This window comes from Escherichia sp. Lx600-2 (genome assembly GCF_036662595.1).
GTDB lineage: Bacteria > Pseudomonadota > Gammaproteobacteria > Enterobacterales > Enterobacteriaceae > Escherichia > Escherichia coli.
In genome coordinates this window covers 1-57,671 of the sequence record NZ_JAYQWM010000016.1, presented here as the reverse complement: position 1 = coordinate 57,671, position 57,671 = coordinate 1, and the positions used below count along the sequence as shown (strand labels likewise).

General features: G+C 51.5%; 47 protein-coding genes, 3 tRNA genes and 1 pseudogene (1 of these 51 running past the window's edge). 20 read left to right on the top strand and 31 right to left on the bottom strand.

Annotation, left to right across the window (positions count from 1 at the left end; genetic code table 11):
- Both sdaB and xni read left to right on the top strand, forming a co-directional pair.
- Positions 1 to 1,281, top strand: the 3' portion of a protein-coding gene (sdaB, locus tag OQV04_RS08500; RefSeq protein ID WP_000626404.1) for an L-serine ammonia-lyase II. It extends 87 nt beyond the left edge of the window; only the last 1,281 of its 1,368 coding nucleotides appear in the window; the start codon falls outside the window, past its left edge; it ends in the stop codon at positions 1,279 to 1,281.
- A 111-nt stretch (positions 1,282 to 1,392) separates the two neighbouring features.
- Positions 1,393 to 2,148: a flap endonuclease Xni gene (gene xni / locus OQV04_RS08495; protein ID WP_032281522.1), complete on the top strand. Its 756-nt coding sequence runs from the start codon at positions 1,393 to 1,395 to the stop codon at positions 2,146 to 2,148.
- A 54-nt stretch (positions 2,149 to 2,202) separates the two neighbouring features.
- Here xni and fucO read toward each other — a convergent pair whose 3' ends face one another.
- On the bottom strand, positions 2,203 to 3,351 hold the full coding sequence (fucO, locus tag OQV04_RS08490) for a lactaldehyde reductase (protein WP_000013588.1): 1,149 nt from the start codon (positions 3,349 to 3,351) through the stop codon (positions 2,203 to 2,205).
- Positions 3,352 to 3,378: 27 nt separating this feature from the next.
- Complete coding sequence (fucA, locus tag OQV04_RS08485; protein WP_000440775.1) at positions 3,379 to 4,026, bottom strand: L-fuculose-phosphate aldolase; 648 nt, start codon at positions 4,024 to 4,026, stop codon at positions 3,379 to 3,381.
- A gap of 546 nt (positions 4,027 to 4,572) precedes the next feature.
- On the opposite strand from fucA, the gene fucP reads away from it, so the two are divergent.
- The 5 genes from fucP (at position 4,573) to fucR (ending at position 10,437) form a co-directional block, all read left to right on the top strand.
- Positions 4,573 to 5,889 (top strand): L-fucose:H+ symporter permease, encoded by a 1,317-nt coding sequence (gene fucP / locus OQV04_RS08480; RefSeq protein WP_000528603.1) that lies wholly within the window; start codon positions 4,573 to 4,575, stop codon positions 5,887 to 5,889.
- Between the two features lie 32 nt (positions 5,890 to 5,921).
- Entirely contained in the window at positions 5,922 to 7,697 is a 1,776-nt protein-coding gene (gene fucI, locus OQV04_RS08475) for an L-fucose isomerase (protein ID WP_000724153.1), read from the top strand.
- A 108-nt stretch (positions 7,698 to 7,805) separates the two neighbouring features.
- Positions 7,806 to 9,224, top strand: a complete 1,419-nt coding sequence (gene fucK / locus OQV04_RS08470) for an L-fuculokinase (protein ID WP_000808392.1) — start codon at positions 7,806 to 7,808, stop codon at positions 9,222 to 9,224.
- 1 nt (position 9,225) lies between these two features.
- Complete coding sequence (gene fucU / locus OQV04_RS08465; protein WP_000920840.1) at positions 9,226 to 9,648, top strand: L-fucose mutarotase; 423 nt, start codon at positions 9,226 to 9,228, stop codon at positions 9,646 to 9,648.
- A 57-nt stretch (positions 9,649 to 9,705) separates the two neighbouring features.
- Positions 9,706 to 10,437 carry an L-fucose operon activator gene (gene fucR, locus OQV04_RS08460; RefSeq protein WP_000642345.1) on the top strand — a complete coding sequence of 244 codons (732 nt, stop codon included), beginning with the start codon at positions 9,706 to 9,708 and terminating at the stop codon, positions 10,435 to 10,437.
- 43 nt (positions 10,438 to 10,480) lie between these two features.
- On the opposite strand, the gene rlmM is transcribed toward fucR, so the two are convergent.
- From rlmM to OQV04_RS08440, 4 genes are all read right to left on the bottom strand, one after another.
- Positions 10,481 to 11,581 carry a 23S rRNA (cytidine(2498)-2'-O)-methyltransferase RlmM gene (rlmM, locus tag OQV04_RS08455; protein WP_001045520.1) on the bottom strand — a complete coding sequence of 367 codons (1,101 nt, stop codon included), beginning with the start codon at positions 11,579 to 11,581 and terminating at the stop codon, positions 10,481 to 10,483.
- The gene (locus OQV04_RS08450; protein WP_000203905.1) at positions 11,574 to 11,969 is read right to left on the bottom strand and encodes a DUF423 domain-containing protein; all 396 of its coding nucleotides are present in this window, start codon (positions 11,967 to 11,969) and stop codon (positions 11,574 to 11,576) included. The genes rlmM and OQV04_RS08450 overlap by 8 nt, the downstream gene beginning before the upstream one ends.
- Positions 11,970 to 11,987: 18 nt before the next feature.
- Positions 11,988 to 12,905 carry a glycine cleavage system transcriptional regulator GcvA gene (gcvA, locus tag OQV04_RS08445; protein WP_000044401.1) on the bottom strand — a complete coding sequence of 306 codons (918 nt, stop codon included), beginning with the start codon at positions 12,903 to 12,905 and terminating at the stop codon, positions 11,988 to 11,990.
- Positions 12,906 to 13,255: 350 nt separating this feature from the next.
- On the bottom strand, positions 13,256 to 13,483 hold the full coding sequence (locus tag OQV04_RS08440; RefSeq protein ID WP_000750398.1) for a YgdI/YgdR family lipoprotein: 228 nt from the start codon (positions 13,481 to 13,483) through the stop codon (positions 13,256 to 13,258).
- Between the two features lie 191 nt (positions 13,484 to 13,674).
- Here OQV04_RS08440 and csdA point away from each other — a divergent pair, with 191 nt between their 5' ends.
- Positions 13,675 to 14,880, top strand: coding sequence for a cysteine desulfurase CsdA (csdA, locus tag OQV04_RS08435; RefSeq protein WP_032281523.1), 1,206 nt, complete (start codon positions 13,675 to 13,677; stop codon positions 14,878 to 14,880).
- Positions 14,880 to 15,323 carry a cysteine desulfurase sulfur acceptor subunit CsdE gene (gene csdE, locus OQV04_RS08430; RefSeq protein ID WP_000184261.1) on the top strand — a complete coding sequence of 148 codons (444 nt, stop codon included), beginning with the start codon at positions 14,880 to 14,882 and terminating at the stop codon, positions 15,321 to 15,323. The genes csdA and csdE overlap by 1 nt, the downstream gene beginning before the upstream one ends.
- Before the next feature lie 50 nt (positions 15,324 to 15,373).
- Here the strand turns inward: csdE and tcdA are convergent, their stop codons facing one another.
- Positions 15,374 to 16,180: a tRNA cyclic N6-threonylcarbamoyladenosine(37) synthase TcdA gene (tcdA, locus tag OQV04_RS08425; protein WP_000117724.1), complete on the bottom strand. Its 807-nt coding sequence runs from the start codon at positions 16,178 to 16,180 to the stop codon at positions 15,374 to 15,376.
- A 238-nt stretch (positions 16,181 to 16,418) separates the two neighbouring features.
- The gene (mltA, locus tag OQV04_RS08420; RefSeq protein WP_000678646.1) at positions 16,419 to 17,516 is read right to left on the bottom strand and encodes a murein transglycosylase A; all 1,098 of its coding nucleotides are present in this window, start codon (positions 17,514 to 17,516) and stop codon (positions 16,419 to 16,421) included.
- Between the two features lie 208 nt (positions 17,517 to 17,724).
- On the opposite strand from mltA, the gene OQV04_RS08415 reads away from it, so the two are divergent.
- From OQV04_RS08415 to OQV04_RS08405, 3 genes are all read left to right on the top strand, one after another.
- Positions 17,725 to 17,801 (top strand) — tRNA-Met (locus OQV04_RS08415).
- 33 nt (positions 17,802 to 17,834) lie between these two features.
- A tRNA-Met gene (locus OQV04_RS08410) sits at positions 17,835 to 17,911 on the top strand.
- Between the two features lie 34 nt (positions 17,912 to 17,945).
- A tRNA-Met gene (locus tag OQV04_RS08405) sits at positions 17,946 to 18,022 on the top strand.
- A gap of 73 nt (positions 18,023 to 18,095) precedes the next feature.
- Here OQV04_RS08405 and amiC read toward each other — a convergent pair.
- Positions 18,096 to 19,349 (bottom strand): N-acetylmuramoyl-L-alanine amidase AmiC, encoded by a 1,254-nt coding sequence (gene amiC, locus OQV04_RS08400; protein WP_000016907.1) that lies wholly within the window; start codon positions 19,347 to 19,349, stop codon positions 18,096 to 18,098.
- Between the two features lie 231 nt (positions 19,350 to 19,580).
- Here amiC and argA point away from each other — a divergent pair, with 231 nt between their 5' ends.
- Positions 19,581 to 20,912: an amino-acid N-acetyltransferase gene (gene argA, locus OQV04_RS08395; protein WP_032281524.1), complete on the top strand. Its 1,332-nt coding sequence runs from the start codon at positions 19,581 to 19,583 to the stop codon at positions 20,910 to 20,912.
- Positions 20,913 to 20,973: 61 nt separating this feature from the next.
- On the opposite strand, the gene recD is transcribed toward argA, so the two are convergent.
- The 13 genes and pseudogenes from recD to ygdT form a co-directional block, all read right to left on the bottom strand.
- Positions 20,974 to 22,800: an exodeoxyribonuclease V subunit alpha gene (recD, locus tag OQV04_RS08390; protein ID WP_032281525.1), complete on the bottom strand. Its 1,827-nt coding sequence runs from the start codon at positions 22,798 to 22,800 to the stop codon at positions 20,974 to 20,976.
- Positions 22,800 to 26,342 carry an exodeoxyribonuclease V subunit beta gene (gene recB / locus OQV04_RS08385; protein WP_045177063.1) on the bottom strand — a complete coding sequence of 1,181 codons (3,543 nt, stop codon included), beginning with the start codon at positions 26,340 to 26,342 and terminating at the stop codon, positions 22,800 to 22,802. Before recB ends, recD begins: the two co-directional genes overlap by 1 nt.
- On the bottom strand, positions 26,335 to 29,223 hold the full coding sequence (gene ptrA / locus OQV04_RS08380; RefSeq protein WP_032281527.1) for a pitrilysin: 2,889 nt from the start codon (positions 29,221 to 29,223) through the stop codon (positions 26,335 to 26,337). The genes recB and ptrA overlap by 8 nt, the downstream gene beginning before the upstream one ends.
- Positions 29,224 to 29,398: 175 nt before the next feature.
- The gene (gene recC / locus OQV04_RS08375; RefSeq protein ID WP_032281528.1) at positions 29,399 to 32,767 is read right to left on the bottom strand and encodes an exodeoxyribonuclease V subunit gamma; all 3,369 of its coding nucleotides are present in this window, start codon (positions 32,765 to 32,767) and stop codon (positions 29,399 to 29,401) included.
- Between the two features lie 12 nt (positions 32,768 to 32,779).
- A complete protein-coding gene (locus OQV04_RS08370) occupies positions 32,780 to 33,103 on the bottom strand; it encodes a prepilin-type N-terminal cleavage/methylation domain-containing protein (protein WP_032222473.1) in 324 nt (107 codons plus the stop codon).
- Positions 33,088 to 33,496 (bottom strand): annotated as a pseudogene (locus tag OQV04_RS08365) (DUF2509 family protein). The gene OQV04_RS08370 and the pseudogene OQV04_RS08365 overlap by 16 nt, the downstream one beginning before the upstream one ends.
- Entirely contained in the window at positions 33,493 to 34,056 is a 564-nt protein-coding gene (locus tag OQV04_RS08360) for a prepilin peptidase-dependent protein (RefSeq protein ID WP_001144298.1), read from the bottom strand. The pseudogene OQV04_RS08365 and the gene OQV04_RS08360 overlap by 4 nt, the downstream one beginning before the upstream one ends.
- The gene (locus tag OQV04_RS08355) at positions 34,047 to 34,517 is read right to left on the bottom strand and encodes a prepilin peptidase-dependent protein (protein ID WP_247806659.1); all 471 of its coding nucleotides are present in this window, start codon (positions 34,515 to 34,517) and stop codon (positions 34,047 to 34,049) included. The genes OQV04_RS08360 and OQV04_RS08355 overlap by 10 nt, the downstream gene beginning before the upstream one ends.
- 184 nt (positions 34,518 to 34,701) lie before the next feature.
- Positions 34,702 to 35,496 (bottom strand): thymidylate synthase, encoded by a 795-nt coding sequence (gene thyA, locus OQV04_RS08350; protein ID WP_000816232.1) that lies wholly within the window; start codon positions 35,494 to 35,496, stop codon positions 34,702 to 34,704.
- A gap of 6 nt (positions 35,497 to 35,502) precedes the next feature.
- Complete coding sequence (gene lgt / locus OQV04_RS08345; RefSeq protein WP_000204658.1) at positions 35,503 to 36,378, bottom strand: prolipoprotein diacylglyceryl transferase; 876 nt, start codon at positions 36,376 to 36,378, stop codon at positions 35,503 to 35,505.
- A gap of 150 nt (positions 36,379 to 36,528) precedes the next feature.
- Positions 36,529 to 38,775, bottom strand: a complete 2,247-nt coding sequence (gene ptsP, locus OQV04_RS08340) for a phosphoenolpyruvate--protein phosphotransferase (RefSeq protein ID WP_000957911.1) — start codon at positions 38,773 to 38,775, stop codon at positions 36,529 to 36,531.
- Positions 38,776 to 38,787: 12 nt separating this feature from the next.
- Positions 38,788 to 39,318 (bottom strand): RNA pyrophosphohydrolase, encoded by a 531-nt coding sequence (rppH, locus tag OQV04_RS08335; protein WP_000564489.1) that lies wholly within the window; start codon positions 39,316 to 39,318, stop codon positions 38,788 to 38,790.
- Between the two features lie 352 nt (positions 39,319 to 39,670).
- Positions 39,671 to 39,817, bottom strand: a complete 147-nt coding sequence (gene ygdT, locus OQV04_RS08330) for a protein YgdT (RefSeq protein ID WP_001305801.1) — start codon at positions 39,815 to 39,817, stop codon at positions 39,671 to 39,673.
- Between the two features lie 185 nt (positions 39,818 to 40,002).
- Here ygdT and mutH point away from each other — a divergent pair, with 185 nt between their 5' ends.
- The 4 genes from mutH (at position 40,003) to OQV04_RS08310 (ending at position 42,978) form a co-directional block, all read left to right on the top strand.
- Complete coding sequence (mutH, locus tag OQV04_RS08325; RefSeq protein ID WP_000082188.1) at positions 40,003 to 40,692, top strand: DNA mismatch repair endonuclease MutH; 690 nt, start codon at positions 40,003 to 40,005, stop codon at positions 40,690 to 40,692.
- Between the two features lie 68 nt (positions 40,693 to 40,760).
- Positions 40,761 to 41,474 carry a TerC family protein gene (locus tag OQV04_RS08320; RefSeq protein WP_000895624.1) on the top strand — a complete coding sequence of 238 codons (714 nt, stop codon included), beginning with the start codon at positions 40,761 to 40,763 and terminating at the stop codon, positions 41,472 to 41,474.
- 137 nt (positions 41,475 to 41,611) lie between these two features.
- Positions 41,612 to 41,830, top strand: coding sequence for a lipoprotein YgdR (gene ygdR / locus OQV04_RS08315; protein ID WP_000758655.1), 219 nt, complete (start codon positions 41,612 to 41,614; stop codon positions 41,828 to 41,830).
- A 107-nt stretch (positions 41,831 to 41,937) separates the two neighbouring features.
- The gene (locus OQV04_RS08310; protein WP_032281530.1) at positions 41,938 to 42,978 is read left to right on the top strand and encodes an NADP(H)-dependent aldo-keto reductase; all 1,041 of its coding nucleotides are present in this window, start codon (positions 41,938 to 41,940) and stop codon (positions 42,976 to 42,978) included.
- Between the two features lie 31 nt (positions 42,979 to 43,009).
- Here OQV04_RS08310 and lplT read toward each other — a convergent pair whose 3' ends face one another.
- Both lplT and aas read right to left on the bottom strand, forming a co-directional pair.
- On the bottom strand, positions 43,010 to 44,203 hold the full coding sequence (lplT, locus tag OQV04_RS08305; RefSeq protein WP_000004624.1) for a lysophospholipid transporter LplT: 1,194 nt from the start codon (positions 44,201 to 44,203) through the stop codon (positions 43,010 to 43,012).
- Complete coding sequence (gene aas / locus OQV04_RS08300) at positions 44,196 to 46,355, bottom strand: bifunctional acyl-ACP--phospholipid O-acyltransferase/long-chain-fatty-acid--ACP ligase (protein ID WP_032281531.1); 2,160 nt, start codon at positions 46,353 to 46,355, stop codon at positions 44,196 to 44,198. The genes lplT and aas overlap by 8 nt, the downstream gene beginning before the upstream one ends.
- Before the next feature lie 585 nt (positions 46,356 to 46,940).
- On the opposite strand from aas, the gene galR reads away from it, so the two are divergent.
- Positions 46,941 to 47,972 (top strand): HTH-type transcriptional regulator GalR, encoded by a 1,032-nt coding sequence (galR, locus tag OQV04_RS08295; protein WP_000201064.1) that lies wholly within the window; start codon positions 46,941 to 46,943, stop codon positions 47,970 to 47,972.
- A 6-nt stretch (positions 47,973 to 47,978) separates the two neighbouring features.
- On the opposite strand, the gene lysA is transcribed toward galR, so the two are convergent.
- A complete protein-coding gene (lysA, locus tag OQV04_RS08290) occupies positions 47,979 to 49,241 on the bottom strand; it encodes a diaminopimelate decarboxylase (RefSeq protein ID WP_032281532.1) in 1,263 nt (420 codons plus the stop codon).
- A gap of 123 nt (positions 49,242 to 49,364) precedes the next feature.
- Between lysA and lysR the strand changes: the two genes are divergently transcribed.
- The gene (gene lysR, locus OQV04_RS08285) at positions 49,365 to 50,300 is read left to right on the top strand and encodes a DNA-binding transcriptional regulator LysR (RefSeq protein ID WP_032281533.1); all 936 of its coding nucleotides are present in this window, start codon (positions 49,365 to 49,367) and stop codon (positions 50,298 to 50,300) included.
- Here lysR and ygeA read toward each other — a convergent pair.
- From ygeA to OQV04_RS08260, 5 genes are all read right to left on the bottom strand, one after another.
- The gene (ygeA, locus tag OQV04_RS08280; protein WP_274446650.1) at positions 50,287 to 50,979 is read right to left on the bottom strand and encodes an amino acid racemase; all 693 of its coding nucleotides are present in this window, start codon (positions 50,977 to 50,979) and stop codon (positions 50,287 to 50,289) included. The two genes, lysR and ygeA, sit on opposite strands and share 14 nt — an antisense overlap.
- A 128-nt stretch (positions 50,980 to 51,107) precedes the next feature.
- Positions 51,108 to 52,526, bottom strand: coding sequence for an arabinose-proton symporter AraE (gene araE / locus OQV04_RS08275; RefSeq protein WP_332641684.1), 1,419 nt, complete (start codon positions 52,524 to 52,526; stop codon positions 51,108 to 51,110).
- Between the two features lie 314 nt (positions 52,527 to 52,840).
- Positions 52,841 to 53,602 (bottom strand): 2-dehydro-3-deoxy-D-gluconate 5-dehydrogenase KduD, encoded by a 762-nt coding sequence (kduD, locus tag OQV04_RS08270; protein ID WP_000603518.1) that lies wholly within the window; start codon positions 53,600 to 53,602, stop codon positions 52,841 to 52,843.
- A 29-nt stretch (positions 53,603 to 53,631) separates the two neighbouring features.
- Entirely contained in the window at positions 53,632 to 54,468 is an 837-nt protein-coding gene (gene kduI, locus OQV04_RS08265) for a 5-dehydro-4-deoxy-D-glucuronate isomerase (RefSeq protein WP_000383248.1), read from the bottom strand.
- A gap of 286 nt (positions 54,469 to 54,754) precedes the next feature.
- Positions 54,755 to 55,936 carry an acetyl-CoA C-acetyltransferase gene (locus OQV04_RS08260; RefSeq protein WP_000656026.1) on the bottom strand — a complete coding sequence of 394 codons (1,182 nt, stop codon included), beginning with the start codon at positions 55,934 to 55,936 and terminating at the stop codon, positions 54,755 to 54,757.
- 254 nt (positions 55,937 to 56,190) lie between these two features.
- Here OQV04_RS08260 and OQV04_RS08255 point away from each other — a divergent pair, with 254 nt between their 5' ends.
- Positions 56,191 to 57,420 carry an amino acid permease gene (locus OQV04_RS08255; protein ID WP_000065946.1) on the top strand — a complete coding sequence of 410 codons (1,230 nt, stop codon included), beginning with the start codon at positions 56,191 to 56,193 and terminating at the stop codon, positions 57,418 to 57,420.
- A gap of 191 nt (positions 57,421 to 57,611) precedes the next feature.
- On the opposite strand, the gene OQV04_RS25025 is transcribed toward OQV04_RS08255, so the two are convergent.
- Positions 57,612 to 57,671 (bottom strand): IS1 family transposase (locus OQV04_RS25025; protein ID WP_071528444.1); only part of this gene is annotated, 60 nt, incomplete at its 5' end.

Sequence of the window (57,671 nt, the reverse complement as noted above, 5' to 3'; positions counted from 1 at the left end):
ACCGACGATTTGATTGCCCGTAACCTGCTTAAAGACGTGACCCGCGTGGTGGTTGACGTGTACGGCTCGCTCTCTCTGACTGGTAAAGGCCACCACACTGATATCGCCATTATTATGGGCCTGGCGGGTAACCTGCCGGATACCGTGGATATCGATTCCATCCCTGGTTTTATTCAGGATGTGAATACTCATGGTCGCCTGATGCTGGCAAACGGTCAGCATGAAGTGGAGTTCCCGGTTGATCAGTGCATGAACTTCCATGCCGACAACCTTTCTCTGCATGAAAACGGTATGCGCATTACCGCGCTGGCGGGTGATAAAGTCGTTTACAGTCAGACTTACTACTCTATTGGCGGTGGCTTTATCGTTGATGAAGAGCATTTTGGCCAGCAGGATAGCGCACCGGTTGAAGTTCCTTATCCGTACAGTTCAGCAGCCGATCTGCAAAAACATTGTCAGGAAACCGGGCTGTCACTCTCTGGCCTGATGATGAAAAACGAGCTGGCGCTGCACAGCAAAGAAGAGCTGGAACAGCACCTAGCGAACGTCTGGGAAGTCATGCGCGGCGGTATTGAGCGCGGTATTTCCACCGAAGGCGTGTTGCCTGGCAAACTGCGCGTACCACGCCGTGCTGCGGCACTACGCCGGATGCTGGTCAGCCAGGATAAAACCACCACTGACCCGATGGCGGTTGTTGACTGGATCAACATGTTTGCACTGGCAGTGAACGAAGAGAACGCCGCTGGCGGTCGCGTGGTGACTGCGCCGACTAACGGTGCGTGCGGGATTATCCCGGCTGTGCTGGCGTACTACGATAAGTTTATCCGCGAAGTGAACGCTAACTCACTGGCTCGTTACCTGCTGGTAGCCAGCGCCATTGGTTCTCTTTATAAGATGAACGCGTCGATTTCTGGTGCTGAAGTGGGTTGCCAGGGTGAAGTTGGCGTGGCGTGCTCAATGGCGGCGGCTGGTCTGGCAGAACTATTAGGCGCAAGCCCGGCGCAGGTGTGCATCGCGGCGGAAATCGCCATGGAGCACAACCTCGGTCTGACGTGTGACCCGGTCGCCGGACAGGTACAGGTGCCATGCATCGAGCGTAACGCCATTGCGGCAGTAAAAGCGGTGAACGCCGCACGTATGGCGCTGCGCCGTACCAGCGAGCCGCGCGTCTGCCTCGATAAAGTTATCGAAACCATGTACGAAACAGGTAAAGATATGAACGCCAAGTACCGCGAAACCTCTCGCGGCGGCCTGGCAATGAAGATCGTTGCCTGCGATTAATCGCTCTCCAGAGGCCTCGTTTTGCGAGGCCTCTTCCCGATTTCTCATCCAGCCATAGCCTGTTCCAGTATCGAATGTTACCCTTATCGCCTGATCTTTAAGGGGGTTATCGTGGCTGTTCATTTGCTTATTGTCGATGCACTGAATCTTATTCGTCGCATTCATGCCGTTCAGGGGTCGCCCTGTGTCGAAACCTGCCAGCATGCGCTCGATCAGCTCATTATGCACAGCCAGCCAACCCACGCGGTCGCCGTTTTTGACGATGAAAACCGCAGTAGCGGCTGGCGTCATCAGCGTTTACCAGATTACAAAGCGGGTCGACCGCCAATGCCGGAAGAGTTGCACGACGAGATGCCTGCATTACGCGCTGCCTTTGAGCAACGCGGCGTCCCGTGCTGGTCAGCCAGCGGCAACGAAGCCGATGACTTAGCCGCCACGCTGGCGGTCAAAGTGACACAGGCCGGTCATCAGGCAACGATTGTTTCGACAGATAAAGGCTACTGTCAGTTACTTTCACCGACATTACGTATTCGTGATTACTTCCAGAAACGTTGGCTGGATGCGCCATTTATCGATAAAGAATTTGGCGTTCAACCGCAGCAGTTGCCCGATTACTGGGGACTTGCGGGGATCAGCAGTTCAAAGGTACCGGGTGTTGCGGGAATCGGACCAAAAAGCGCCACGCAGCTGCTGGTCGAGTTTCAGAGTCTGGAAGGGATATATGAGAATCTGGATGCGGTTGCCGAAAAGTGGCGCAAAAAATTAGAACCCCATAAAGAGATGGCGTTTCTGTGCCGCGATATTGCCCGCTTACAAACCGATTTGCATATCGATGGCAATTTACAGCAATTGCGATTGGTACGGTAACGGCGAGCCGGATACGCCGCAAACGTCGTATCCGGCATTATCACATCAGCGCATTTACCAGGCGGTATGGTAAAGCTCTACAATATCCTCAAGCGTTGCTTCACGCGGGTTGCCACCGGTACAAACATCATCCAGTGCCGCCTGAGCCAGTGCCGGAATGTCTTCCTTGCGTACACCAACATCACGCAAATGTGGCGGAATACCGACATCACGGTTGAGAGCAAACACCGCTTCAACAGCGGCATTACGCGCCTCTTCCAGGCTCATACCTTCCACTTTCACGCCCATAACGCGCGCGATATCGCGGTACTTCTCACCGGTAAAGTCAGCGTTATAACGCATAACATGCGGTAGCAGGATGGCGTTCGCAACACCGTGTGGAGTGTTGTAAAACGCGCCCAGTGGATGTGCCATACCATGCACCAACCCTAACCCAACATTCGAGAAGCCCATACCCGCAACATACTGCCCGAGCGCCATTTCTTCTCCGGCATCCTTATCACCAGCAACCGATCCTCGCAGCGCCCCAGCAATGATTTCAATCGCTTTAATGTGCAGTGCATCGGTTAGCGCCCACGCGCCACGGGTAATATACCCCTCAATAGCATGAGTGAGCGCATCGACACCCGTCGCAGCTTTCAGCGCTGGAGGCATACCATCCATCATGTCAGCGTCAATAAACGCCACCTGCGGGATATCATGCGGATCAACGCAAACAAACTTGCGCCGTTTTTCTTCGTCAGTGATCACGTAGTTAATGGTCACTTCTGCCGCAGTGCCTGCTGTGGTGGGGATTGCCAGAATCGGTACACTGGGTTTATTGGTCGGGGAAAGTCCTTCCAGGCTACGCACATCGGCAAACTCCGGGTTGTTGCTGATAATGCCAATCGCTTTACAAGTATCCTGTGGAGAACCACCACCAATAGCGATCAGGTAATCCGCGCCGCTATTCTGGAATACACCGAGCCCTTCTTTGACGACAGTAATTGTTGGGTTGGGCACTACGCCGTCGTAAATCGCCCATGCCAGCCCTGCAGCATCCATCTTATCGGTCACTTTCGCCACCACGCCGCATTGCACCAGCGTTTTATCGGTGACGATCAGCGCCTTCTGATAACCACGGCGTTTCACCTCATCGGTTAAAGCCCCTACAGCACCCCGACCAAACCATGCCGTTTCGTTCAGAATCATTCTGTTAGCCATCATCCTTCTCCTTGTTGCTTTACGAAATTACTCTTCAATCCGTAACCCATAGGTTTTGAATTTCTCCAGCACTACGGCAATCTCTTCATCGCTCAGCACTGGCACCGGGTCCGTAATCGCCAGGGTCGTCAGGTAAAGTTGCGCCAGCACTTCAACTTCATGCGCCAGCCATAACGCTTTTTCCAGATTCACCTCACAAGCGATAAGCCCATGATGTTGTAACAAAGTTGCCTTACGATTTTTGAGAGCCAGCGCAACATGTTCAGAAAGTTCGCGTGTTCCAAAGGTCGCATAAGGCGCGCAAGGAATAGAATTACCGCCAGCCGCCGCAATCATGTAGTGAATAGCGGGGATCGGTCGATTAAGAATGGAAACTGCTGTGCAATGAACGGCATGATTGTGAACAACCGCGTTGGCATCCGGTCTGCTTTGATAGGCCGCCATATGGAAACGCCATTCGCTTGAGGGGAGCTTTCCTTCCTCATGTTTACCGTTGCCATCAATAAAGACAATATGCGACTCCGTCAGTTTTTCATATGGAATGCCTGTAGGCGTAATCAGCATCCCATCCTGATAACGTACACTGACGTTCCCCGCTGTCCCCTGGTTCAGTCCCAGGCGGGTCATTTCCAGGCAAGTGTCAATAATCTGACGAGCAAGTTTATTTCGTTCCATTAGCTACCTCTCTCTGATTCAAAACAGGGCAATAATGTTGTTCCTTTCACACTATTGAATTAGCCGTTTAATTACCCACCATCTTCTTCCTGATTAACAAGAAAGAAATTCACAAGCTTATATTTTGTGACCTGGTTCAACTAATCACAGTAAATAACTGCAAGTTCTCTTTTTATAACCCCATTAAAAATGACCGCTCTTAAAAATATTTATCAAAACGGTCATTTTTCTATTCACCCAAGCCAGGAATGCCCGTTTTCGGCATAAACAATTAATACGGTCATCTGGTTTGTGTTTTTTATGATTTATTTTCTGAAACGGGCATGAAATTTCGATTATTAAAGTGATGGTAGTCACATAAAGTCACCTTCCAGCTAATAAGTGTGACCGCCGTCATATTACAGAGCGTTTTTTATTTGAAAATGAATCCATGAGTTCATTTCAGACAGGCAAATATTCACTGATATGAAGCCCGAACTCGCTGGTTTTGCACTTTTGAAAACATAACCGATTACGTGCTTAAGCTTCTGAACCTAAGAGGATGCTATGGGAAACACATCAATACAAACGCAGAGTTACCGTGCGGTAGATAAAGATGCAGGGCAAAGCAGAAGTTACATTATTCCATTCGCGCTGCTGTGCTCACTGTTTTTTCTTTGGGCGGTAGCCAATAACCTTAACGACATTTTATTACCTCAATTCCAGCAGGCTTTTACGCTGACAAATTTCCAGGCTGGCCTGATCCAATCGGCATTTTACTTTGGTTATTTCATTATCCCAATTCCTGCTGGGATATTGATGAAAAAACTCAGTTATAAAGCAGGAATTATTACCGGGTTATTTTTATATGCCTTGGGTGCTGCATTATTCTGGCCCGCGGCAGAAATAATGAACTACACCTTATTTTTAGTTGGCCTATTTATTATTGCAGCCGGATTAGGTTGTCTGGAAACTGCCGCAAACCCTTTTGTTACGGTATTAGGGCCGGAAAGCAGTGGTCACTTCCGCTTAAATCTTGCGCAAACATTTAACTCATTTGGCGCAATTATCGCGGTTGTCTTTGGGCAAAGTCTTATTTTGTCTAACGTGCCACATCAATCGCAAGACGTTCTCGATAAAATGTCTCCAGAGCAATTGAGTGCGTATAAACACAGCCTGGTATTATCGGTACAGACACCTTATATGATCATCGTGGCTATCGTGTTACTGGTCGCCCTGCTGATCATGCTGACGAAATTCCCGGCATTGCAGAGTGATAATCACAGTGACGCCAAACAAGGATCGTTCTCCGCATCGCTTTCTCGCCTGGCGCGTATTCGCCACTGGCGCTGGGCAGTATTAGCGCAATTCTGCTACGTTGGCGCACAAACGGCCTGCTGGAGCTATTTGATTCGCTACGCTGTAGAAGAAATTCCAGGTATGACTGCAGGCTTTGCCGCTAACTATTTAACCGGAACCATGGTGTGCTTCTTTATTGGTCGTTTCACCGGTACCTGGCTCATCAGTCGCTTCGCACCACACAAAGTCCTGGCCGCCTACGCATTAATCGCTATGGCACTGTGCCTGATCTCAGCCTTCGCTGGCGGTCATGTGGGCTTAATAGCCCTGACTTTATGCAGCGCCTTTATGTCGATTCAGTACCCAACAATCTTCTCGCTGGGCATTAAGAATCTCGGCCAGGACACCAAATACGGTTCGTCCTTCATCGTTATGACCATCATTGGCGGCGGTATTGTCACTCCGGTCATGGGTTTTGTCAGTGACGCGGCGGGCAACATCCCCACTGCTGAACTGATCCCCGCACTCTGCTTCGCGGTCATCTTTATCTTTGCCCGTTTCCGTTCTCAAACGGCAACTAACTGAACATATTTTCCGAATAAAGTGAGGAATCTGTAATGAAAAAAATCAGCTTACCGAAAATTGGTATCCGCCCGGTTATTGACGGTCGTCGCATGGGTGTTCGTGAGTCGCTTGAAGAACAAACAATGAATATGGCGAAAGCTACGGCCGCACTGCTGACCGAGAAACTGCGCCATGCCTGCGGAGCTGCCGTCGAGTGTGTCATTTCCGATACCTGTATCGCGGGTATGGCTGAAGCCGCTGCTTGCGAAGAAAAATTCAGCAGTCAGAATGTAGGCCTCACCATTACGGTAACGCCTTGCTGGTGCTATGGCAGTGAAACCATCGACATGGATCCAACCCGCCCGAAAGCCATTTGGGGCTTTAATGGCACTGAACGTCCCGGCGCTGTTTACCTGGCAGCGGCTCTGGCAGCTCACAGCCAGAAAGGCATCCCGGCATTCTCCATTTACGGTCATGACGTTCAGGATGCCGATGACACATCGATTCCTGCTGATGTTGAAGAAAAACTGCTGCGCTTTGCCCGCGCCGGTTTGGCCGTCGCCAGCATGAAAGGTAAAAGCTATCTGTCGCTGGGCGGCGTTTCGATGGGTATCGCCGGTTCTATTGTTGATCACAACTTCTTTGAATCCTGGCTGGGAATGAAAGTCCAGGCGGTGGATATGACCGAACTGCGTCGCCGTATCGATCAGAAGATTTACGACGAAGCCGAACTGGAAATGGCACTGGCCTGGGCTGATAAAAACTTCCGCTATGGCGAAGATGAAAATAACAAACAGTATCAACGCAATGCCGAGCAAAGCCGCGCAGTTCTGCGCGAAAGTTTACTGATGGCGATGTGTATCCGCGACATGATGCAAGGCAACAGCAAACTGGCCGATATTGGTCGCGTGGAAGAATCACTTGGCTACAACGCCATCGCTGCGGGCTTCCAGGGACAACGCCACTGGACCGATCAATATCCCAATGGCGACACCGCCGAAGCGATCCTTAACAGTTCATTTGACTGGAATGGCGTGCGCGAACCCTTTGTCGTGGCGACCGAAAACGACAGTCTTAACGGCGTGGCAATGCTAATGGGTCACCAGCTCACCGGCACCGCTCAGGTATTTGCCGATGTGCGTACCTACTGGTCACCAGAAGCAATTGAGCGTGTAACGGGGCATAAACTCGATGGACTGGCAGAACACGGCATCATCCATTTGATCAACTCAGGTTCTGCTGCGCTGGACGGTTCCTGTAAACAACGCGACAGCGAAGGTAACCCGACGATGAAGCCGCACTGGGAAATCTCTCAGCAAGAGGCTGACGCTTGCCTCGCCGCTACCGAATGGTGCCCGGCGATCCACGAATACTTCCGTGGCGGCGGTTACTCTTCCCGCTTCCTTACCGAAGGCGGCGTCCCGTTCACCATGACTCGTGTCAACATCATCAAAGGCCTGGGACCTGTACTGCAAATCGCGGAAGGCTGGAGCGTGGAATTGCCGAAGGATGTGCATGACATCCTCAACAAACGCACCAACTCAACCTGGCCAACCACCTGGTTTGCACCGCGCCTCACCGGTAAAGGGCCGTTTACGGATGTGTACTCGGTAATGGCGAACTGGGGCGCTAACCATGGGGTTCTGACCATCGGCCACGTTGGCGCAGACTTTATCACTCTCGCCTCCATGCTGCGTATCCCGGTATGTATGCACAACGTTGAAGAGACCAAAGTGTATCGTCCTTCTGCCTGGGCTGCGCACGGCATGGATATTGAAGGCCAGGATTACCGCGCTTGCCAGAACTACGGGCCGTTGTACAAGCGTTAATACATTACTCCCTGATGTTATGCCCGGTCGCTCCGGCTACCGGGCCTGAACAAGCAAGAGTGGTTAGCCGGATAAGCAATGTTATCCGGCTATATTGCAGGAGCGATTATGAAACAAGAAGTTATCCTGGTACTCGACTGTGGCGCGACCAATGTCAGGGCCATCGCGGTTAATCGGCAGGGAAAAATTGTTGCCCGCGCCTCAACGCCTAATGCCAGCGATATCGCGATGGAAAACAACACCTGGCACCAGTGGTCTTTAGACGCGATTTTGCAACGCTTTGCTGATTGCTGTCGGCAAATCAATAGTGAACTGACTGAATGCCACATCCGCGGTATCGCCGTCACCACCTTTGGTGTGGATGGCGCTCTGGTAGATAAGCAAGGCAATTTGCTCTATCCGATCATTAGCTGGAAATGTCCGCGAACAGCAGCGGTTATGGACAATATTGAACGGTTAATCTCCGCACAGCGGTTGCAGGCTATTTCTGGCGTCGGAGCCTTTAGTTTCAATACGTTATATAAGTTGGTGTGGTTGAAAGAAAATCATCCACAACTGCTGGAACGCGCGCACGCCTGGCTCTTTATTTCGTCGCTGATTAACCACCGTTTAACCGGCGAATTCACTACTGATATCACGATGGCCGGAACCAGCCAGATGCTGGATATCCAGCAACGCGATTTCAGTCCGCAAATTTTACAAGCCACCGGTATTCCACGCCGACTCTTCCCTCGTCTGGTGGAAGCGGGTGAACAGATTGGTACGCTACAGAACAGCGCTGCAGCAATGCTCGGCTTACCCGTTGGCATACCGGTGATTTCCGCAGGTCACGATACCCAGTTCGCCCTTTTTGGCGCTGGTGCTGAACAAAATGAACCCGTGCTCTCTTCCGGTACATGGGAAATTTTAATGGTTCGCAGCGCCCAGGTTGATACTTCGCTGTTAAGTCAGTACGCCGGTTCCACCTGCGAACTGGATAGCCAGGCAGGGTTGTATAACCCAGGTATGCAATGGCTGGCATCCGGCGTGCTGGAATGGGTGAGAAAACTGTTCTGGACGGCTGAAACACCCTGGCAAATGTTGATTGAAGAGGCTCGTCTGATCGCGCCTGGCGCGGATGGCGTAAAAATGCAGTGTGATTTATTGTCGTGTCAGAACGCTGGCTGGCAAGGAGTGACGCTTAATACCACGCGGGGGCATTTCTATCGCGCGGCGCTGGAAGGGTTAACCGCGCAATTACAGCGCAATCTACAGATGCTGGAAAAAATCGGCCACTTTAAAGCCTCTGAATTATTGTTAGTCGGTGGAGGAAGTCGCAACACATTGTGGAATCAGATTAAAGCCAATATGCTTGATATTCCGGTAAAAGTTCTCGACGATGCCGAAACGACCGTCGCAGGAGCTGCGCTGTTCGGTTGGTATGGCGTAGGGGAATTTAACAGCCCGGAAGAAGCCCGTGCACAGATTCATTATCAGTACCGTTATTTCTACCCGCAAACTGAACCTGAATTTATAGAGGAAGTGTGAAATGCTGAAAACAATTTCGCCGTTAATTTCTCCCGAACTATTGAAAGTGCTGGCAGAGATGGGACATGGAGATGAAATTATTTTTTCCGATGCTCACTTTCCCGCCCATTCGATGGGACCGCAGGTAATCCGCGCTGATGGCCTGTTGGTGAGCGACTTGCTCCAGGCGATTATCCCGTTATTTGAACTGGACAGTTATGCACCACCGCTGGTGATGATGGCGGCGGTAGAAGGTGACACTCTCGATCCTGAAGTAGAACGACGTTACCGTAATGCGCTTTCACTACAAGCCCCGTGTCCTGACATCATCCGCATCAATCGTTTTGCGTTTTATGAACGGGCGCAAAAAGCCTTTGCGATCGTTATCACAGGCGAACGAGCGAAGTACGGGAATATTCTTTTAAAAAAAGGGGTAACACCGTAATCTCATACCGGTACGCCCGCATGACGCGGGCGGTTATCGAATGATGGGGTGAAAAATATGAAAGCGGCACGCCAGCAAGCGATAGTCGACCTGCTGCTGAACCATACCAGCCTGACCACGGAAGCTCTCTCTGAACAGCTAAAGGTCAGTAAAGAAACCATTCGTCGCGATCTCAATGAATTACAGACGCAGGGTAAAATTCTGCGCAATCATGGACGCGCTAAATATATCCACCGTCAAAATCAAGACAGTGGCGATCCCTTTCACATCAGGCTGAAAAGCCATTATGCGCATAAAGCAGATATCGCGCGCGAGGCGCTCGCGTGGATTGAAGAAGGGATGGTGATAGCCTTAGACGCCAGTTCAACTTGCTGGTATCTGGCACGCCAGTTGCCTGACATCAACATTCAGGTCTTCACCAATAGCCATCCGATTTGCCATGAACTCGGTAAACGCGAACGCATTCAACTGATCAGTTCCGGCGGCACACTTGAGCGCAAATATGGCTGTTACGTCAATCCCTCGCTGATTTCCCAACTTAAATCGCTGGAAATCGATCTGTTTATTTTTTCTTGTGAAGGGATCGATAGCAGCGGCGCACTGTGGGACTCCAATGCCATCAACGCTGATTACAAATCAATGCTATTAAAACGCGCCGCGCAATCGTTGTTATTGATTGATAAAAGTAAATTTAATCGTTCAGGGGAAGCCCGCATCGGGCATCTGGATGAGGTAACGCACATTATTTCTGATGAGCGCCAGGTTGCAACTTCTTTGGTAACAGGCTGACGGAAAGGGTAGCAGGCCGGAGACGACGCCCCGGCCTTGCCTGTTATCGCTCGTCGCGACGACCACCCACCGCAGCCCAGATACGGCGGACGTGCACCGTCACTTCTTCGCGATCGTGATACAACTGCCGCGCCTGAATCTGAGCATTTATGCCATGTTCATCAAGCTGTGCCTGAATATACGCCAGATTGTGTGACACTTCTTCGTAGCGTTTTTTCATCGGCAGTTTGAGGTTGAAAATGGTTTCACGACACCAGCCATTAACCAGCCACTGCGCCATCAATGCCGCAACTTTCGCCGGTTTTTCAACCATATCGCATACCATCCAGGAGATATTGCTGCGCGTCGGACGGAATTTGAAACCGTCTTCCCGCAGCCACGTCACCTGTCCGGTATCCATCAGACTTTGCGCCATCGGGCCGTTGTCGACGGAATAAACCCACATGTTGCGCTTCACCAGTTGGTAGGTCCAGCCGCCAGGGCAAGCGCCTAAATCCACCGCCCACATCCCGTTCGCCAGGCGTTCATCCCACTCATCCGCAGGAATAAACACATGAAATGCCTCTTCCAGTTTGAGCGTGGAACGACTCGGCGCATCTGCCGGAAATTTCAGGCGCGGAATGCCCATATAGAACGGCGAATTATTGTTGCTGTATGAGTAACCGGTATAGCAGCAGCCTGGTGCAATAAAGAATACATGCACAACCGGACGCTTCGGCGTTTCATAGTTCGCCAGCACCCCGGCATCGCGCAAGGCAGCGCGTAGCGGAACAGTGAATTTACGGCAGAATTTCAGCAACTCTTTGCTTTCGTTGGTATCGGCAACTTCAACACGCAGTTCACCGCCCTTCTCTACTACGCCCTGCAACATGCCGACAATGGGGGTAATACGATCTTCTGGCGGCAAATGCTGCAAGAGTTCCCCCACCACAAACCACTGGCGGGCAAAAATTAATGAACTGAACGGCAGCTCACGGATTAACTTATCGCCATCATCAGGTTGATAACATTCATAAATGACATAACCCGCATTCTCTTTCACGCGGGCAAAACCGAAAATCTCCCGCTGGCCGGCTTTATCGGTAATTTCTGCGGCGCACTCTTTTTCAAAGCCCGGACGGCACAGCAATACAACCTTATTCATGACTTACGCCCTTGCGCTTTAAACGGATAGCACCAACTAACATTAACGCCCAGCCCGCAAGGAAGCTCACGCCGCCAACCGGAGTGACAAACGCCCACAAACGCAGATGGGACAGTGCCAGGCAATAAAGGCTGCCGCTGAACAGCACCGTGCCTAACGCGAGGAAAACGCTACTCCAGTAAAACCAGATACTGATGCGACGCTGCATTGCCACCGCCAGACCTAAGATCGCCAGCGTATGAAACGCCTGGTATTCGAGGCCGGTCTGGATCCAGCCCATCTCAACGGCCCCCATGGTTTTACTTAACACATGCGCGCCAAAAGCGCCCAGAGCCACAAAAATGAAGCCGCTAATGGCGGCGAAAATCAGCATAAAACGGCTGGTCATGGTCGTACCCTACGTAAATTATTGTTCATAACGAAAGCGGAATTTTTCTTGTTCAGCAGCGGCTTTCGCCAGGATCCATTGGCGAAAGGCGGCTATTTTACCCAGTTCTGCCTGGCTGTCATGACAAACCAGATAAAAAGCGTTTTTACTGACCAGAACATCATTAAACGGGCAAACAAGACGTCCGGCTTCAATTTCAGATTGCGCCATCACGTTATTTGCCAGCGCCACTCCCTGCCCGTGGATAGCCGCTTGCAGCACCATGGCGCTATGGCTAAAAATTGGCCCTTGCTGAACGTTGATATGATTTAACCCCAACTGTCGGGTATATGTCTGCCAGTCACGGCGTGACGCATCATGTAATAGCGTATGTTTAGCCAGATCTTCCGGGGTCTTCAAGGGTTTTTCGCCAGTCAGCAGTAGCGGCGAACACACCGGCAATAAATATTCGGCGTACAGTTTTTCCACCCGTAGCCCCGGCCAGTTGCCCCGACCATAAAATATCGCCACATCAACATCATCCGCCAGCTTATCTTCCTGACGATCAACCGCCTGGATTCGAACGTCAATTCCCGGATAAGCTGAATTAAAGCTGGAAAGTCGCGGAACCAACCAATGAATGGCGAAACTGGGGAGTAAACTGACCGTCAACGCCCCCTTGGCGCTACGAGCCTGGAGTTTACGCGTCGCTTCGGTTAATTGCGAAAATATCTCTTTGATATCGAGGAAATAGCTTTGCCCTTCCTCGGTCAGCAGGAGTGAACGATTACGGCGGCGGAACAGTTTTAGCCCCAAAAAATCCTCAAGAGACTTGATTTGATGACTTACTGCGGCCTGGGTCACAAAAAGCTCTTCTGCTGCGCGAGTGAAACTTAAATGGCGTGCTGCGGCATCAAAAACTCGTAAGGCATTTAGCGGTGGTAATCGTTTAGACATGGCTTTTAAACTTTGATGTTAAATGAATTTAACAATTAGATCACAGTGTGTAACCTATTAGTTTTTTTAATCTGAGCCATTATAAATTGTCCGTTGAGCTTCTACCAGCAAATACCTATAGTGGCGGCACTTCCTGAGCCGGAACGAAAAGTTTTATCGGAATGCGTGTTCTGGTGAACTTTTGGCTTACGGTTGTGATGTTGTGTTGTTGTGTTTGCAATTGGTCTGCGATTCAGACCATGGTAGCAAAGCTACCTTTTTTCACTTCCTGTACATTTACCCTGTCTGTCCATAGTGATTAATGTAGCACCGCCTAATTGCGGTGCTTTTTTTTACCTTGCGATCGCGAATTACTGATCCAGTTCGACCATCTCTTTCACGTCAGTACGGTTGATCTGCTGTTTGTTGCCATTAGCGTCTTTATACGAAATCATACCGGTATCGTTATCAGTCTGTGGTTTGCCGTCAGAGACGATGGTACGTCCGTCATTGGTGTGCATCACATAGTTCGAACCGGAACAGGCGCTCAGGGCAAAAGTCAGCATACAGGCAGAAATAATTGCGGCAGTCTTTTTCATCATCTTCTCCTTAAAGCGATTAATAAATCTTAATAGTATTGATTAACAGGCTAAAATTAACGCCTAACACTATTCAGCATATGTTACTGACGCGGCTTCGCCAGGATATCCAGATAATTCTGATGGTTAGCACTCTCCTTGTATCAAAGTGAATTTTGCGTCACGATCGGTGCATCAAGCCGAGGAGTACCATGAACGTTTTTAATCCCGCGCAGTTTCGCGCCCAGTTTCCCGCTCTACAGGATGCGGGCGTCTATCTCGACAGCGCCGCGACCGCGCTTAAACCTGAAGCCGTGGTTGAAGCCACCCGACAGTTTTACAGTCTGAGCGCCGGAAACGTCCATCGCAGCCAGTTTGCCGAAGCCCAACGCCTGACCGCGCGTTATGAAGCTGCACGAGAGAAAGTGGCGCAATTACTGAATGCACCGGATGATAAAACTATCGTCTGGACGCGCGGCACCACTGAATCCATCAACATGGTGGCACAATGCTATGCGCGTCCGCGTCTGCAACCGGGCGATGAGATTATTGTCAGCGTGGCAGAACACCACGCTAACCTCGTCCCCTGGCTGATGGTTGCCCAACAAACTGGAGCCAAAGTGGTGAAATTGCCGCTTAATGCGCAGCGACTGCCGGATGTCGATTTGTTGCCAGAACTGATTACTCCCCGTAGTCGGATTCTGGCGTTGGGTCAGATGTCGAACGTTACTGGCGGTTGCCCGGATCTGGCGCGAGCGATTACCTTTGCTCATTCAGCCGGGATGGTGGTGATGGTTGATGGTGCTCAGGGGGCGGTGCATTTCCCCGCGGATGTTCAGCAACTGGATATTGATTTCTATGCTTTTTCAGGTCACAAACTGTATGGCCCGACAGGTATCGGCGTGCTGTATGGCAAACCAGAACTGCTGGAAGCAATGTCACCCTGGCTGGGCGGCGGAAAAATGATTCACGAAGTGAGTTTTGACGGCTTCACGACTCAATCTGCGCCGTGGAAACTGGAAGCAGGAACGCCAAATGTGGCTGGTGTCATAGGATTAAGCGCGGCGCTGGAATGGCTGGCAGATTACGATATCAACCAGGCCGAAAGCTGGAGCCGTAGCCTGGCAACGCTTGCAGAAGAAGCGCTGGCGAAACGTCCAGGCTTTCGTTCATTCCGCTGCCAGGATTCCAGCCTGCTGGCCTTTGATTTTGCTGGCGTTCATCACAGCGATATGGTGACGCTGCTGGCGGAGTACGGTATTGCCCTGCGCGCCGGGCAGCATTGCGCTCAGCCGCTACTGGCAGAATTAGGCGTAACCGGCACACTGCGCGCCTCTTTTGCGCCATATAATACAAAGAGTGATGTGGATGCGCTGGTGAATGCCGTTGACCGCGCGCTGGAATTATTGGTGGATTAATGACGAACCCGCAATTCGCCGGACACCCGTTCGGCACAACCGTAACCGCAGAAACGTTACGCAATACCTTCGCACCGTTGACGCAATGGGAAGATAAATATCGCCAGTTGATCATGCTGGGGAAACAGCTTCCGGCTTTGCCAGACGAGTTAAAAGCGCAGGCTAAAGAGATTGCCGGATGCGAAAACCGCGTCTGGCTGGGATATACCGTGGCTGAAAACGGTAAAATGCACTTCTTTGGCGACAGCGAAGGACGTATAGTGCGCGGCCTGCTGGCGGTGCTGTTGACTGCCGTTGAGGGGAAAACCGCCGCCGAATTGCAGGCACAGTCGCCGCTGGCATTGTTTGATGAACTGGGATTGCGTGCGCAACTTAGCGCCTCACGCAGCCAGGGGTTAAATGCGTTAAGCGAGGCGATTATCGCTGCGACGAAGCAGGTTTAAGCACAGAACCGGGTCGGATAAGACGTTTGCGTCGCATCCGACCTGATTGTTTACCCCTGACGCGCCGCTTTCGCCATCATCTTCTTCAGCGCATGAGAAACCGCAACAAAACCAAAGGTGGCGGTCACCATCGTTGCCGCGCCAAATCCAGATGCACAATCCATCCGCTTTGGTCCTTCCGCCGTGGCTTTCATCGCACACACCGTACCGTCTGACTGCGGATACACCAATGCTTCGGTAGAGAACACGCAATCCACACCGAGCTTACCTTTACTGTTTTTCACTACGCCAAAATCGCTTTTCAGGCGCTCGCGCAACTTCGCCGCCAGCGGGTCCTGAATCGTTTTCGCCAGATCGGTAACCTGAATCTGCGTCGGATCAATCTGCCCCCCCGCGCCACCGGTCGTGACCAGCGGGATTTTATTGCGCCGACAATAAGCAATCAGCGCCGCTTTGGGTCGTACACTATCAATGGCATCAATCACGTACGAATAACCGGCACTCATATATTGCGCTACGTTATCCGGCGTCACGAAATCATCCACCACCGTTACACGGCACTCCGGGTTAATCTGGCGAATACGTTCCGCCATGACTTCCGCTTTTGCCAGCCCAACGTTATCGCGCAGGGCATGAATTTGTCGATTGGTATTGGTGACGCACACATCATCCATATCGATAAGCGTGATTGCGCCAATCCCCGTGCGCGCCAGCGCTTCCGCCGCCCAGGAACCGACACCGCCAATACCGACCACACAAATATGCGCGTCAGCAAACAGTTGCAACGCTTTTTCACCATACAGACGCGCTGTGCCACCAAAACGCTGACGCCATGCATCACTAATTACCACAGACATAGCACCTCAGAATTAAAAAGGGCGAGGTTACCCTTCACCCTAAACGCATAAATGCCTGATGCGCTACGCTTATCAGGCCTACATAACTCCTGCAATATTTTGGATTTGCATGATTTGTAGGCCGGATAAGGCGTTCACGCCGCATCCGGCATGAACAACACGCACTTAGTCAATAATCAGGATGTGAGGTTACCCCTCACCCTGTCATATCCGTAAAAACGGCATACAGAATATCACATCAGCCGCTAAAGACGTTACCTGCGCCCGGGGCGGTTTTCAGCACCCAGACACGTCCATAGTGGTTGTACCAACCTGCGCGGTGCCCGGCTTCCGGCCCGATCCCTTGATAGATATCGAAGTGTTGGCCTTTGATTGCGCCACCGACATCCAGCGCCACCATCAGACGCAATTCGTACTGACCGTTAAATTTGCCGTTATTATCCAGCAGCGGCACTTCTGCCAGCAAGGTTGTACCTGGCGGGATAATTGAACGATCGGAGGCAACAGAAGCACGGCCAACCAGCGGCACCGCACTTGCCCCTTTCACCGGTGCAAAAGATTGCGGTTTAAAGAAAACGAAAGACGGGTTCTGTTCCAGCAGCTCGCGAACCTCGGCTTCACTGTGTGTTTCGCCCCAGTGACGAATCGCCTGCATCGACATATCTTCTTTTTTCACTTCGCCACGGTCGATCAGCACCTTACCAATGCTGCGATAGGCATGACCGTTTTTCCCTGCATAGCTGAAAAAGTTAAGCGGACTGCCATCACCAAAGTCGATATACCCACTACCCTGCACATCCATAATGAAGTTATCCATCAGGGAGTTACTGTAAGCGAGAATATATTTATCACTCAATGCCCCCGCGTAGATCTCCGCACGAGACGGCAGACGACCACGTTTTGGCGGCATACGGTAAATAGGATACTGGAACTCGCCCTGGCGGGTATGGCGCGCCTGAATTACCGGCGTGTAATAGCCTGTAAACTGCACGTTACCATAGTTGTCGGCACCTTCCATCTGCCAGGCATCAATGCCGAACTGACGCATATTGCGGGTATCACCGCCTGCGCGCAGCCACTCTTGCACCGCGTTATAAACATTACTCTGGTTGCCATACAGACGCGGTGACGAATTACGGATATGGTTAATTTGCTCGGCAAAATCACCGGCGTTAATCGGCGCGCCAACGGCATCTGGCTGGTTCACCAGAGAGAAAGGCTGGGTAAATTTCCCGTCTTTATATTGCTGTCCGCGATCGGTTGGTTTGGAAGAGCAGGCGGCAAGCATTGCCACAACCGTGCCCATAAGAAGGTACTTTACCCAACGTCCTTTCATTGTTCTCTTCTTCAGGTTAAAAAATAAGGCGCAACGAAGATAACAAACCACCGCGTTTAATGAAATGAGCAGCCTCTCCCTGACGCAAATTTTGCACAAAAAATAGGCTTTAGTGATTTGTTTTTGTTCAAAATCATGCCAGATCCGTGATCGGGGTAAAAAAAAGGTTGCATGAAAACGCGAGCGGAGTATAGTGCGCATCCACGGACGCGGGGTGGAGCAGCTTGGTAGCTCGTCGGGCTCATAACCCGAAGGTCGTCGGTTCAAATCCGGCCCCCGCAACCAATTAAAATTTGATGAAGTAAAGCAGTACGGTGACGCGGGGTGGAGCAGCCTGGTAGCTCGTCGGGCTCATAACCCGAAGGTCGTCGGTTCAAATCCGGCCCCCGCAACCAATCAAAATTTGATGAAGTAAAAGCAGTACGGTGACGCGGGGTGGAGCAGCCTGGTAGCTCGTCGGGCTCATAACCCGAAGGTCGTCGGTTCAAATCCGGCCCCCGCAACCAATTATTGAACACCCTAACGGGTGTTTTTTTGTTTCTGGTCTCCTATAAAAAAGCGCCATTCAGCGCCTTTTTATCATCCCCTTCTCGCCAGGGTCGCCCCATCGGCAAAATACGCTTTAATCCCTGCAAGAATAGACTCCGCAACTTCCTGCTGGAAGGTCGCCGTTTTCAGTTTACGCTCTTCCTCAACGTTACTGATAAACGCCGTTTCGACCAGAATGGAGGGAATATCTGGTGCCTTTAGTACGGCAAACCCGGCCTGTTCAACTTGATTTTTATGCAGCTTGTTGATTTTACCGAGCTTATTCAGCACCGCTTTACCAAACTTAAGGCTGTCAGCAATGGTCAGCGACTGCACCATATCGAACATGGTGTGGTCGACATAGCGGTCACCGCTTTTGCTCACGCCACCAATCAAGTCGGAGGCGTTCTGGGTTTGTGCCAGATATTTTGCCGCAGTACTGGTTGCACCTTTGGTTGAGAGCGCAAACACCGAGGAACCGCTCGGCTGGCGACTGGTAAAGGCGTCGGCATGGATAGAGACAAACAGGTCAGCACGCTGTTTCTGAGCTTTTGCTACGCGCACTTGCAACGGAATGAAGATGTCTTCATTGCGCGTCATGTACACCTTCATATTGCCCTCTTTCTCGATCAGAGAGCGCAGACGGCGAGCTATTTGCAATACCACGTCTTTTTCGCGCGTTTTGTATTTCCCCACCGCACCGGAGTCTTCGCCACCGTGGCCAGGGTCAAGCATAATGACAATCGGACGATCGCGCCCTGCTTTACCTGGTTGTGGACCACTTTGCGCTGGTGGCACCTGCTTTTCGAGGTCGCCTTTGTTGTAATCCTCCAGCAGCGCCAGCAGCGGGTCCTGCATATCCTGTGCATTGGCCGGATAGAGGTCCATCACCAGACGCTCTTTAAACCCGGCGACCGGCGCAAGGGCAAACAGCTGCGGTTTTACGTTTTGCTTTAATTCAAAAACCATCCGTACGGTTTGCGGGTCAAATTGCCCGACGCGCGCCGACTTGATGAACGGGTCGTCTGCACGAATTTGTGCCGCCATCCCCTTGAGTACCGAGTTCAGGTTTACATCTTCGATATCCACCACCACGCGTTCCGGGTTACTCAACGCGAACTGCTTATATTTCAGCTGACGATTTGATTCTACCGTCACGCGGGTGTAGCTGGACGCAGGCCAGACGCGCACCGCCACGACCTGGCTGACCGCAGCCAGACTGACCTGACTTACGCTCAATAGCCACATGGCACCCGCGCCTTGCAGTAAACGACGACGGCTGATTGCAGTGTTGGATCCTGACATGCCTCTCCCGAGCAAAAGAAATCTAAGCTGTGTAACAAGTAAACGACTAATTTGACCGGAAACTTTAGCGAAAGACGCATAATCTGTCATCTAATAAACGGTAAACATTCTTTTTATATTCACGGCATTACTGATAAAAAAGTCGCTCTCGCATAAAATTTACACTTGCACCCTGCGAAAAAACAGAATAAAAATACAATAATTTCGAATAATCATGCAAATGGGTGTGCCGTGGTAAAGGAACGTAAAACCGAGCTGGTCGAGGGATTCCGCCATTCGGTTCCCTATATCAATACCCACCGGGGAAAAACGTTTGTCATCATGCTCGGCGGTGAAGCCATTGAGCATGAGAATTTCTCCAGTATCGTTAATGATATCGGGTTGTTGCACAGCCTCGGCATCCGTCTGGTGGTGGTCTATGGCGCACGTCCGCAGATCGACGCAAATCTGGCTGCGCATCACCACGAACCGCTGTATCACAAGAATATACGTGTGACCGACGCCAAAACACTGGAACTGGTGAAGCAGGCTGCGGGAACATTGCAACTGGATATTACTGCTCGCCTGTCGATGAGTCTCAATAACACGCCGCTACAGGGCGCGCATATCAACGTCGTCAGCGGCAATTTTATTATCGCCCAGCCGCTGGGCGTCGATGACGGCGTGGATTACTGCCATAGCGGGCGTATCCGGCGGATTGATGAAGACGCGATCCATCGTCAACTGGACAGCGGTGCAATAGTGCTAATGGGGCCGGTCGCTGTTTCAGTCACTGGCGAGAGCTTTAACCTGACCTCGGAAGAGATTGCCACTCAACTGGCCATCAAACTGAAAGCTGAAAAGATGATTGGTTTTTGCTCTTCCCAGGGCGTCACTAATGACGACGGTGATATTGTCTCCGAACTTTTCCCTAACGAAGCGCAAGCGCGGGTAGAAGCCCGGGAAGAGAAAGGCGATTACAACTCCGGTACGGTGCGCTTTTTGCGTGGCGCAGTGAAAGCCTGCCGCAGCGGCGTGCGTCGCTGTCATTTAATCAGTTATCAGGAAGATGGCGCGCTGTTGCAAGAGTTGTTCTCACGCGACGGTATCGGTACGCAGATTGTGATGGAAAGCGCCGAGCAGATTCGTCGCGCAACAATCAACGATATTGGCGGTATTCTGGAGTTGATTCGCCCGCTGGAGCAGCAAGGTATTCTGGTACGCCGTTCTCGCGAGCAGCTGGAGATGGAAATCGATAAATTCACCATTATTCAGCGCGATAACACGACTATTGCCTGCGCCGCGCTCTATCCGTTCCCGGAAGAGAAGATTGGGGAAATGGCCTGTGTGGCAGTTCACCCGGATTACCGCAGCTCATCACGGGGTGAAGTTCTGCTGGAACGCATTGCCGCTCAGGCGAAGCAGAGCGGCTTAAGCAAATTGTTTGTGCTGACCACGCGCAGTATTCACTGGTTCCAGGAACGTGGATTTACCCCGGTGGATATTGATTTATTGCCCGAGAGCAAAAAGCAGTTGTACAACTACCAGCGTAAATCCAAAGTGTTGATGGCGGATTTAGGGTAAGCGATGAAAATCGTCGGATGCGGCAGACGTAACACTCGTGCGTCGCATCCGGCAATTACATTTATTCCCGCGAACTAAACAACGCCGCCAGACCACTGCGCCGCTCAGTACGAGTGGCGATTGCCGCACTTAATATGCGCTCATCGGCATACAGCGACAGACGGCGACGCGCGCGGGTCACCGCGGTATAAACCAGCTCTCGCGTTACTACCGGCGTGCGTTGGCTCGGTAAAATCAACGCCGCATGGTCGAACTCCGATCCCTGCGATTTATGTACCGTCATCGCCCACGTAGTTTCGTGCTCTGGCAAGCGACTCGGTTGCACAGACTTAATATTGCCGTCCGGCATCGCAAACCAGACGCGCGTCCCCTGCCCACGATCCAGCGCGATACCGATATCGCCATTAAACAACCCAAGCGCGCTGTCATTACGGGCAATCATCACCGGCCGGCCTTCGTACCAACGAGAGTGCGGATGACGATGAATTTTGCGCTTCTGTTGCATAAACTGCTCAATTCGCTCATTCAGTCCAGCCACGCCAAACGGCCCTTCCCGCAAGGCGCACAAAAGCTGGTACTCATTAAACGCCTGAATGATTAAATCCGGCTCGGCACGCGCTTGCAGCAGATCCAGATAACGTCCATAACCCGCAAGAGCTTCCTCAAGCATCGCAATATAATCTTCGCCGCTCTGTAAAAGCCGTTTTTCAATATCAGTAAAATCCTGCTGAAAAACGGTTTTCACTGCCGTTTTATCACCACGGTTGATCGCCGCAGCTAACTGACCAATGCCAGAATCGCTGCCGAAACGATAGCTTTTTTGCAGCAGGCAGAGACTGTCGCGCAAAGATGCCGCTTCTGTGCCAGTTCCTGCCGGAACGTGAGTTCCCGTCAGGCGGCTTAGCTGCCCGGCACGCTCGGCGGTAAAGCCGGCATTGGCATAAGCGCAGATATCGCCCAGCACAGCCCCAGCCTCAACCGAGGCCAGTTGATCACGATCGCCGAGAAAGATCACTCGCGCATGATCGGGCAAGGCGTCGATCAGTCTCGACATCATAGGCAGATCGATCATTGACGCTTCATCTACCACCAGCACATCAAGATGCAGCGGGTTACCGGCATGATGACGTAAACGCTGGCTACCCGGCTGCGCACCCAGCAATCGGTGCAAAGTACTGGCATCTTCCGGAATGCGTTTCTTTTGTTCATCGGTCAGCGGTAACTGTCGCAAAGCCTTGCCGAGAGATTCGGTTAAGCGCGCGGCAGCTTTACCCGTTGGTGCAGCCAGACGGATACGGCAGCGTTCGCCGTCGGCCATTTGAATTAACGCTGCCAGCAACTTCGCTACGGTGGTCGTTTTACCGGTGCCAGGGCCGCCGGAAATCACCGAGATCCGCCGCGTCAGCGCCACTGCCGCCGCAACTTTTTGCCAGTTAATTTCATCGCTTACTGGAAAAAGTTTGTCCAGGGTTTGCGCCAGTAGAGCTTCATCAACCTCAATGGCATGATTCACTTCGTTGAAAAAGCGTGCCACCGTACGTTCGTTACACCACATGCGATTCAAATAAAGACGATCGCCACAGAGGATCATCGGCGTTGGTTCATCTCCCCGGCTGACCGCTTGTGAAGCCAGCAAGCATTCTTCCCAATTTTGTAGCTCACCGATTTCACTGACACAGGTCGCCAACAGCGGATGCGACTCCTCGTTATTTTCCAGTCGTGAAAGCGGCAAACAAACGTGTCCCTCTCCGGCATCATGACTTAACAGTGCCGCCGCGAGGGTGACAGCAGGATGTTCTTCTCCCGCCACGGTCAGGGCAAATTGCACATCCAGCGGGCGTAGCTGTTTGTGCTCCACAGCTTCCAGTAATTGCTTTTGCAATTTCATTACGCCTCCTCCAGGGTCATACCGGCAAACATCTCATCCATCAGGTCAATCAACCCGGCGTTGGGGCGGGTTGTGTAAATCCCTTGTTGCGGATGTTCTTTATCAACACCACGCAGGAACAGATAAATAACGCCGCCAAAGTGGCGCTCATAGTCGTAATCAGCAATGCGATGGCGCAGATAACGGTGCAGCGCCAGGGTATAAAGCTGATATTGCAGATCATAGCGGTGTGCCTGCATTGCCGCTGCCATAGCCTGTTGGGTGTAAGCCGAACTGTCTTCACCCAACCAGTTGGATTTATAGTCGAGCAGGTAATAACGCCCTTCGTGGCGGAACACCAGGTCGATAAAGCCTTTTAACATGCCACGTACCTGCATGAACTCCAGCGGCGGGCAGCCTGCGGATAGCGGGTCAAACTGGCGGATTAACGTATCAAGCTGACTGGCGATAAGCGGTTCACTAATCGGCAGATAAAACTCCATCTCCACCTGTTTATTGCGGGCGGAAAGTTGACTCAGGCTTACGCCGGTTTCATTGAGAGGTGCCTGGAGGACAGCCGTGATCCACTCGGTCAATACCGGTTCCCACTGCGATTCAAAGCCGCCGAGTTCCAGTTTTTCCCGCACCCAGTTCGGGTCAACCGGCTGGGTAAAATCCAGGTCTTCAAACAAACTGTGCAAGAACGTCCCCGGTGACGCACCGCGCGGAAACTGATGTGGTGTTAACGTCGGTTCTTCAACGACGCTGGCAACGCCTGCAGCATCGACATCCAGCCGAGGCATCAAATCCTGGGCGATACCGTGACCACGCTGTTGCAAACCAGAGTAGCTGGTGACGCGCCAGTTATCGCCGGGCAATCGTTGTAGCGTCCTCGCATTCAGTTCTGCAGTTAAAACATCATTAACCTGCCAGGGCTGGTTATCACCAGTTTGTGCCGTTTGCCAGGCAATATCATCATCGCATAACGCTTCAATACAGGTGCGAAGCCCTGCCGCATCTTGCGGTTCCCCTTTTTGCAGCAAACGCCCGAGCGCACTTTGGTGGACGTCGGTGTCACCTTTTTTATCGCCACGACGGCGCACCAGCGGTGCAACGCCGAGACTGCAATGCCAAACCGAACGCGTCAGCGCCACGTAAAGCAAACGCAGATCTTCCGCCAGACGTTCGGCCTCCGCGAGATCGACACTTTCTGGCGCAGCGTTAAGATCCAGAACAGCCTCAAACGAGTGGCGATCGTGATAAAACGCCTGATCCTGGACGCGGAAATTGGTAATAAATGGCAACCAGACCAGCGGATATTCCAGCCCTTTTGATTTATGGATCGTGACAATCTGTACCAGATGTTTATCACTTTCGAGGCGCATTTGTTGGCTGGAGGCATTACTGTCTGGCTCGAGGATATGTTGCGATAACCAGCGTACCAGCGCATGTTCACTTTCCAGCTGCGTTCCGGCTTCTTGTAGCAGTTCGCTGATATGCAAGATATCGGTAAGACGCCGCTCACCGCCTGCCGTTGCCAGCAAGTTTTCTGCAATGTTACGCGCCGACATCAGCGCCCGCAGCATCGGCATAACGCCACGTTTGCGCCAGATTTGCCGATAACCATCGAACTCTTCAACTACCGCATCCCACGCATGTTCGTCATTATTCAGCGTTTCAATATCCAGCGCATTCAGCCCCATCATTGACGTTGCCAGCGCACTGCGCAGGGTGTTCTCACGTTCGGGCGTCATCACCGCCTGCAACAACCAAAGCATTTCCTGCGCTTCCAGAGTTTCAAAAACACTGTCGCGGTTCGAAAGGTAAACGGAAGGGATTTCCAGCAACGTTAAGGCATCGCGCACCTGGGCGGCCTCCTGGCGGCTGCGCACCAGCACACTGATGTCCGAAGCACGCACCGGACGCGCTTCGTCGCCGTTCATCAGCAACGCTTCGCCCCGCTGTCCGGCTTGTAGCCAGTCGCGGATTTGCGCAGCACATACCTGCGCCATGGTACTTTGATAGTCGCCAACGCCGCAGCTTTCGCCTTCCATCAGCCACATTTTCATCGCAGGCTGCGTTTCACCTTTAAAGACAAAACGTAACGCCTGATTTTTCCCGGCTGATTTCACTGGAATAAACGGTATTTCGCGAAACATGAACGCGTCATCAGTCTGGCTGAAAAGCTTGTTCACACTGTTCACCATTCCTGGTGCGGAACGCCAGTTGATGTCTAAAGTGTAGTGGGCGTGAACTTCGCTACGCGCCTTCATATAAGTGAAGATATCCGCACCCCGGAATGCATATATGGCCTGCTTCGGGTCGCCAATTAGCAACAATGCGGTTTCCGGCTGATGGTGCCAGATACGGCGAAAAATTCGGTACTGCTGGGGGTCGGTATCCTGAAATTCATCGATCATTGCCACCGGGAATCGCGTACGGATCGCCGCTGCCAACACCTCACCGCTTTCGCTACGCAGCGCGGAATCGAGCCGACTTAACATGTCATCAAAACCCAATTCGCCACGGCGGCGTTTTTCACGCGCTACTGTTTCGCGGATCTCAGCCAATGCGCGGGTGATCACCAGATCGCGGATCGACAATGGTTCTGCAAGCAGTTGATCGATCGCCTCAAACAGTGGATGTCGCGGGGTTTCCCCCCCGGCCTTCGTGCGATCTTCTAAGAAACGCTGGGAGAATTTTTCCAGCGACTCCGGCAACTGATAACTGTTTGTCTCTTCTTCTGCCCAGGCGCTGATCTTGTCGATCCATTTAGCCTGATTGCTACGGTTAAACTTGCGTCGATCAATACCAGAAGATTCGATCAGCGCATCCAGTTCACCCACTGCGTCGCGCCACTGCTGTTTTACCGTATCAATACGCGCCACAATTTGCGCGTGACGGGAAGCCAGCGTTTCATCATCGGGCGGCGGTGCTTTGATAACCGGCGCTTCGCCTTGCAGATAACGATTAATATCGCGCAGCAACGCCTGCGGCCCTTTCCAGGTTTCAAAGACGACCTGGGCTATTTCACGCGGCAGCGGGTAGCAGTGGCGACGCCAGAAATCGGCGCAGGCCTGGTAGCGTAGCAGAGACTCATCTTCAATCAGCTGCTGCTCAAACAGCATGCCGGATTCAAAGGCATTCAGGTTGAGCATGCGCTGGCAAAAGCCGTGAATAGTAAAGACTGCCGCTTCATCCATCTGCCGTTCGGCTAACAACAACCACTGCGCGGCTTGCGCTTTATCGTCGATCTCTTCCAGCAGGCGTTCGTACAGTGGATTGTCGGTGGTTTCACGCAGACAGGCGATGCGCAACTCGTGGATATTGCTACGGATACGACCGCGCAATTCTGCCGTGGCAGCCTCGGTAAAGGTGACCACCAGCAGTTCTTCAACGGTCAGCGGGCGGGGAAAGGCGGCGGAACCGCCTAGTCCAAGTAACAGGCGCAAATAGAGCGCCGCAATCGTAAAGGTTTTGCCTGTGCCGGCAGAGGCTTCAATCAGGCGCTCGCCCTGTAAGGGCAAGCGCAAAGGATCTAGTGTCTCGGCGACATCACTCATTCTTTTCACTCATCAGGGGCATTGTTTGCTGCAACGCGCTGACGTTCTCCCACACTTTCCAGCCTTCAGGATGCACATATTCGGCTTTCCCGTTCTGGCTGCCGGAAATCTGCGACAGAATAGCCATGCCTTGCGGCTCGACCACCGCCTGATGGAAGAAATCAGCAAGTTTTTGCGGCGTCAGCAGTTTTATCTGGGCCACGATTTTATCACGCGAATCGAAGCGCATATTGCCGCGATCGAAATCTTTACTTAACTTCGATGCTTCTTCGCCGAGCGTTTGCGGTGCCTGCAGCATCTGGGTAATTACCGCCTCCTGGATTTGCGCAAACTCTTCTGGCTTCATCGCCCGCAATTTTGCCTCTGCGGTTGGGAAAAACGCCTTGTAACGCTCCCACAAGAATGAAGGCTGTTTATCATTGCTTTGCAAAAGGAAGCCCATGCCCCACTGACGCCCCACGCTCATTGGAAACGCAAACACGGCATAGCCCAACTGTTCTTCGGTACGCAACTGATTGTAGAACCACGGCTGTACGATCTGCCCCAACAGAGAGCTATAGGCTGAGCTGGTGTATTCATCGTAGCCAGTCGGTACAAATACCGCTGCCAGTGCGGAGTCGGTGCTGTTACCGGCTTTTTCAAAGATGACGGATTGTTTTTTATCGACCACTACATCTTTGTTACGACACCACTCTGACCCATCAGCGCCCAACTGTTTTTGCACATCGCGTGCCAGCGTTGTTGCCTGGGCCTCGGTCATGTTGCCGATAACCATAAACTCTGGTCGAGCCCCTGATTTTAAGCCGTCGCGATAGGCCAGCACCTCTTTCAAAGTAATGGAGGGCAAAATTTTACGCCGTTCATCTCGCGAGAAGTACGGCACTTGCGAGAGCATCTGCGCGGGCATAATCGCCTGCTCGAACGCTTTGCCCTTTTCTGCGGAATCCATCATCTGGTTATACCAGGACTTCGCCTGCTCAAGCTGATCTTCCGTAGCGGTATAGCTAAAGTACCCCTCGAGCAATGCCTGGAACAGCTGCGGCAGGCGCTGGGTGTAACCATTGGCATTAACCATAAGGCCGTTGTTAGCGTTGGTGGAAAAACTTATGCCACCAACCGACGCCTGGTTGCTTAACTGATCAAGCTCCAGCCCTGCGAGATAATCATTGAGCGCAAACATCACCTGATTGCGGGCGCTGTCCATGGCTTTCGGATTACGCAAAATCAGGCTGACATCAGCTTTGGGCTCGCTGGCAAAATAACGGCTTGGCGCATACACCACGCGCAGATTCGACTCATCAACAATCAGCTCTGGATGGTCGTATTTCTTCTCTGACTTAATCAGCGAGAAATCATCAGGAATATAAGGGTTAAGCTCTGGCAAAGAGAGCGCAATGTCGGCGGCTTTTTTCTGCCAGTCAGCGAAAGTTTGTGCGCTAATTTTATCGACCTGATACGGCGCATCGACAAAATAAGCCGTTTTATTGTGCGGCTCTTTCGAGCTGATATACCAGATACGCGCATTCTGCGGCGTCATCATCGCCAGACGTTCCTTTACTGCTTTAGCATCGTACCGATCGGCAATATTGACTGCATCCAGCGTATGCTCAACAGGAACGCGAATCATGGTATCTGCCAGCCATTCGACGTAATCCATATCACGGGTGATCGACGGATAACGGAAGTCGATATCCAGCACATTCGCCAGTTCATCGAAGTATTGTTTATCAATGCCTTTTTCACGTAACAGATTGAGATAGCTAAAAATTGCCGCCACAACCTGATCGCGATTCGCCAGACCTTTATCGGTTAAAGACGCAGAGATCGCTAATACGCCGCTGTTGCCGTTGACGATAGGATCGGAGTTGGCGCTAATGCCCTCAACTAATCCCTGCTTTTGCAGCCAGTCAGACAGTGTACCTGGGCTGCGATTACCAATCAGATAGGTAATCAATTCATCCGTTTTACTACGGAACTTCGCTGAGTTGTTATCGATGCGAAACTCAACGCGCAGAACTTTACGCGGCAGCGCCGGGACGTAATGAATGATAATGCCCTTTTGCGCGTCGGTGACTACCGGCACGGTGATTTCCGGTTTTTTGCTCTCTTTGTTCGGCACGCGACCAAAAGTGTCCGCCGCCATTTTTGCCAACTCCGGCAGCGGTTTATTGCTGTAAATAACCGCCTTCATCAGATTAGCGGAATAGTACTTCTCGTGGAAATCTTTCAGCGCCTGCTGCACCGGATTACCAGGTTTGTCGCTTAAAGTTTCGAGGTTACCACCAGAAAACTTTGAACCGGGATGTGCCGGGTTAATGGTTTCTGCGCTGACCTGTGCCATGCGCATCCCGTCACGCGTACGCGCCATGGTTAATTCAGCGTTCACTGCATTACGCTCACGTTCGGCGTATTTCTTGTCGAGCAAGGGTTCTGCAATAGCGTCCGCCAGGCGGTCTACCGCACCGGGCAAGGCGTCGTTCTCAACTTCCAGATAGAAAGCCGTGCGATACGGTGCCGTGCTGGCATTGTGGCTGCCACCGTGCATTTTGAGATATTCGGCCAGACTGTCAGCCTGCGGGTACTTTTTCGACCCCATCAGACTCATATGTTCAAGGTAATGTGCCAGCCCCTGGTACGCCTCGGGATCTTCCAGCGACCCAACGGGCACCACCAGCGCCGAGAGCGATTTAACTGCCTGCGGATCAGAAACCAGCAAGACCACCATACCGTTATCCAGACGTATAGCCTGATACTGGCGGTTATCTTTATCACTTTTACGGATGGTTTCCTGAATCGGCTGCCATCCCGTTTCTGCCTGACTTAAGGGTGCCCAAAGGGCAACTAACAACAATAATGCTTTGAACCAGGTGCTGCGGGGCATTCACGGACCTCATAATCAACTTTATTTTCTGGCCAGATTCAACAGGTTAACGCAAATCATCTGCCAGAATTTAATCTTGTGCTGCACGAGTCAGCCTATGTTTATATAACCATCAGTCCGTGACTGGTGCGCATCATAAAGTAAGCGGATAGATTGCGCAATTTTCATACAGCGCTCATGACTGATTAAAGCGAAACAGCGGTAACAGGAAACGTTGCGACTGTTCAACGATTGCCTCCATTGTCTCTGGTGTTAATTGCCGCCAGAGCCTTTGATACCAGATATCATCACCTTCGCCACGCACCATCATGTTGCCTTCGTAAGCCTGAAGGAATTTCGTACGGGCTTTTTGCAACGTGGAATCGTCATCCAGCATGGCATCGTTTTGCGCGTCATAACAGGTTTTTAGCCACGCGCCGCCACTTTCAGGTAACACCAGCAATGGCGCGGACATCCCTTCACGATACCCCTCAATCAGTTGTGAGAGGTAATGCAAAGCCTGTTCGGCTGCAAGCGGCGGAAAACGCCACTCGCCGTCTTTGCGTAGAAAAAGGCGACTTTCACCATTACCACCGCTGGCACAGTAGACAAGGTGTTCCAGCCAAAGTTGCATTCCCTGCGCCACACTTAATAAAGAGGGACGCCAGCGCAACAAGCCATCCGGCTGCACCTGCGGCAACCAGCCAGTTATCTGCACACCGTTGCAAGCGAGATCAATTTCCATACTCTGCCCCGGCTGGCGACAGGCAATGACTCTGTCGGCAAGCTGCTGCATCTCCTGGCACTGTGTTTCCCAGAAAATTTCACCAAAAGCGCCATACGGTAAATCCCCTGCCGCCCGGAAGCGGCGGAACAAGCGTTCGGCATCATCCTGCTCAACCAGTGCATTCAATAACTGCTGATTGATTTGATAACGGCTAAGTCCTTCCAGAATAAATGGCTCGGTGTCGGGGATTTCGCTGTCTTCAGTACGGAAGTTCACCTGCAAACGCATCTGGAAGAACGCCCGCACCGGATGTGCCCAGAATCGTTGTAGCGTTTCCAGCGGCACGGTTTCCGGTAAGGTAAACGGCAGCGGCTGAACAAATTCAGAATGTGCTTTACCAGCCTGGCTGGCCGCAGGTAGCCATTCACGAGCATAGCTTTGTCGTTCGCCTGGCTGGTAGTTTTGCGGATCAAACGGCATCCGGGTATGGAGGCAAGTAAGATGCGCTTTTACCCTTGCCTCGCTTTCATCACAGTTGAGCGCTTCATCGCCCGGTAGATAATGACTTTGCCCGATGTAGTCGATCAGTTCCTGCACCAGTACCGACGGGAAACGTTCACTGTTATCCTGAATGGAACGCCCGATATAGCTGATATAGAGTTTTTGCTGCGCGGAAATTAACGCTTCCAGGAACAGGTAGCGGTCGTCATCGCGACGGCTACGGTCGCCACGCTTCGGTTTCTGGCTCATCAGGTCAAAGCCCAATGGCGCAAGCTGACGTGGATAAACGCCGTCGTTCATTCCCAGCAGGCAAACCACTTTGAACGGAATTGAACGCATTGGCATCAGAGTACAAATGTTAACCGGTCCGGCGAGAAAACGCTGGCTGATACGTTCTTGATCCAGACGCTGTGCCAGTTCATCACGCAATAGTGACAGCGGCACCGCGTCGCCATACTGCGCACCTAAACCTTCGGCGATAATCGCCTGCCATTGTTGTTCGATCAGCGTCATCGCCGCTTCGGTTTCCGCATCCGGCAGGAAGAAGGCGTTGAGCATATCGCGACAAACCGGCAACCACTCTTCCAGCGGACGCTCCTGTGCCAGCCCGCGACGCCAGATGTTTAGCTGCATTAGCAGTGAAGCCAGATGCCCCACCAGTTCTGCAATTAAGCCGCTCGATTCATCATAAGGTAGAACCGATTGCCACTCGCCCTGCGCGCTCTCCATCGCGTAGCCCAACAACATACGCGTCAGGCCAAATCGCCAGGTGTGTTGTCCGGTGGCGGGGAGTTCCAGCTCGCGAACGTTGTCGTCATCTATGCCCCAACGAATGCCGGACTCGTTGGCCCACTGGCGTAAATAACGCAGCCCTTCTTCGGTGATGTCAAACCGCGCCGCCAGCACCGGCACATCCAGCAGCGCCAGCACATCCTCTGACACAAAGCGACTGTCAGGCAGTGATAACAGGCTGATAAACGCTTCCAGTACCGGATGTGACTGCCGCGCACGACGGTCGGAAATGGCGTAAGGCAGGTAACGATCCGCAGGTGCGCTACCAAACACTGCCTGAATAAACGGACTGTAGCTGTCGATGTCGGCCACCATCACGATGATGTCGCGCGGAGTAAGTGTCGGGTCTTCCTCCAGCATCGCCAGCAGGCGATCGTGCAAAACTTCAACTTCACGCTGCGGGCTATGGCAAACGTGGAAGGTGATACTGCTATCCAGTGGATCAAGCGGGCGTTTGTTATCGCTACGGGAAAAATCTTCGATGTTCACACCAGCAACGGCGCGGTTTTCCAGTTCCAGAATGTCAGACTGAATGTTATGCAGCAGGTTATCTGGCGTGACATCGACAAAGGCGTCCAGCTCCTGGCTGCTCTCCAGGTCAGAAAGGAGATAAATGTAGTCGCGCCCAAGCTTACCCCATGAAGCCAGCAGCGGGTTGCCGACATCCTGTTCACCATCGCTGTTAAAGAGCTGCCCGGCATTTTCGCTATCGCGAAATAGCGGCAATTCGCGATCTTCAAAACTGTGTCGACGCTGACGGGTCAGCAGTTTCGCCAGATAAGCAGGATCTTTAATATCGCCCCAGTAATAACGGCAGGGGTTGGTAAACAGGAGATGGATTTCAATATGTTTACCCAGCGCCTGGAGCGCCTGGAGATAAACAGGCGGTAACGCGGAAATACCGCATATAAAGACGCGCGAAGGTAACCCCGGCGGGCAGGTCGTCGCGGACTCCAGCGTTTCGATAAAGCGCTGATAGAGATTGGCGCGGTGCCAGCGCGGTTGTCCGAGTTCATGTGTATATTCCACCAGCGCCTTCCACAACGGCGCTTGCCAGGCCTGTGCCTCTCCCAGCCCTTCAACCAAATGTCCTGTTTCCCACTGTGCCAGCCAGTCCGGACGATAGACCAGATACTGGTCAAACAGGTCCGCCGCTTTTGAAGAAAGCTGAAACAGTTTTCGCTTGTCGCTATCGTCAGTCAGATAATGCCGCAACAGGGTAAAGTCTTCGCGATCCAGCAATTGCGGCAGCAGAGTCATCAGTTTCCAGCTCATGCTCTGTTTGTTAAAGGCGCTCTCTTTGGGGATCTCCGGTAACACCCGGACGAACATATCCCAGATAAAGCTCGCAGGCAGCGGAAAATCAATGTTTGCCGCAATACCAAACTTTTGCGACAGAGTCATTTGCAGCCACTGTGCCATACCGGTACTTTGCACCAGAATCATCTCTGGTTCGAAAGGATCGTCCAGCCGTTCGCGTTCGACAATAAACTCCATCAACGCTTCCAGCACGTCCAGACGATTGGAATGGTAGACCCTTAACATAGCGGCTCCTGACTACTGACGATTCGGGCAATGCAGGCGAGTCATCTCGCCTTCTCTGCCCCCGGGTGAAACTAGCGTAACGCTGATGCTGACACATCCCGCCTGCGATGTCTGCATTCGGTTGACCTGCCAGTTGGCAGGTGGCGAAATCGCGCGCAGTTGCGTTTGCTGCCAACCATGCCGCCAGAGCTGTTGGTACTGGTTTCTGCTGGCAAGACTGTTCATTAATGTTCGCTGGAAACCCGATAACGCAGTGACAATCACCACCATCAACACCATCGCCAACATTACCTCCGGCAGGCTAAAGCCTTGTTGATTCTTCAGGGAAGCTGACATAACGCCGCCCTCTTTCAGCGGACAAAAATCGCTCCAGCCGCATGGCGAAAAAACGATGTTTCCATTGATGACTTCGCCTGTTCGCCACAACGAAACGCCTTCATAACCGGCAATCAATAAGGCTTCATTATCTGCCAGTAAACGCAAACAAACCCGGGCATCGGTTCCAGCGTACTGCGAGCACTGAACTGCTGGCTGCGTCTGCCAGGAGTGCATTTTTCCCCACGCCAGCGCCGACTGAACGATGGCCTGGCGGCGCAATGACTGACTTTCCATGCTCACGCGAGAGGCAAAACTGCGATCCTGTTGGCTCATTCCTTGTAATAGCAAGCTACCCAAAACCAGCAGCATCAGGACCAGAGCCAGTGACGAAACACCCTTTTCGCGGTTCACAGGTTGAATCCTGTCACGCTATAGCTGGCATTCACCACGGTTTGCGGTTCAGACTTACTGGCAGCACGCATATTAACCGTCAACACCGGCGAGAAGCCGCTGACATCCTGACGTACGACCTGAAAAGTGTCGATAATGATGGCATCCGGATTAGTGACTTTATCCCAGCCCTTACCTTCACAGGATGTCGCACCGCGTAGCGTTTCCAGCACATGCTCCTTCAGACGAAATCCAATCTGGTCGGACTCTTTTACCGGTTCGCGATCCCAGATACCGTTACTGTTCGCATCCCACTGCACAATGATACAGTCACCCTGTCCGACAATTTCCAGCCCTTCGCCGGTACAGCTGCCATGACAATAACCCGCCCTCTGGAGATGCTTCGCGACGGTAAATACCCGCAGCCAGATTTCATCTTCCAGCGCCAGCTTACGGGTGCCCGTTAAACTTTCACGCTGTAACGCAGGCAGAAAGCGTGCCGCTCCCAGCAACAATACGCTACTGATCGCCATAGCAATCAACACTTCCAGCAGAGAAAAACCTTGCTCTTTTACAGGCATCCTTCTGTTTCTCCTTGCTGACAAAGCCGGAGTCTTCCCCACGGCGAAACCACCAGCCACCACTCGCCCGTTGAGTTTTTGAAGCGAATATGCCCGGCCCATGCGGTACTGCGCAGGCCAAAGAAAGCAAGCGAAGGTGTCAGGTCGCTCATTTCGACTTCGGGCCAGCGTGGCACAAAGACCAATGGTGAACTGCCATGACAGGTATTCGCCCCAGCAACGGAACTCACAAGGCACCATAACGTCCCCTCCCTGATAACACTGATACTGTGGTCGCGGTTATGCCAGTTGGCATCTTCACGTAAATAGAGCAAATAGTCCCGCGCCTGGCTGGCGGTTTGCCATAGCCGTTGCGACTGCTGCCAGTATTGCCAGCCATAGAGTCCACTTGCACTTAGCATGACCAAAATCAGCATCGCGACCAGCGTTTCAATCAGCGTATAACCACGTTGTGTTTTCATGCCGGCAGTATGGAGCAAGGAGAAAAAAAGACGAGGGCCAGTTTCTATTTCTTCGGCGCATCTTCCGGACTATTTACGCCGTTGCAGGACGTTGCAAAATTTCGGGAAGGTGTCTCGAAGAATTTAATGGAGGGTAAAAAAAACCGACGCACACTGGCGTCGGCTCTGGCAGGATGTTTCGTAATTAGATAGCCACCGGCGCTTTAATGCCCGGATGTGGATCGTAGCCTTCAATCTCAAAATCTTCGAAACGGTAGTCGAAGATGGATTCGGGTTTACGTTTGATAATCAACTTCGGCAGCGGACGCGGTTCGCGGCTTAATTGCAGATGAGTTTGATCCATATGATTGCTGTACAGGTGCGTGTCGCCCCCCGTCCAGACAAAATCGCCCACTTCCAGATCGCACTGCTGCGCCATCATATGCACCAGTAACGCGTAGCTGGCAATGTTAAACGGCAGGCCGAGGAAGACGTCACAGGAGCGCTGATAAAGCTGACAAGAGAGTTTGCCGTCTGCCACATAGAACTGGAAGAATGCATGGCACGGTGCCAGCGCCATTTTATCCAGTTCGCCTACGTTCCACGCTGAAACAATAATGCGGCGCGAATCCGGGTCGTTTTTCAGCTGGTTCAGTACCGTAGTGATCTGGTCAATATGACGACCATCCGGCGTTGGCCAGGCGCGCCACTGTTTACCATACACTGGCCCGAGGTCGCCGTTTTCATCGGCCCATTCGTCCCAGATGGTGACATTGTTTTCGTGTAGATAAGCAATGTTAGTGTCGCCCTGCAAAAACCACAGCAGTTCATGGATGATGGAACGCAGGTGGCAACGTTTAGTTGTCACCAGCGGGAATCCATCCTGCAGGTTAAAACGCATCTGATGACCAAAAATGGAAAGCGTTCCGGTTCCGGTACGGTCGTTTTTCTGTGTGCCTTCGTCGAGCACTTTTTGCATCAGTTCTAAATACTGTTTCATGGTTCCTCAGGAAACGTGTTGCTGTGGGCTGCGACGATATGCCCAGACCATCATGATCACACCCGCGACAATCATCGGGATGGAAAGAATTTGCCCCATGCTGATGTACTGCACCCAGGCACCGGTAAACTGCGCGTCGGGCTGGCGGAAAAACTCAACAATGATGCGAAACGCGCCGTAGCCAATCAGGAACAAGCCTGAGACAGCTCCCATTGGGCGCGGTTTACGAATATACAGGTTGAGGATAATAAACAGCACCACACCTTCCAGCAGCAGCTCGTAAAGCTGTGATGGGTGGCGCGGCAGCACACCGTAAGTGTCGAAAATGGATTGCCACTGCGGGTTGGTTTGCAGCAGCAAAATATCTTCTGTACGGGAGCCAGGGAACAGCATGGCAAACGGGAAGTTCGGGTCAACGCGGCCCCACAATTCACCGTTAATAAAGTTGCCCAGACGCCCGGCACCAAGACCAAACGGAATGAGCGGTGCGATAAAATCAGAGACCTGGAAGAAGGAACGTTTAGTACGGCGGGCGAAGATAATCATCACCACGATAACGCCAATCAGGCCGCCGTGGAAGGACATGCCGCCGTCCCAGACACGGAACAGATACAGCGGATCGGCCATAAACTGCGGGAAATTGTAGAACAGAACATAACCAATACGTCCCCCGAGGAAGACGCCGAGGAAGCCCGCATAGAGTAAGTTTTCAACTTCATTTTTGGTCCAGCCGCTGCCCGGACGATTCGCCCGACGTGTTGCCAGCCACATTGCAAAAATGAAACCCACCAGATACATCAGGCCGTACCAGTGAAGCGCCACGGGTCCTATTGAGAAAATGACCGGATCAAACTCCGGAAAATGCAGATAGCTACTGGTCATCTGTCACCACAAGTTCTTGTTATTTCGCTGAAAGAGAACAGCGATTGAAATGCGCGCCGCAGGTTTCAGGCGCTCCAAAGGTGCGAATAATAGCACAAGGGGACCTGGCTGGTTGCCGGATACCGTTAAAAGATATGTATATGATCCGCGCTATAACCCTCCGCGAATCAGCCCGCCCATGCCGCGACGCTCCATAAAGGCTGCAACCTGATGGCGAACTTCGGTCGCCAGTTGCGCTTCCAGACTACGCTGCGCAAGATTTTCTGCTTCGGCAAAATCAATGCGCCGCAGCAGGTATTTTACGCGCGCTACAGAACGTCCGTTCATAGACAGATGGCGATACCCAAGCCCAATGAGGATTGCCACGCACATGGGATCGCCCGCCATTTCACCGCACAAACGGAGATCGATTCCATGTATTTCCGCTTCCCGGGCGATCATCGCCAGAGCTCGTAACATTGCAGGATGAAGACTGTCATAAATGTTCGCCACCCGGGTATTGTTACGATCAACGGCCAGGATGTATTGAGTCAGATCGTTGGTGCCAACAGAGATAAAATCGACCCGCTTTGCCAGATGCGGCAGCATAAATACCATTGACGGTACTTCCAGCATGATGCCGATACGTGGTTTGGGAATTTCGTAACCGATCATCTCCTCGACTTCACGTCCGGCACGTTCAATCAGGCGGCGAGCTTCGTCAACTTCATCGAGGCTTGTGACCATCGGCAACAGAATATTCAGGTTGCCCGTAGCGGCGTTAGCACGCAGCATCGCCCGCACCTGGATCAAGAAGATCTCCGGCTGATCGAGCGTAATGCGAATCCCACGCCAACCCAGGCATGGATTCTCTTCGCTGATCGGCATGTAAGGCAGCTGCTTATCTGCTCCGACATCCAGCGTACGCAAGGTGACGGGTTTATCATTGAACATTTGCAGCATCCCCTGATACTGCGCCACCTGTTCTTCTTCCGACGGAAAACCACTTTGCAGCATGAATGGGATTTCAGTGCGATAAAGACCGATGCCATCAATACGGCTGCCCAGTTTTTCTTCATGTTCCGGGCTTAAACCAGCATTGAGCATGACTTTTATACGCTCACCGCTTTTTAACTGCGCGGGTAAATTGACGTCATCTTCCGCCAGACGGCTAAGCTCAATCTCTTCACTAATTAGCCGCTGATATTCTTGCAGCAGTACCGGCTCCGGATCGACCAGCAATTCACCGCGATAGCCATCAACGATCAGCGTCCTACGATGCAGCACCGAAGGCTGAATATCCGCGCCCATCACGGTAGGGATCCCCAGCGCACGTACCATGATCGCAGCATGGGAGTTGGCTGCGCCATCTCGCACGACAACACCGACTAAGCGATCCTGGGGCAGCTCAGCAAGAGTTGTCGCTGACAGTTCATCTGCCACCAGAATGAAACGTTCCGGCCAGGCGTTCGGCCCTTGATTAGCGTCATCAAGATGAAACAGCAATCGCTGACCCAGCGCACGTAAATCGCCAGCCCGCTCTTTGAGATAGTTATCGCTTAGCGCGGCAAACTGTTCGGCAAATTTTTCAATGACCGTTTTTACCGCCCACTCTGCCACCGAGCCTTTATCAACCTCGGCAAACAATTCGCGACGCAGCCGGGTGTCCGAAAGCAGGTGCGAGTAAAGATCGAAAATAGCCGCCGTTTCTTTTTGTGCACCGGCGGCAAAGCGTTTGCTGTAGCGGCGAAACTCGTTTGCCGCTTCTTCCAGCGCCCCGGTCAGTCGTTCGCGTTCCAGAGCCGGATCCAGCGTTGATGCCTGATACACCTGTTCCATTAAAGGTAACGTGGCATCCTGCCAGCCTTCGGCAATCGCCACACCAGGTGCTGCCGGTAATGCGCGGATTCGCGTCTGGCGATATTGCCCAAACAAGGCAGTCAACTGCGACTGAGAAAGAATCGCAGCCATCTGGGTGGCAAGCGTCACCAGGAAGGATTCTTCACTTTCGTCATACTGGCGCAACTCTCGTTGCTGTACCACCAGTACACCAAGCAACTGGCGACGTTGAATAATTGGTACGCCTAAAAACGCGCGGAAACGTTCTTCTTTTACGGAGGGGATGTATTTGAAGCTGGGGTGCTTTTGCGCATCTGCAAGGTTTATCGGTTCCGCCAGCCTGCCAACCAGGCCGACGATCCCTTCATCAAACGCGAGCGTTACAGTGCGACCGCGTGGTTTTTTCAGCCCCCGGGTCGCCATCAGGTAGTAACAACGTCGATCATGATCGGCCAGGTAGACCGAACAGACCTCGGTATCCATCGCAAGACAGATGTCGGTAACCAGAATATTTAACGCCTCATTCAGGCGTGGTGCGCTGGCTACCTTTTCGACTATTTCGCGCAGGCGAGTGAGCATAATTGGCGTGACTTAACCTCTTTTACGTCGATAAGCAGATGCGTTTTGTGGTTTTGGCGTATTTTCCTGCAGTGACATCACCACACTCGCGAACTCTTTCATTACCCTACGGTAGACATCACGTTTAAATGACACCACCTGTCTGACCGGATACCAGTAACTTACCCATCGCCAGCCGTCAAACTCTGGTGTACTGCTGGTTTGCATATTGATTTCTGCATCGCCGCTCACCAGCTGCAAGAGAAACCATTTTTGTTTTTGGCCGATACAAACCGGCTTCGTGTCCCAACGCACCAAACGTTTCGGTAATTTGTAGCGCAACCAGTTACGCGTTGAAGCAAGGATTCGAACGTCTTTGCGGCTTAATCCTACTTCTTCAAACAATTCACGGTACATCGCCTGCTCTGCGGATTCTCCGGGGTTAATTCCGCCTTGCGGAAATTGCCAGGAGTGCTGACCAAATCGCCGGGCCCACATTACCTGCCCCTGGCGATTACAAATCACGATACCTACGTTTGGGCGGTAGCCATCGTCATCAATCACCGGACTACCTCAATATAAAGCTTTATATACGAATGATTGTTTCATACTCCAGGAAGACGGTAAACCACTCTCTGCAGGGCATTACACACTAATAACAATTGAATAACTCACAGTTATGTGCAGAGTTATAAACAGAGGAAGGGGTGGATAGCCGTTTTTATTCACCTTTTCTGTGGATAGAGTTGTGAAGAACTACGGAATTACTACGGGAAAACCCGGAGCATTCTGAATAAGCCCGATATAGACATTTTAAAATATTCATTATCAGTCAATGCATTACATGTAATTTAAGTAATAAAAAAGAGTAATTCGTGACCCAGGTCACACCTCTCATTTACGGGTTGGCGAAAGATCAACCAATGCGGTATTTATCCACAGAATGTGCCACTAAGTTAAGCACTGAACCACTAAAAACTGGAGTTTCGTCGCACGTCAAGGCTGTAAATGGAAACAGTAGTGGAGGTTTTTCACAGTTATCCCAGCTTTCTGTGGATAACATAGTGTAAGATCCTGTTTATTTTCAGTGACCAGATTTGGAAAACCCGTTGCAGTGTTGCGCAACTCGATTACCGGCAACCTAAAAAGCAATATAAATCAGAGAATTGAACAACGCATGTGGAAAAAGTTACACTGCGAATATTCGGCACATAATTGCTGTTTGTTTTTTAACCAAGGTATCATGACATGTCCCAACCTCGCCCACTGCTCTCTCCTCCCGAAACTGAAGAACAGTTGTTAGCGCAAGCACAGCAACTTTCTGGTTATACATTGGGAGAACTGGCGGCACTTGCCGGGCTGGTTACGCCAGAGAATTTAAAACGCGATAAGGGCTGGATTGGCGTGTTACTGGAGATCTGGCTAGGTGCCAGCGCAGGGAGTAAACCTGAGCAAGATTTTGCTGCTCTGGGCGTGGAACTTAAAACTATCCCTGTGGATAGTCTTGGTCGTCCGCTGGAAACAACATTCGTTTGTGTTGCCCCGTTAACGGGCAATAGCGGGGTGACCTGGGAAACCAGCCACGTGCGCCACAAACTCAAACGCGTACTGTGGATACCGGTTGAAGGCGAGCGCAGCATCCCGCTGGCGCAGCGTCGCGTTGGATCACCGTTGCTGTGGAGCCCGAATGAAGAGGAAGACCGGCAGCTACGCGAAGACTGGGAAGAATTAATGGATATGATTGTTCTCGGTCAGGTTGAGCGGATTACCGCTCGTCACGGGGAGTATTTACAGATACGACCGAAAGCAGCGAATGCGAAAGCGCTTACCGAAGCCATTGGTGCCCGGGGCGAACGGATTCTGACGCTGCCGCGCGGCTTTTATTTGAAGAAAAATTTCACCAGTGCGCTGCTGGCCCGTCATTTTCTGATCCAGTAGCCATCGCTTTGACCTGCCGCTTTCCGGGCATATAATTACCGCTTCATTTTTTTGGCAGGGCTTTTTAGATGTTATTTGCATGGATAACCGATCCTAACGCCTGGCTTGCGCTCGGTACGCTGACGCTGCTGGAGATCGTTCTTGGGATCGACAATATTATTTTCCTTTCTCTGGTGGTGGCAAAGCTTCCCACAGCACAACGTGCTCATGCGCGCCGTCTGGGGTTGGCGGGAGCCATGGTTATGCGTCTGGCGCTGCTGGCATCAATCGCCTGGGTTACGCGCCTGACAAATCCGCTTTTTACAATATTCAGTCAGGAAATTTCTGCCCGTGACTTGATTCTGCTTCTGGGTGGCTTGTTCCTTATCTGGAAAGCCAGCAAGGAAATCCACGAATCCATTGAAGGTGAAGAAGAAGGGCTGAAAACACGCGTTTCATCATTCCTCGGCGCTATCGTGCAGATTATGCTGCTGGATATTATCTTCAGCCTCGACTCGGTGATTACCGCTGTGGGTCTGTCAGATCACCTGTTTATTATGATGGCCGCCGTGGTGATTGCCGTAGGCGTGATGATGTTCGCCGCGCGCTCGATTGGTGATTTTGTCGAACGCCATCCTTCGGTAAAAATGCTGGCGCTCTCTTTCCTGATTCTGGTGGGCTTTACCCTGATTCTGGAAAGTTTCGACATCCACGTACCGAAAGGTTACATCTACTTCGCGATGTTCTTCTCTATTGCGGTTGAAAGCCTCAACCTGATTCGCAACAAAAAGAATCCGCTCTGATACTCCGTACGCTCTCCTGCGGGAGGGCGTACTCACTCCTGTTACCCTCACAGTTTAAGATTTTCCTGCTTTCAAGATATATAACGTCGGTTTATAAACAGACTATTATCATAGGTGGGCCAAATGAGGATAACCGGATGAAAAAATGGGCAGTAATAATTTCTGCAGTCGGACTGGCGTTTGCTGTTTCCGGGTGTTCCAGTGATTACGTCATGGCGACCAAAGATGGCCGTATGATTTTGACCGATGGAAAACCTGAAATTGATGATGATACCGGGCTGGTGAGTTATCACGATCAGCAAGGTAACGCGATGCAAATTAACCGTGATGATGTTTCGCAAATAATTGAACGTTAACAAATAAGGTCAGCATCCGGCTGGCCTTAAGATTTTTCTCTTTCCCTTTTCCCTTCCCTCTGCCATTTTTATATTCCTTATGTCGTGATTATAAAAAGGAAACGGCTATGCAATATCACCGTATACCCCACAGTTCGCTGGAAGTCAGCACGCTGGGGCTTGGCACGATGACGTTTGGTGAACAGAACAGCGAAGCCGACGCCCACGCACAACTCGACTATGCCGTCGCTCAGGGCATTAACCTTATCGACGTTGCCGAAATGTACCCAGTACCTCCGCGCCCCGAAACGCAAGGGTTAACCGAAACCTACGTCGGCAACTGGCTGGCGAAACATGGCAGCCGCGAAAAGTTAATTATCGCCTCCAAAGTGAGCGGACCGTCGCGCAATAATGACAAGGGCATCCGCCCGGATCAGGCGCTGGATCGGAAGAATATCCGCGAAGCGCTGCATGACAGCCTCAAGCGTCTGCAGACTGATTACCTCGATCTTTATCAGGTGCACTGGCCGCAGCGCCCAACCAACTGCTTCGGCAAACTCGGTTATAGCTGGACAGATTCTGCGCCTGCGGTTTCGCTGCTGGATACGCTGGACGCACTGGCAGAGTACCAACGAGCGGGAAAAATTCGTTATATCGGCGTGTCGAACGAAACTGCATTTGGCGTAATGCGCTACCTGCATCTGGCGGACAAACACGATCTGCCGCGTATTGTCACCATTCAGAACCCCTACAGTCTGTTAAACCGCAGTTTTGAAGTAGGTCTGGCAGAAGTCAGCCAGTATGAAGGGGTCGAACTGCTGGCCTATTCGTGCCTAGGTTTCGGCACGCTGACCGGGAAATATCTCAACGGTGCAAAACCCGCTGGCGCACGTAATACGCTCTTTAGTCGGTTCACCCGCTATAGCGGTGAGCAAACGCAAAAAGCCGTCGCGGCGTATGTTGATATTGCCAGACGTCATGGACTGGATCCTGCTCAGATGGCGCTCGCTTTTGTACGCCGTCAACCGTTTGTTGCCAGCACTCTGCTGGGCGCAACCACGATGGAGCAGCTGAAAACTAACGTCGAAAGTTTGCATCTGGAGTTGAGCGAAGAAGTTTTAGCTGAAATTGAAGCGGTGCATCAGGTTTATACTTATCCTGCACCATAAGATTAACGCCGGTTAAAACCGGCGTTAAATATTAATGACGGCGCTGCCAGATCCACAGCGCCGTTATTGCCAGCGCAAATAGCGCACCGAAGCCAATGCCAATGGGCACGACTGGGATGCCTACCATTACCGCCAGCGAGTAAATGCCCAGCATCAACAACATGGCGCTGTTTTCGCCAAGGTTTTGTACTGCAATCGCATTCCCCGCCCCGACGCTTTTTTTACCCCGCTCCTGTAGCAACGCATTGAGCGGTACTACAAAAAAGCCCCCCAGCACGCCAATCAGCATCAATAAGGCATAGGCTGGCAACAGCTCGTGTTGCAGGGAGAAAATCAGTACCACCACGCCAATCAAAATCCCGGCTGGCATACAGCGTGACACGGTTTCCAGCGTAACCAGCTTCGCTGCCGCACCTGCGCCAACCACGATACCAATCGCTACCATCGCGTTGAGATAGGTCGGCGTAGCGTTATCGGTAATGCCCAGCGCCACCGGTACCCACAGCACCAACAGGAAACGCAGCGTGACACCCGCTCCCCAGAATAAACTGGTGCCCACCAGCGAAAAACGCGTTTCACCATTGCGCCATAGCGAGGTGCAGGCATTCAGGAAACTGCGGGTCATGCTGATGAGATTCCAGGACTGCCCCGGACGCGCCGCCGCCAGTTTGGGAATGTAGATATTGGCAACGACCGCACCACCGTAGGCCAGTGCGCATGCGGCCAGGGCGACCAGGACATGCCAGTCAGCCAGCACACCACCGGCTACGGAACCGAGCAAAATCGCCGCTATGGTAGAAGCTTCCATTAAACCGTTAGCTTTTACTAACTTACTACCCGTGGTTAATTCGCCGAGAATACCGTATTTCGCCGGTGAATAGGCTGCAGCACCAACACCCACCAGCGTATAGCCGAGAAACGGATTGATACCAAAGCAGATACTGGCTGCGCCCAGCAGCTTCAGGCCGTTGGCAAACATCATCACCCGGCCTTTGGCGAAGCTATCCGCCACCTGCCCGACAAACGGCGCAAAAAGAATGTAAGCACCTACAAACACCATTTGCAGGATGGGCTGGCTCCACTCCGGATAGAACTGCGCTTTCAGTAACGCCAGAGTGGCAAACAGTAGCGCGTTATCGCCAAACGCAGAGAGAAACTGCGCCACGATAACCGCTTTCATCCCCTTCGACCACAACGAAGTGTTAGTGTGCACTGACTCACTCATCGTGTTGTTCCGCTTCGTCTACCCAGCTTTTCAACGTGACAAAGTCAGGTTTACCGCTGCCAAGTAATGGCATCTGTTTCAGATAGCGAATATCGCGCGGTACAGCAAGCTCCGGCACGCCGTGCTCGCGGGCATACTGTTGCAACTTATCGCGCGTCAGTTCGTTATCTGTGGTGAAAAGCACCAGTGCCTCGCCTTTGCTGGCATCGCTCTTAATCGCAGTGGCATGGACTTTATCTGGCGAAACACCAAGTGCCAGTTGTTCCACCATTTCCAGCGACACCATTTCGCCTGCAATTTTGGCAAAGCGTTTTGCGCGGCCCTGAATCTGCACAAAGCCCTGCTCGTCAAAACGCACGATATCGCCAGTGTCGTACCAGCCGCGCTCCATTTCGCCGCGAACATTCTCGGCGGTGGGCACTTCCAGTACACCTGGCTTCTCCACCCGCAGATAGCCGTTCATTATGTTCGGCCCTTTCAGTTGCAGGCGTCCGCCCTCGTCGATACCAGGGACCGACAACAGGCGCGCATCCATACCTGGTAGAATACGCCCTACCGTACCGGGTTTCGCCGCCATCGGTACGTTGATAGAAACGACAGGCGCGCACTCGGTTACACCATAGCCTTCAAGGATGCGCAGGCCAAATTTATCCTGCCAAAGCTGTTTGGTACTTTCTTGTAGTTTTTCTGCGCCTGCCACCACATAGCGTAGACGATAGAAATCATACGGGTTGGCGAAACGCGCGTAGTGACCGAGGAAAGTGGAGGTACCGAACAACACGGTGCAACTGCGGTCATACACCAACTCCGGCACAATGCGGTAATGCAGCGGGCTTGGATAAAGGAACACTTCTGCACCTGTGAGCAGTGGCGTAAACAGGCCTACCGTCAGCCCAAAGGAGTGAAACAGCGGTAACGCCGACATAAAGCGATCGTTGGTGGTGAAGTCGGCAATCGTTTTAATCTGCTCGACATTCGCCAGAATGCTTTTATGGCTATGGACGACGCCTTTCGGATGGCCTTCAGAACCGGAGGTAAAAAGGATCAGCGCCTCTTCTTCCGGCTGCTGTTTTACCTGTGCCAGACGCGGCATCAGCAAATGAGCGAAGATCCATACTTTGTCGGCAGTGGTGACATCTGCTTTTAAATCTTCCAGATAGACCCAGCACACCTGAGTAAGTTGCTCCGGCAGATGCCAGAGTTTGCCTTTATCGAGAAACTGGCGGGAAGTGAAGATGGTTTTGATTTCAGCCGCCGTAATAGCACTGGTCAGCCCTTTTACCCCGGCAGTGTAGTTCATCATTGCGGGAATGCGGCGACGGGCGATGGCCCCAAAAATCACTGCCGCACTGATGCCTGCATTGGGCAGCATTAAGCCGATGCGTTCGCCTTCAACACTGTATTTTTCAAGGATGCGTCCAACAAACAGCGTTTTCGTAAGCAATTTGCGATAGGAGTCTGGGGTAAAGTTGACGTCTTCGACACATTTCTTCCCGGCTCCGAAGCGGTACATTGCACTCAGTAAAGATTCGTACAGCGTTTCACGCGGGCGCACCGCCATTCGCGCTTCCATCATTATTTGATGCAGCATTTCGCCAGCGATTTTGCGACGGTCACGGGCACGCGGCGCATCCGGCATCTCCACCTGCGTTGGTGGCAAAATATGCAGAGTAATTTGCGGGAACAAGCGACGTTTAACCAGACCTTTCAGGCGGCTGAAGTGCGTAAGTTCCGCCCCTTCAATACGCACAGGAATAACCGTTGCACCAGACTTCGCCGCGACAAAACCCGCGCCATCGTAGATTTTCATCAGCGAGCCTGTGGTGGTGATGCGTCCTTCAGGGAAAATCACCACTGGTCGGCCCTGTTCCACCAGACGTACCAGATGTTTAATCGCCATAGGTTGCGTCGGGTCGAGAGGAACAAAGTCGATAAATGATTTCAGCCAACGCATATACCACTGTTGGCTTATTGAGGTGTAAACGGCAAATACCGGACGTACGGGTAAAAACAATGCCAGCAGTATGCCATCAATAAAAGAGACGTGATTAGGCGTGATTAGAACGCGCTCGCCCTTCAGTGCCTGGGTGTCACCCGTAACGCGAACGCGATACAAAACACGGCACAAATTTCGAAAAAAGCTAAAAAGCATTCCAACTCCCTTTGCTCTGATTCAGTAAAAGCGAATGGAGGGAGATTACACGAGATAAAGAACGCGAGCGACAGTAAATTAGGTGCGAAAAAAAACCTGCGCATCCGCGCAGGTTGGTGCAAGAGACAGGGTACGAAGAGCGTACCGAATAATCTCACCAATCAATACCTCTGGGATCTTGATTGTGGTCTGCACGACGACTCTTCGCCAGCGAGAAAACGCAAAGGAATGAAGGGAAATGCAACGAGGTGTGTAAATTGTCGGTTACTGTTACAGTTTGATGACCGGCAAAAAAAAACCTGCGCATCTGCGCAGGCTGGTGTAATTCATGTGCTCAACCCGAAGTTGACTTCACCTATCAATACCTCTGGGATCACCACTTTAGCAACCTGAAGCCAAACGCCACCAGCGGTCAATCGCAACAGCGTTTCGCAAAGTGTAACCAAAGGTTTGCAATCTCTTTTTTTGTCTTACTTATTTGCGTTTGGCTCACATTCCCACGATGAAAACACGCCGCCCCTTGAACCAACGGGCGTTTTCCGTAACACTGAAAGAATGTAAGCGTTTACCCACTAAGGTATTTTCATGGCGACCATAAAGGATGTAGCCCGACTGGCAGGCGTTTCAGTCGCCACCGTTTCCCGCGTCATTAATAATTCACCCAAAGCCAGCGAAGCGTCCCGGCTGGCTGTGCATAGTGCAATGGAGTCTCTTAGCTATCACCCGAACGCCAACGCCCGTGCGCTGGCGCAGCAGACCACTGAAACGGTCGGTCTGGTCGTTGGTGATGTTTCCGATCCGTTTTTCGGTGCAATGGTGAAAGCGGTCGAACAGGTGGCTTATCACACCGGTAATTTCTTATTGATTGGCAACGGTTACCACAACGAACAAAAAGAGCGTCAGGCTATTGAGCAACTGATCCGCCATCGCTGTGCTGCGTTGGTCGTCCATGCCAAAATGATCCCAGATGCTGATTTAGCCTCATTAATGAAACAAATGCCCGGTATGGTGCTGATCAACCGTATCCTGCCTGGCTTTGAAAACCGTTGTATTGCTCTGGACGATCGTTACGGTGCCTGGCTGGCAACGCGTCATTTAATTCAGCAAGGTCATACCCGCATTGGTTATCTGTGCTCTAACCACTCTATTTCTGACGCCGAAGATCGTCTGCAAGGGTATTACGATGCCCTTGCTGAAAGTGGTATTCCGGCCAATGACCGGCTCGTGACATTTGGCGAACCAGACGAAAGCGGCGGCGAACAGGCAATGACCGAGCTTTTGGGACGAGGAAGAAATTTCACTGCGGTAGCCTGTTATAACGATTCAATGGCGGCGGGTGCGATGGGCGTGCTCAATGATAATGGTATTGATGTACCAGGTGAGATTTCGTTAATTGGCTTTGATGATGTGCTGGTGTCACGCTATGTGCGACCGCGCCTGACTACCGTGCGTTATCCAATCGTGACGATGGCGACCCAGGCTGCCGAACTGGCTTTGGCGCTGGCGGATAATCGCCCTCTCCCGGAAATTACTAATGTATTTAGTCCGACGCTGGTACGTCGCCATTCAGTGTCAACTCCGTCGCTGGAGGCCAGTCATCATGCAACCAGCGACTAACCGCAGTTAAAGCAATTCCAGCGCCAGTAATTCTTCGATGGTCTGGCGACGGCGAATCAACCGCGCCTGACCATTATCAAACAGAACTTCTGGTAACAGCGGACGGCTGTTGTAGTTGGATGACATTGATGCGCCATATGCCCCTGTATCATGCAGTACCAGATAATCACCCGCCTTCACTTCCGGCAAGGCGCGGGTTTCAACATTTCCCCCTTCCTGCTGGGTAAAGACATCGCCCGATTCACATAACGGCCCGGCGACGACGGTTTCCACCGTTGGCGCGTGTTCCAGAGAACGACCATCAGCTGCCAGGGCACTGATATGGTGGTAACTACCGTACATTGCCGGGCGCATCAGATCGTTGAACCCGGCATCAACCAGCACAAAGTGGCGGCTACCCATTTGTTTGACGCTCCGCACCTGAGTAATTAACACGCCAGACTGCGCTACCAGAAAGCGACCCGGTTCAATTTCCAGTTTCACAGGGTGGCCCAAATGGCTGGCGATTTGCTCACGCGCGGCATTCCACAGACCATAATAATGCTCGGTATCAACCGCCTCTTCACCCTGTTGATAAGGAATAGAAAGCCCACCGCCTGCAGAAATAGCCTGTAAATCCTGACCGAATTCGATGACCTGACGTACCATAGCACCACACACCTGTTCCAGATGGGCATAATCAACGCCAGAACCAATGTGCATGTGAATGCCGACCAGCTGCAGATGATGACGTTGTATCACGTCCAGTGCGGCGGGCAGATCGGTGTACCAGATACCGTGCTTGCTGTTTTCGCCACCGGTATTGGTTTTTTGGCTATGTCCGTGACCAAACCCCGGGTTAACGCGCAGCCATACCCGATGCCCTGGCGAAACCTGGCCCAGTTGGTCGAGCATATCAACAGAACCCGCATTCACCGGAATTTGCAATTCACTGACGCGTTCAAGCGTCGCCTGATCGATAACATCTGCCGTAAAAACAATATCATCGGGGTGCGTTTGCGGATTGTAACCCGCCGCCAACGCACGCTCTATTTCGCCTAACGAGACGGAATCCACTTTCACGCCCTGCTCACGCATTAAGCGCAAAATATGAATATTGGAACAGGCTTTCTGTGCAAAGCGCACCACATCAAACTGTTTCAGCGCTGCAATCTGCCCACGAATAATTTGCGCATCGTAGACCCACACCGGGCAGCCAAATTCTGCGGGCAAACGCAGCAGATTTTCGGCGGTGAGATCGGTATCGGTGCTGAACAGTGAATGTGGCATAGCAAACTCCAGATAAGTGCTTTTTTTTATGATTACGCCACATCATAAAAAGAATAAAAAATATCGATTTATGTCGAGTCTATGCAAAAATGATATGGATTACCGGATTGCGAGAGAGCGCTAATGGCCGCCGTTAACTTACGTCATATTGAAATTTTTCATGCGGTAATGACCGCCGGAAGCCTGACTGAGGCAGCACAACTGCTACACACCTCACAGCCAACCGTCAGCCGCGAACTGGCGCGCTTTGAGAAGGTGATCGGGCTGAAATTGTTTGAGCGCGTACGTGGACGATTACATCCTACCGTGCAAGGACTGCGTCTGTTTGAAGAAGTGCAACGATCCTGGTACGGACTGGATCGCATTGTCAGCGCCGCAGAAAGTCTGCGCGAGTTTCGCCAGGGAGAACTGTCTATTGCCTGCCTGCCGGTCTTTTCGCAATCTTTTTTACCGCAGCTCCTGCAACCCTTTCTGGCACGTTATCCCGATGTCAGCTTAAATATCGTGCCCCAGGAATCACCGCTACTTGAAGAGTGGCTCTCGGCCCAGCGTCATGATTTAGGACTCACTGAGACACTCCATACGCCTGCGGGAACAGAACGTACCGAATTACTCTCTTTAGATGAAGTGTGTGTGTTACCTCCGGGTCATCCGCTGGCGATAAAAAAGGTATTAACGCCGGATGATTTTCAGGGTGAGAACTACATCAGCCTTTCCCGTACTGACAGCTATCGCCAGTTGCTGGATCAGCTATTTACTGAACATCAGGTTAAACGACGCATGATCGTAGAAACCCACAGCGCCGCGTCAGTCTGCGCAATGGTACGGGCGGGGGTAGGTGTTTCGGTGGTTAACCCGCTCACCGCACTGGATTATGCGGTAAGCGGTTTAGTGGTGCGGCGGTTCAGTATTGCGGTTCCGTTCACCGTCAGCCTGATCCGCCCCCTGCACCGCCCGTCATCAGCGCTGGTGCAGGCGTTTAGTGAGCATTTACAAGCAGGATTACCGAAACTGGTCACTTCTCTTGACGCTATTTTGTCGTCAGCTACGACAGCATAAAAGCGACAGCATCCTCGGCATGGATCGCCACAGTATCAAACACAGGCAAAACACTGCGCTTTTCTGGCACCAGTAAACCAATTTCTGTGCAGCCCAAAATGACGCCCTGTGCGCCCTGTTCTGCAAGGCGAGCAATCACTTGCGCATAATAAGCGCGTGACGCTTCGGTAAATTGCCCCAGACACAGTTCTTCAAAAATAATCTGATTAATCTTCGCCCGTTCATCCGCTTCAGGAATAAGACAATTGATGGAAAATTGTTCCGTCAGCCGCCCGCGATAAAAATCCTGTTCCATGGTGTAACGCGTACCCAGCAGCGCCACACGAGTCATTCCGGCCCCGGTAATTGCACGTCCGGTGGCATCCGCAATGTGTAAGAAAGGCAGAGAGCAACGAGACTCTATAGCATCCGCCACTTTGTGCATCGTATTGGTACATAACACAATGCCTTCTGCGCCCGCCCGCTGTAAGCCAAGCGCCGCCTCAGCCAGAATATCCCCGGTTTTGTCCCACTCACCGCGACGCTGGCACTCTTCTATTTCATGAAAATCGACGCTATGTAGCAGCACTTGCGCAGAGTGAAGCCCACCAAGCCGCTGTTTAATGCCTTCATTTATCAAACGATAGTAAGGAATAGTGGATTCCCAGCTCATTCCTCCCAGCAAACCAATTGTTTTCATTCCTCTCTCCTGATGTGTGTTACCGCAACAAGGCTGAATAAGGAACGAGACAAACGCCTCAACGGCCAGGTGCCCAATCTCTATTAACGAAAAAAGGGCCGGATGTACAGCACATCCGGCCCGTGAAATCAGACGCCGATATTTCTCAACTTCTCGCCTGCCATCAGTTTGCGTTCGATATGTTCCAGGGTGACATTTTTGGTTTCCGGAATGAGCCAGAAAGTGATGCACACAAACGCAATGTTCAGCGCAGTGTAGAGCCAGAACGTACCGGCAGCGCCAATGCTGTCGAGCAGCGTCAGGAAGGTCGCGCCGATAATCATATTCGACACCCAGTTCGTGGTGGTCGAACAGGTAATACCGAAATCGCGGCATTTCAGCGGCTGAATTTCAGAGCACAGGATCCACACCACTGGCGCGGCGCTCATCGCATAACCGGCAATACACATCATCGTCATGCCAACAGAGAGCCAGGACAAGCCACTGGAAGCCGTACCGTTATCAAACTGCATCAGGCAATAGCCCAGCACCAGAGTGCCTAACGCCATCACGCTGAAACCAATTTTCAGAGCCGGTTTACGACCTGCTTTATCTACCGTAAAGACCGCAATGAAGGTCGCGAACATAAAGGTCAGTCCCACGACCAGAGTCGCAATCATCTGTTGTTCTGTGGTCGTAAAGCCCGCCATTTTGAAGATACGCGGCGCGTAGTACATGATGATGTTCATACCGGTAAACTGCTGCATCGCCTGCAACAACATACTGAGAAACACAGCACGACGGACGTTACGGTTGATCTTAAACAGTGCCCAACCGCCCTGTTTTAACTTCAGGCTTTCACGAATTTCGTTGAGTTCTTCTCGCGCTTTTTCCGACGTATCGCGCAGCATACGCAACACTTCTTCCGCCTCAATATGACGCCCCTTTTCCGCTAGCCAGCGCGGGCTATTTGGCAGGAAGACCACCAGAATAATCAGCAGGACTGCTGGTAAAGCAAGAACCCCCAACATTGCGCGCCAGTTACCGCTATAACTGAACGCTGTATCGGATAAAAACGCCAGCACGATGCCGAGTGTGACCATCAACTGGTACATACTGATCATCTTACCGCGAACGTTTTCACTTGCCATTTCAGAAAGATACAGAGGAGCGGTGTAAGACGCGATCCCGACAGCAATGCCCAGCACCACACGAGCGGCGATTAACATCTCTACGCTGGTCGCAAAAGCGGACCCTATAGAACCGAGTACAAACAGGATGGCCCCCGCCATCAGGCTGTATTTACGCCCCAGGCGGAACGACAGCCAACCATTAAACAGCGCACCAATTGCTGCACCGAGCATCATGCTACTAACCACCCATTCCTGCAAACGACTGGTCAGCACAAAGTGATCGGTAATGAACGGCAACGCTCCGGCGATTACGCCGATATCAAGACCAAATAACAATCCTGCGACCGCAGCAGCTACCGAAACAAACATATTCATACGCCGCGTATCCCGCAAAGAACGTGGCGTTAAAGCAGATTCCGTATTGATAGTAACCATTTTTTCCTGCCAGCAGAGAGTAAGACATAGTGAAAAAATACGTGAACAACTCACACAGGTGTCAGGTCGGAAACAGCATAAATATGGATTAAATTGCTACGACATGTCGTTATGTGATGGATATTCCAATTTTCAAATTAAGTTGAATTATTGAGATTATTATTAACCACCTAATTTTACAGCAGATAAAATTCATAAAGTTCATTAATTGATAATTGATATGGATTATTTCATAACCATGATATGGATTATGATGATCTACAGATATAAAAAACCCTGCCATGCGGCAGGGTCATAAAAGTAAGAAGAATGAATTAACGCGCCAGCCAACCGCCATCCACGGCAATGGTATAACCATTCACATAATCTGAAGCGCTGGAGGCAAGGAACACTACCGGCCCCATCAGGTCACTCGGCAGTCCCCAACGGCCAGCTGGAATGCGGTCGAGGATTTCCGCGCTACGTTGTTCATCTGCCCGTAGTTGTTGAGTATTGTTGGTCGCCATGTAACCCGGGGCTATCGCATTAACATTAATGTTGTGTTTAGCCCATTCGTTCGCCATCAATCGCGTCACGCCCATAACACCGCTTTTTGATGCGGTATAAGAAGGCACACGGATCCCGCCCTGGAAGGAGAGCATTGACGCGATATTGATAATCTTGCCGCCATTGCCTTGCGCGATAAAGTGTTTCGCCGCTGCCTGAGACATGAAGAATACGCTCTTGATATTCAGGTTCATGACATCGTCCCAGTCTTTTTCGCTGAACTCGAGAGCATCTTCGCGGCGAATCAATCCGGCGTTATTCACCAGGATATCAATATGACCAAACTCAGCTACCGCGCGATCCAGCAGTGCTGGAATACCATCAATCTTTCGCAGATCGGCGGTCAGGCTTAAAAAACGACGCCCCAGCGCCGTGACCTGCTTGATGGTTTCAGTCGGTTCAACGATGTTAATGCCAACAATGTCACAGCCCGCTTGCGCCAGCCCCAACGCCATCCCCTGGCCCAGTCCAGTATCACAACCAGTGACGACCGCAACTTTACCTTCGAGAGAAAATGCACTTAAAATCATAACAATACCTTATTCGTTTATGCCCACAACTAGCGCAAATCTTTAACGGCCACATGGTCCATATCATCAAAGACCTGGTTTTCACCGACCATGCCCCAGATAAAGGTATAAGCTTTGGTTCCGACGCCGGAATGGATCGACCAGCTCGGGGAGATCACCGCCTGCTCGTTATGCATCACAATGTGACGCGTTTCTTGCGGCTGCCCCATCATGTGGAAAACGCAGGCGTCATCATCCATATTGAAATAGAAATAAACTTCCATCCGGCGCTCGTGAGTGTGACACGGCATGGTGTTCCACAAGTTACCTGGAGCCAGCTCCGTCAGCCCCATACTCAATTGGCAGGTTTCCAGCACATCCGGGACAAAATATTTGTTAATCGTGCGACGGTTACTGGTGAGGTTATCGCCTAACGTGACTGGAGATACTTCGTCCGGTGTGACTTTTTTGGTGGGATACGTCGTATGCGCGGGTGCGCAATTGTAATAAAACTTTGCCGGAGTGGCGGTATCAATACTGGCAAAGACAACTTCTTTTGCACCTTTACCCACATACAGGGCGTCGCGGTGACCGATTTCATAGCATTGACCATCGACAGTAATCGTACCGGCACCGCCAATATTGATAACACCTAACTCGCGACGTTCAAGGAAATAGCTTACGCCGAGTTGTTTACCAACTTCCCCGCCAACGGAAACCGTTTTAGTTACCGGCATAATGCCGCCAACAATAATACGGTCAATGTGGCTGTAAACCATGGTGTACTCATCGGCGACAAATACCTTTTCAACCAAAAATTCATTGCGCAGCCCCTGGGTATCCAGTGTTTTTGCGTGCGCACTGTGGATGCTCTGTCTTACGTCCACATCAACCTCCGATAATCAGTGAAGCGTGAAAATAGAAAACGATAGTGAAACACTGTTTCGTTTTCTCTATAAGGGGATGATATGCCCATGGGATAGGGTTTTCAATTAAAAATAAAACAATGTTTCATTTTTAAGTTAAGGATTAAAAAAAGTGCAGTGTCGATCACGAATATGTCATGAGAATAGAAAAATCAGGGAGTCCTGAAAAGGTATGTCGACTCACCAGCCATCATTATTCAACAGATTAATGACGGCAGATATTTATCGGTAAGGAGGAAATGCAGAGCTACTCGTCACGTTCAATGGTCAATGCTACGCCCTGGCCCCCGCCGATACAAAGCGTTGCCAGTCCTTTGCGGGCATTACGTTTCACCATTTCATGAACCAGAGAAACCAGGATTCGGCAACCGGAAGCGCCTATCGGGTGACCGAGTGCGATCGCGCCACCATTGACATTGACCCGACGCTCATCCCATTCAAGCATCTTGCCAACCGAAAGCGCCTGTGCAGCAAACGCTTCATTAGCCTCGATAAGATCGACATCAGCCAACTGCCAGCCCACACGCTCCAGGCAACGGCGGGTCGCATACACCGGCGCAATTCCCATCAATGCTGGATCTACACCAACGCTGGCAAATGCGCGGATGCGGGCCAGCACGGGTAAATTCAACGCTCGTGCTTTGGCTTCGCTCATCATCATTACCGCAGCTGCGCCATCGTTTATGGATGATGCATTACCCGCTGTCACAGAACCGAGACTATCAAATGAAGGATTTAAACGGGCTAAGCCTTCTGCACTGGCGTCAGTGCGTGGCTGTTCATCGGTATCAATAACCAACGTCTGACCATTACTTTGGGTCATTACCGGGACGATCTCATCTTTAAATCGTCCGGCGTCAATCGCCGCTCGCGCTTTTTGTTGCGAGCTAAGTGCGTAAGCATCCTGCAACTGACGGCTGATGCCATATTCGCGAGCCAGATTTTCGGCGGTGACACCAATATGATAATCATTGAAGGCATCCCACAACCCATCATGCACCAGACTGTCAACCAACTGGCTATTGCCAAGCTGTGCACCGGTGCGGCTATCAGTCAGAACATGTGGTGCGCGGCTCATGTTTTCCTGGCCACCGGCGATGACAATATCAGCCTCGCCACACTGTATCGCCTGAGTAGCCAGATGCAGTGCCTTAAGCCCGGAACCGCAAACGTCATTAATCGTGATTGCAGAAACGCTATTAGGAAGACCACCTTTAATAGCCGATTGCCTTGCCGGATTCTGCCCTGCCCCTGCAGTCAACACCTGACCAAGAATTACTTCATCCACCGCATATGCAGGAACGCCGGTACGTTCTATTAACGCTTTCACGACCAGACTACCAAGTTCCACGGCGGAATGACCCGCTAACGCACCACGAAAGCAGCCGATAGGTGTCCGTAACGCCCCGACAATCACAACGTCTTTCATCACAACCTCGCACCAATTAACAGTGCAATAGTAAATGATTGTTAATTACAGTTATCTTAATTGTTTAAAAAAAGTGATTTTTATCACAAAGGAAATATGCCTGAGCAGCAGTCAGAGACATAACTGGCACGTAATGTTTGCAACCACTAACCCACCAATAGAGGGGTAGATAGGGCGTTAATCTCCCATACTTAACCTGGTTTATGGTAAATTGCCCTCTATTTTGTTTAATTTGTAGATGATACGTTCAGATAATGTCTAATATTTGGTCAAAAGAAGAAACTCTGTGGAGTTTCGCGCTCTACGGCACAGCCGTTGGTGCAGGCACGCTCTTCCTTCCTATTCAGTTAGGTTCGGCAGGGGCAGTGGTCCTGTTTATTACTGCTCTGGTCGCCTGGCCTTTAACATATTGGCCACATAAAGCCTTATGCCAGTTCATCCTCTCATCGAAAACATCAGCAGGTGAAGGGATAACGGGCGCAGTAACACACTACTATGGCAAGAAGATTGGTAATCTGATTACCACGCTGTACTTCATCGCCTTTTTTGTCGTCGTGTTGATATACGCAGTGGCAATTACCAACTCACTTACAGAACAGCTGGCAAAGCATATGGTGATTGATCTTCGCATCCGTATGTTGGTGAGTCTGGGTGTTGTATTAATCCTGAATCTCATTTTTCTGATGGGACGTCATGCCACTATTCGGGTAATGGGATTTTTGGTATTCCCATTGATTGCCTATTTCTTATTTCTTTCCATTTACCTTGTCGGTAGTTGGCAACCTGATCTATTAACAACCCAGGTAGAGTTCAATCAGAATACCCTTCACCAGATATGGATATCGATTCCCGTGATGGTTTTCGCCTTTAGCCATACGCCCATTATTTCTACGTTTGCCATAGACAGACGTGAAAAATATGGCGAACACGCTATGGATAAATGCAAAAAAATTATGAAAGTCGCTTATCTCATCATCTGCATAAGTGTACTGTTCTTTGTCTTTAGCTGCCTGCTTTCTATTCCACCTTCGTATATTGAAGCGGCTAAAGAAGAAGGGGTCACCATTTTATCGGCGCTTTCTATGCTGCCGAACGCCCCAGCATGGTTGTCAATTTCCGGGATTATTGTCGCAGTAGTTGCCATGTCGAAATCATTCCTGGGTACGTACTTTGGCGTTATTGAAGGTGCCACAGAGGTCGTCAAAACAACACTACAGCAGGTTGGTATAAAGAAAAGTCGTGCATTTAACCGCGCACTATCAATTATGTTGGTATCGCTGATTACCTTCATTGTTTGTTGCATTAACCCGAACGCGATTTCGATGATTTATGCGATCAGCGGCCCGCTCATTGCCATGATACTTTTCATCATGCCTACGCTATCAACATATCTCATCCCGGCGCTTAAACCCTGGCGTTCCATCGGAAATCTGATTACGCTGATCGTGGGTATCCTGTGCGTATCGGTAATGTTCTTTAGCTAATATCCATTGTGAATGGTTCAAAATTGCTACAATTTTGAACCATTCCATTTTTCATAATGTTCATTTGTTATTATTCCGCCCTATCACTTCTCTCGTCATATCCTAGAATTATCAGTTAGTTAAACACACAAAGAGATCTGAACATCTTAAATAAGACTATTTAAGATGCATAACTTGGTAATGACTCCAACTTATTGATAGTGTTTTATGTTCAGATAATGCCCGATGACTTTGTCATGCAGCTCCACCGA

Bases quoted from the DNA above. Each gene is read 5' to 3' on its own strand.
- fucO (WP_000013588.1), bottom strand. From the start codon at position 3,351: ATGGCTAACAGAATGATTCTGAACGAAACGGCATGGTTTGGTCGGGGT.
- fucA (WP_000440775.1), bottom strand. From the start codon at position 4,026: ATGGAACGAAATAAACTTGCTCGTCAGATTATTGACACTTGCCTGGAA.
- fucP (WP_000528603.1), top strand. From the start codon at position 4,573: ATGGGAAACACATCAATACAAACGCAGAGTTACCGTGCGGTAGATAAA.
- fucI (WP_000724153.1), top strand. From the start codon at position 5,922: ATGAAAAAAATCAGCTTACCGAAAATTGGTATCCGCCCGGTTATTGAC.
- fucK (WP_000808392.1), top strand. From the start codon at position 7,806: ATGAAACAAGAAGTTATCCTGGTACTCGACTGTGGCGCGACCAATGTC.
- fucU (WP_000920840.1), top strand. From the start codon at position 9,226: ATGCTGAAAACAATTTCGCCGTTAATTTCTCCCGAACTATTGAAAGTG.
- fucR (WP_000642345.1), top strand. From the start codon at position 9,706: ATGAAAGCGGCACGCCAGCAAGCGATAGTCGACCTGCTGCTGAACCAT.
- rlmM (WP_001045520.1), bottom strand. From the start codon at position 11,581: ATGAATAAGGTTGTATTGCTGTGCCGTCCGGGCTTTGAAAAAGAGTGC.
- OQV04_RS08450 (WP_000203905.1), bottom strand. From the start codon at position 11,969: ATGACCAGCCGTTTTATGCTGATTTTCGCCGCCATTAGCGGCTTCATT.
- gcvA (WP_000044401.1), bottom strand. From the start codon at position 12,905: ATGTCTAAACGATTACCACCGCTAAATGCCTTACGAGTTTTTGATGCC.
- OQV04_RS08440 (WP_000750398.1), bottom strand. From the start codon at position 13,483: ATGAAAAAGACTGCCGCAATTATTTCTGCCTGTATGCTGACTTTTGCC.
- csdA (WP_032281523.1), top strand. From the start codon at position 13,675: ATGAACGTTTTTAATCCCGCGCAGTTTCGCGCCCAGTTTCCCGCTCTA.
- csdE (WP_000184261.1), top strand. From the start codon at position 14,880: ATGACGAACCCGCAATTCGCCGGACACCCGTTCGGCACAACCGTAACC.
- tcdA (WP_000117724.1), bottom strand. From the start codon at position 16,180: ATGTCTGTGGTAATTAGTGATGCATGGCGTCAGCGTTTTGGTGGCACA.
- mltA (WP_000678646.1), bottom strand. From the start codon at position 17,516: ATGAAAGGACGTTGGGTAAAGTACCTTCTTATGGGCACGGTTGTGGCA.
- amiC (WP_000016907.1), bottom strand. From the start codon at position 19,349: ATGTCAGGATCCAACACTGCAATCAGCCGTCGTCGTTTACTGCAAGGC.
- recD (WP_032281525.1), bottom strand. From the start codon at position 22,800: ATGAAATTGCAAAAGCAATTACTGGAAGCTGTGGAGCACAAACAGCTA.
- recB (WP_045177063.1), bottom strand. From the start codon at position 26,342: ATGAGTGATGTCGCCGAGACACTAGATCCTTTGCGCTTGCCCTTACAG.
- ptrA (WP_032281527.1), bottom strand. From the start codon at position 29,223: ATGCCCCGCAGCACCTGGTTCAAAGCATTATTGTTGTTAGTTGCCCTT.
- recC (WP_032281528.1), bottom strand. From the start codon at position 32,767: ATGTTAAGGGTCTACCATTCCAATCGTCTGGACGTGCTGGAAGCGTTG.
- OQV04_RS08370 (WP_032222473.1), bottom strand. From the start codon at position 33,103: ATGTCAGCTTCCCTGAAGAATCAACAAGGCTTTAGCCTGCCGGAGGTA.
- OQV04_RS08360 (WP_001144298.1), bottom strand. From the start codon at position 34,056: ATGCCTGTAAAAGAGCAAGGTTTTTCTCTGCTGGAAGTGTTGATTGCT.
- OQV04_RS08355 (WP_247806659.1), bottom strand. From the start codon at position 34,517: ATGAAAACACAACGTGGTTATACGCTGATTGAAACGCTGGTCGCGATG.
- thyA (WP_000816232.1), bottom strand. From the start codon at position 35,496: ATGAAACAGTATTTAGAACTGATGCAAAAAGTGCTCGACGAAGGCACA.
- lgt (WP_000204658.1), bottom strand. From the start codon at position 36,378: ATGACCAGTAGCTATCTGCATTTTCCGGAGTTTGATCCGGTCATTTTC.
- ptsP (WP_000957911.1), bottom strand. From the start codon at position 38,775: ATGCTCACTCGCCTGCGCGAAATAGTCGAAAAGGTAGCCAGCGCACCA.
- ygdT (WP_001305801.1), bottom strand. From the start codon at position 39,817: ATGTTATCCACAGAAAGCTGGGATAACTGTGAAAAACCTCCACTACTG.
- mutH (WP_000082188.1), top strand. From the start codon at position 40,003: ATGTCCCAACCTCGCCCACTGCTCTCTCCTCCCGAAACTGAAGAACAG.
- OQV04_RS08320 (WP_000895624.1), top strand. From the start codon at position 40,761: ATGTTATTTGCATGGATAACCGATCCTAACGCCTGGCTTGCGCTCGGT.
- ygdR (WP_000758655.1), top strand. From the start codon at position 41,612: ATGAAAAAATGGGCAGTAATAATTTCTGCAGTCGGACTGGCGTTTGCT.
- OQV04_RS08310 (WP_032281530.1), top strand. From the start codon at position 41,938: ATGCAATATCACCGTATACCCCACAGTTCGCTGGAAGTCAGCACGCTG.
- lplT (WP_000004624.1), bottom strand. From the start codon at position 44,203: ATGAGTGAGTCAGTGCACACTAACACTTCGTTGTGGTCGAAGGGGATG.
- aas (WP_032281531.1), bottom strand. From the start codon at position 46,355: ATGCTTTTTAGCTTTTTTCGAAATTTGTGCCGTGTTTTGTATCGCGTT.
- galR (WP_000201064.1), top strand. From the start codon at position 46,941: ATGGCGACCATAAAGGATGTAGCCCGACTGGCAGGCGTTTCAGTCGCC.
- lysA (WP_032281532.1), bottom strand. From the start codon at position 49,241: ATGCCACATTCACTGTTCAGCACCGATACCGATCTCACCGCCGAAAAT.
- lysR (WP_032281533.1), top strand. From the start codon at position 49,365: ATGGCCGCCGTTAACTTACGTCATATTGAAATTTTTCATGCGGTAATG.
- ygeA (WP_274446650.1), bottom strand. From the start codon at position 50,979: ATGAAAACAATTGGTTTGCTGGGAGGAATGAGCTGGGAATCCACTATT.
- araE (WP_332641684.1), bottom strand. From the start codon at position 52,526: ATGGTTACTATCAATACGGAATCTGCTTTAACGCCACGTTCTTTGCGG.
- kduD (WP_000603518.1), bottom strand. From the start codon at position 53,602: ATGATTTTAAGTGCATTTTCTCTCGAAGGTAAAGTTGCGGTCGTCACT.
- OQV04_RS08260 (WP_000656026.1), bottom strand. From the start codon at position 55,936: ATGAAAGACGTTGTGATTGTCGGGGCGTTACGGACACCTATCGGCTGC.
- OQV04_RS08255 (WP_000065946.1), top strand. From the start codon at position 56,191: ATGTCTAATATTTGGTCAAAAGAAGAAACTCTGTGGAGTTTCGCGCTC.